Here is a 46,211-nt window from a genome sequence, read left to right on the forward strand (position 1 = left end):
AAGCCGGAATCGAAGACCGAGACCACCGCCTCCTTTCTCGGCGCCAGCGTGTCGTTGACCGCGATCAGGATATCCGCGTTGCGCGGATCATCCACATAGGCATGCACGCCGTAAGCCATTCCAGCACCACTACAAGTTCGATGCAGCACTGTCGGCGTTCGGCGGCCATTGGGCAAGACAGGCAGAAAAATTCTGAGCATCATGTCGATCGGCTGAACCGGGCGCCGACTAGATGCATCAGATGGAGGATTACCCCATGAAATATCTCTGCATCGTCTATGCCGGTACCGGTGGCGATACGCTGAGCGAGGCTGAAGGCACGGCGATCAAGGATGGGTGCATCGAAGGCGACAACGCCCTGTTTGCTGCCGGAAGGCTCTATATGGCCAGCCCGTTGCAGGGGCCGGAAGCCGGGGTGCACCTGCGCCATATCAACGGCCGTACAACCCGCATCGATGGCCCCTATGCCGAGACCAAGGAACTGGTGGCCGGCTTCATGGTCATCGAGGCGGCGGACATGGACGAAGCCATCGCCATCGCTGCTCCGGGTCCGCTGGACGGGTTGGTCAATCTCGAGATTCGGCCGCTGCTCGACGAGAAGCACAGCAAGACCGGGCAGGATCGCTCGGCCTTCTTCGTGCGGAGGTCGTGATGGTCGAACGCAAGCTCTACTACACGCACAATATCAATCCGCGCGTCGCCGTAGCCGTGGCCCGACATCTTGAGTCGCCGGTCGAGTTCATCCGCTATAGCCCCATGGGCGAGGACCGGGAGGCGTTCCTGCCGCTCAACCCCAATTCGCTGGCGCCGCTGCTGGTCGAGGATGACAGGCCCCTGTGGGAGGCCGATGCCATCGCGCTCCGGCTCTCCCAGATGGCGGGTGGCGACTTCTGGCCGGACGACCATGCTGTCGAGATGATGCAATGGGTGAGCTGGAGCGCCCACCACTTCACGGTGGCTGGTGCGGGCTTGGTTTGGCACAACCATACCGCGGTCTCCTGGATGGGTTCGCCAGACCCCGCAGTGGTCGCGGGGATTGCCGAGGACTTTCACCGCTTCGCCAGCATTCTCGACGCCACTCTGGCCGGACGCCAATGGCTGGTGGGCAACCGCCTGACCTATGCTGACTTCCGGGTCGCCTCGGCATTGCCCTATGCCGAGCGCGGGCAGATCCCGCTCGAGGGCTACTCGAACATCGTAGAATGGCATGACCGGCTCAACGCCATTGATGCCTGGCGGGAGCCGTTTGCAGGACTCGATTGACCGGCTTGGCGGGAAACATCTACCCGGTGTAGCGTTTTCCCGCCAGAGAGCTGGAGTGAGACCCATGTGCCGTAACATCAAGCCATTGTTCAATTTTGAACCTCCTGCGACCCGCAACGAGATGCACGACGCGGCGCTGCAGTTTGTGCGCAAGATTTCCGGCTACAGCGCGCCGTCCAAGGCCAATGAGGCCGCCTTCCACGAGGCGGTGGAGGACATCGAGAAGGTGGTGCGCAAGCTGCTGAAGTCGATGGAAACCAATGCACCGCCCAGGGATCGCGAGGTCGAGGCCGCCAAGGCCAGGGAGCGCAGCAAGCTGCGCTTCGGCACGGCTTGAGCTGCCTTCCCCGCTCCAAGTTTCATCGTCATTGCCCGGCTCGTCCGGGCAATCCATCTTTTTGCGGATGCCGGGGCCATGGATCACCCGGACAAGCCGGGTGATGACGGCAGAGCGGGCGCGGTGCTGTTCCCTAAGAAGGCTTGATCCCTATTCCTCCGGTTCCGTAGTGAACAGCAGCGGATAGCCGTGCTGCTGGGCGAAATCGGTGGCGCGGGTCGCCTTCTCTTCGGCGATTTCCCTGGTGAAGACGGCGACGACGCAGGCGCCCTTTGTATGGGCGGTCAGCATGATGATGCCGGCCTGCGCCTCGGGCACGCGGAACTCGGCCTTGAGCAGCCGCACCACGAATTCGCGCGGCGTGTAGTCATCGTTGAGCAGGATCACCTTGTGCAGCGGCGGCCTGGCCGGCTTCAGGACGGTATCGGTGCGACGCTTGGTATTGGTATCGGCCATTGCAGCCTCCGGGGGCGAATGGAGCGGCAACGCGGAACGGCCGCGACGCCCTGGCGTTAGGGAAGCAAAACCTACCACCAAGGGTCAAGTCATGCTGCAATTGTTGATCATTCTCGTGATCGTGGCCGTCGTCTCGGGCGCGCTGGGCTTCACTCGCCTGTCGGCTGGCGCAGCGACGCTCGCCAAGATCATTTTCGCCATCATGCTCATCGGCATTGTGCTGCTGCTGATCCTGGCCTTCATGGGCATAGCGATCCTGATCTAGCGCTACAGCATCAGCTTGAAGCCTTCGTGGCTCTTGCTGAAGCCGAGCTTCTCATAGAAGCGATGCGCGTCGAGGCGTAGCTTGTTGGAGGTGAGCTGGATCATCCCGCAGCCGGCCTCACGGCAGCGCTCGATGGCCCAGGTGACCATCTCCGTGCCCAGTCCTGAGCCGCGCTGGTCGGCGCGGATATGGACGTTTTCGAGCAGGCCGCGCTTCATGCCAAACCGGGGCATGCCGGGGATGATGCTGATCTGGATCGTGCCGACGACCTCGCCAGCTTTCTCGGCCACGATGAGGCGATGGTTGGGATCGGCGGAGATGTCGTCGAAGGCGGCGCGGTAGCGCGGGTCGCTCAGCGTGGCCGGATCAAGCGGCGGGGTATCCTTGCCGCGGGCGTCGCCCGCATGGCTGAGGCTGATGATGATGGCGATGTCGGCAGGGTCAGCGTCGCGAAAGGTCAGCTCGGCCATGGTGGTCTCGCGTGCGGATTGGGCGTGGGCAATTTCGTGCAATCGCCTGCCGGTGATGTCAACCGGCGGCTAGGCGCGCCGCGGGCTGAGCAGCCTGGCCACGACCAGCACCAGCAGCGCCACCATGGCCGGCGCGATTGCCAGCAATGCTCCACCGCCTGCCAGCAGCGCCCCGGTGGCGGCCCACATGATCGAGGCAAAGGCCTCGCTCAGCGTGGCGGCGCGGGAGGCGACCTGGCGGCGGCGGAACATCGAGCGCTTGGCGACGACGCGGAACCAGAGCTGGATTGCCGTCGCCGATCCGGCGGAAAGAATGGAGCAGATGGCCGTGATTAGCGCCATAACCGGGGACGAGAGCGCCATCAGCAGCAGGAGCGGCGTCAGCACGATGGCGATGACGGTCAGCACGGCTTCGATCTTGGCGACCAATATGGTGCGCGGTGACACCGGAGCCGTCACCACGAGGTCATGGGCGTCCTCGCCCGAAATGGCGAGCCAGGCCAGCCCGCCGGCCAGTTGGCCCGAGGCCATCACCAGTACGGGGACGACTACCACGAAGGCGCCGGCTTCATCGCCAAAATTCATCCACAGCAGCAAAGCGGGCGGCACCAGGTAGAGTATCTGCATCAGCGTCTGCGACAGCAGCCAGGGATCGCGCTGCAGCAGCCGCCACTCCTTGAGGCGCAGCACGTGTCGCTGCGAGGCCGACTGGAACGCGCGGGCCGATGGTCGCCGCTGGCTGGCGACATGGCTGAGGCCGGCGGCGGAAATGGCGAGGCGTCCATAGCTCGACGCCGAGGCGGCAATGGCAAGGACAAGCGCACCAAGCCCCAAGATGAGCATGGTCAGCAGGGCGCCGGCATCACCCGTGGCCGCCTTGGCTGGCAGCCATAGCGGGCTGTCGATGCCTGGTGCGGCATCAATGATCGCCTGCGACTGGAACAGGGCCAGGCGCGAGAAATCGCCGTAATAGAGGATCGCCGCTGCCTGGACGCCAATAACGAAGCCGGCGCCGATGATGGCGGCGACGATCTGCGAGATGAATCGCGTCTGCCGCGGCCCGACCAGCCTGAACAGCACCATGGTGATGCCGACCGAGAGCGCGGTCGAGATGGCGCCCATGGCGATCACCACGCCATAGGCGGCCAGCCAGCGCTGGCCGTCGAACAGCGCCAGCATGTTGATCAGCGGACTGGCCAGCAGCCCCGTCAGGGCGATACTGGTCAGCGCCACCGCACCGGTGCGGATGGCGAAGTGGCGGCGCGAGGAGGCCGGGGAGGACAGGATCAGGTCGAGATCGGAGCGGCCGTAATAGACCCGGGTCACCGCCTCGAGCGCCTGCGACAGCATCACGGTCCAGAACAGCATTCCCGTGCCGGTCAGCATGACGAGGCTTTGCGCGTCCGACGCGATGCCACCTCTGGCCCAGCGCGCCACCACGCCATAGGCCAGCAGGTGCAGCACGATGACGACGATGACGAGAAAGATGACCAGCCCGATGCTGCGCGTCCGGCTGCCGCCGGTCAGCATGGCAACCAGTTCGCGCCAGGCCAGGGTCAGTTCGTGGCGTGCGAACCAGGGCAGCGAGGCGGGGGCGAGGTTCATGCCGCTTCGGTGCCCTGCGCCACGAGATCGAGGAAGATGTCCTCAAGGCTCGATTCGCGGCCGATGCGGGTGCGCAACTCGGCCAGCGTACCCTCGGCGATCAGCCGGCCCTGGCTGATGACGCCGATGCGTTCGGCCATGCGCTCGGCGACTTCGAGGATATGGGTGGTCATGATGACGGTGACGCCCGATCGCACCTTGCCGAGTAGCACGTCCTTGACCTGGCGGGCGGAACCGGCGTCGAGACCGGTCAGCGGTTCGTCGAGGATGATCAGTTGCGGGTCGTGCACCAGCGCGCCGGCCAGCGCCACCTTCTGCAACATGCCCTTGGAAAAGCCGCCGCACAGCTCATTGGCATGCGGCCGCAGGCCCAGCCAGTCGACCAGGTCATTGGCCTTGGCCTGGGCAGGGCGCCCTTCGATCTGCCAGAGGCCGGCGACGAATTCGAGATATTCGAGCGGGGTCAGCCGGTCATAGACCATGGGCTCGTCCGACACCCAGGCGACGACGCGCTTGGCAGCAATCGGGTCGCGCCGGGCATCGATGCCGAAAATGGCGATGTCGCCCCGGTCGGGCTGCAGCAGGCCGGCGACCATGCGCAGGATGGTGGTCTTGCCGGCGCCATTGGGGCCCAGCAGGGCGTAAAACTCTCCGGCGCGAATGGTGAGGTCGAGATCGACGACCACGGGCCGGTCGAAGCTCTTGGTCAGGTGCGAAAGGGCGAGGGCAGGGACGGTCAAGGCGTCGCTCCGGCGGAATGGCGCGGCAAGCCTATGCCGCTGGCCTTTCCCGGCGATGAATCGGCAGCGTTAAGATTTGCGGTATTGTTCAGGCGGTGCGGTCGAGTAGGCGATGGGCGGGCGCCGTACCGGGCGCTGCGCCGGCGCGTTGCTGGCCGCTGAGGCTGCCGCCGAACGACACGGCGGCCTGTTCGACGCCGTTGGGTGCGGCTGGGTCGATATTGCGCTTCGCGTTGGCGACGTCGTCGCAGTTGCGGCAGACATAACCGTTGACGGTTATGGGGCGGGGATAGTCGGTACCGATGGCCATTGGCGATCCTTCGCTGGCTGTTGGCATCCTATTCGGCCAGTATCGCCACAAGGTTACGGCCACCCGGTGGAAGCGGGCGGCCGTTGCAGGTCGTGGTTAGCGAAGGGTTAAAGGACAGTCAGCGTCACATCGACATTGCCGCGGGTGGCGTTGGAATAGGGGCAGATCTGGTGGGCCTTGGCGACCAGGTCTTCCACCACGCTGCGCTCGAAGCCGGGCACGGCGATCTTGAGCTCGACTGCAATGGCAAAGCCAGCGCCCTTGGCGTTTTCGCCGAAGGACACATCGGCGTCGATGGTGGCTTCATCGGGGATCTTCACCTTCTCGCCGCGCGCGACGGCCTTCAGGGCGCCCAGGAAGCAGGCCGAATAGCCGACGGCGAAGAGCTGCTCCGGATTGGTGCCGGCGCCGCCATTGCCGCCCATTTCCTTGGGCGTGTCGAGCGTCACCGACAGGCGGCCATCATCGGTGGCGCTGGTGCCGGTGCGGCCGCCCGTGGTGTGGGCGTGGGCGGTATAGAGGGCGGATTTGATCGACATCGGATGCTCCTTGCAGTGCGGTTGAAACTCGCTTGATGAAAATTAGATAGTGCACAATTGAATTGTGTACAATGGATAAATGCATGCTAGTTTGTGGCAAGGACCGGAGGGTAGGCGCATGACCGAGCAGGCTGATCCGCTCAAACTGGACTCGATGCTATGCTTTGCCGTCTATGCGGCCGAGCATGCCTTTACCCGCTTCTACAAGCCCCGGCTCGACGCCCTTGGCCTGACCTATCCGCAGTATCTGGTCTTCCTGGTGCTGTGGGAAAAGGATGGCCTGACGGTCAAGGCGTTGGGCGAGAAGCTGTTTCTGGATTCCGGGACCATTACCCCCCTGATCAAGCGCCTTGAAGCGCGCGACCTGGTGCGCCGCCAGCGCGATGATGAGGATGAGCGGCAGGTGCGCATCTTCCTGACATCAGAGGGCAGGGCCCTGCGGGCCAGGGCGCTGGCGGTGCCGTTGGCGGTCAGGACGACGCTGGGGGACGAACCCGCCGCTGGCGATGCGCTGCGCGAAAGCCTGTATCTGCTGCGTGAGCGGCTGGATACCTCGCTGTAGCGCTACCTGATCCCCACCGGGTCGACCATGCCGGAATTGCAGCCGCCTTCGGTGGGGCTGGCCGCGGCAATCAAAGTTGCCAGATCGTCCGGACCGTGGATGGTGCCGGTGAGGCCGATGGTCAGTTCGGTGATGATGGTGCGGTTGCCATCGGCCTCGCAGGCCATGCGGACACGGTCTCCGGCGCCGAGGCCGAAGGCGATATCGAATGCCTGGCGCACCTGGCCCAGGGTGATCTTGCGGCCGATATTGGCGGCGAAGAGTTCGGCGACTTCGGAGACGTTGATGGCCAGCATCAGGTCGAGGGAATCGGCGAAATACTCGGTCTGCGAGGCGCCATAGCAGGTGCCGTGCTTGGTCCATTCATGTCGGTCGAGGCCCGAGCGCGAGCCGGGCATCACCTCGTCCAGTTCATCGCGCAGGGCGGCGTTGAGTGCGACCTCGGGCAGGTCGAACCAGCGGCCGTTCTCACTGGCCCAGGCGTGGTCGTCCGGCACACCGCAGAACACATTGCTGCGCGGCTGCGGCCAGAGGCCGTGCAGGGTGAAACTGGTTGCTTCGAAGCTGTCCAATGTCTGTGCCCGGCATTCCGGCTTGCTGGGGCTGGTCTCGCAAAAGGCCGGCTGCCAGCTGATGGCGAGGATATACTGAGTGCCGCGATAGGTCGGGGCCGGGGCGGGTGGCGGCGGTTCGGCTAGTTGCCCCTCGGCGTCGGTCGAGCGCTCTCCGCAATCGACCGCAACCCAGCGGCGTTCCGGCGAAGCGCCGGGGATGACGATCCAGAGATGCGTCGGACGCTCGGTATTGCCGGCGATCAGGTCATAGGCCGTTCCTGGACTCGTCATCACCTCGCCCGGATTGGTCTGGCGGTTGATCGACTGGTAGGCCGGGCAGGCGGCCGTTGCGGTGAAGTAACCGGATAGCGCCACCTCCGCGCGCGCCGGAACTGCGGCAAGCACGAGCAGCAGCAAAGCCAGAATTCGACGCATGCCCATTCCCCAAAAGCAATGAGGGAGCCATAGCGGCCCCCTCATCAAATGGCCAGACGCGGGCCTAAAGCGTGATGCGGTAGAGGCCGAAGCCGTCGGCATTGGTCTCGCCGGTCGCCTCGATCTTGACGGCCGTCACCTCGGCCAGGTGTTCGGCGGCCTTGGGCCCGGTGGCGAAGAGCACGGTGGTGTCGCCGATCGGGGCGAGCGACCAGTTGCTGTCGGCCTTGGGATTGATGGTGCCGTTCTCGACGATGAACCGCACGATCAGGTCGCGATTGGTGTCGGGACCCTTGAAGATGATGTGGTCGGCACCAGTGCCGGGGAATGAGCCGCCGCCGCCGGCGCGGTAGTTGTTGGAGGCGATGACGAATTTGGCCGCGGGATCGATGGGCGCGCCATCGAACTGCAGGTCAACGATGCGGTTGGCGTCGGGGTTGGTCACTTCCTTGCCGTCGCTCGAATATTTCGAGGGCTGGGTCAGGTCGATCTTGTAGGTGACGCCGTCGATGATGTCGAAATTGTAGGACGGGAAGTCGGGATTGATCAGGTCGGCATCCTTGGCGCCCTTCTCGACCTGGTTGAAGATGCCGGCCGAGCGCTCCAGCCAGTCCTTGACCTCGGCGCCGGTGACGACGAGTGCCTGGATGGTGTTGGGGTAGAGGTAGAGATCGGCGACATTCTTGATCGCCACCGGACCCACTGGCACGTCGGTATAGTATTCCGGGCCACCGCGGCCGCCGGCCTTGAACGGCGCCGCTGCTGACAGGATCGGCAGGCTTTCCCATTCGGTGCCCTTCATCATCTGCGTGACGTACCAGGTCTGGGCCTGGCTCACGATCTGCACCGACGGATCGTCGGCCACGAGCGCGAAATAGGAATGCAGCGGGGCCGAGGTCTCGCCGACGGCACGGCGCACATATTCCAACGTCTCGTCATGTTCCAGCTGGGCGGCCTCGGCCACCTCGGCTTCATTCTCGACCAGGGCATGCACCTTGCCATCGACGCGCTCGAAGATCGGGCGGGCTTCGGAGGTGTGGGACACAACGGTCCATTTGCCATCGGCATCCTGCTCGAGCAGCAGGTCGATCAGGCCCATATGGCTGCCCCAGAAGCCGGCCATCACGGCGGGCTTGCCGCTCAGCGTACCGGCGGCGACGTCGGCGCCTTCGACACCCTCATAGTCCGGGCCGGGGAACACCAGGTGCTGGTGGCCGGTGAGGACCACATCGATGCCCTCGACCGCGGCCAGCTGCAGCGAAGCGTTCTCGGCGCCGGTCCCCTGGTCGGCGGCAATGCCGGAATGGGAGAGCGCGACGATGATGTCGGCGCCTTCTTCCTTCATCCTGGGCACATAGGCGGTGGCCGTCTCGACAATGTCGCGGGTATTGACCTTGCCGGTCAGGTGGGTGGCGTCCCAGGTCATGATCTGCGGCGGCAGGAAGCCGATAAGGCCGATCCGAATCGTCTTGGTGGCGCCCGAGCCGTCGGTCAGTTCCTTCTCGACGATCAGATAGGGCTGGATATAGGTGTCGTCGCTGAGGGGATCGGCGGCCAGTTCGCCGCGCACCAGGTTGGCCGAGACGAAGGGGAAGCTGGCGCCCGACAGGGCCGTGTCGAGGTACTCGAGGCCGTAGTTGAACTCGTGATTGCCCAGCGTTGCGGCTTCGTAGCCCAGCGTATTCATGGCGGCGATGATGGGGTGGACGTTGTCTTCAAGGCCCTTCTCATAGGCGATATAGTCGCCCATCGGGTTGCCCTGGATGATGTCGCCATTGTCGACCAGCATGGAATTGCCGGCCTCGGCGCGAATGCTCTCGATGATCGAGGCGGTGCGGGCCAGGCCCATCGTCTCGTTGGGGGCATCGGCGTAGTAGTCATAGGGGAACACGGCGACGTGGAGGTCGGTGGTCTCCATAATGCGCAGATGCGCCTGGTTGGCCTGGGCCAGCACGGCAAAGGGGTGCATGGCGGCCATGGCCCCCACGCTCGCGGAACCCGCGAGGAAGGTCCGTCGAGAAATCTTGGGCAGGAAATTCATTCATTGTCTCCCTGAAGCGTTCAGTCGCTGAACAGTCCGGGGGCGCCGCGCTCCCGGAGGGTGGACTCATTGGTCCGGCGTGTCGCTCCCGTGGAGCGCGCATGCTCATGCCGTCTGCAGGTGACGCTGGGATGACGGCAGCGAAGCGAGGCTATGGAATTTTGACCGGGCGGTCAATTTATGACAGTGGGGCGCGCGCAAGTGCCGCCTGTGGTGCGGTTGTCGCTGTCTTAGTGCTCAACCCGGTGAGACGCCAAGGGGGCGCTCAGAGAGCTGTGGTGGCGAGCCGCTGGCCCCGGATAGAAGGTAAGGAAGTGAGGCCATTGCCTCGCCACCACGCCAGGATTTTCGCGGGTCCGGGCCAGGTACGCTGTGTCGCAAGCGCAGCTGCCGAGTTCCCCCCGCCCGATGGGAGCGACCTCCCATCCCCGACTGCCCTCACGGTCATTCACTCGTCATGACCGGCTCTGCCGTGAAGGTGCGGAGAGAATAGGCCAGGGTTTGGGGGGCGTGGATAAGTTCATGGAGCGCTGCCTGCAACAGGGCGGAGGCGAGGAACCGATTGCATCGATCCGGCTTGTTGCTACGCTGGGGACAATTCGGAGATCACACACCATGAAATGGCGCGGCAGGCAGCAGAGTTCGAACATCGAGGACCGGCGCGGCCAGGGCGGTGGACTGGGGGGATTGGGCGGCAGCCCGTTCGGACGCGGCGGCGGCGGCATTCGTATCCCGACCGGCGGCGGTTCACGCGGTGGCATTGGCAGCCTGATCGGTATTGTCGTGGTGCTGGGCATCATCTGGGTGGCCACCGGCACCAATCCGATCGACATCCTGACCGGTGGTTCGAGCGGCGGTGGATCGGCCGCCAGTTCATCGAGCCGCCCGCCGACAACGGGTGAGCAGGCCGAATTACGCGATTTCGTCGGCGTGGTGGTGAAGGAAACCGAGGATCTGTGGACCGAGGTGTTCCAGGCGTCCAACGAGGACTATCCGGAGCCGACCGTGGTGCTGTTCTCCAACCAGGTGAACACTGCCTGCGGCGCCGCCGATTCGAGCACCGGGCCGTTCTATTGCCCGGGCGATCAGAAGGTCTACATCGACCTCAGCTTCTACGACCAGTTGCGCGAGCAGTTCGGCGCGCCCGGCGACTTCGCCCAGGCCTATGTGCTGGCGCATGAAGTGGGGCACCATATCCAGAACATTACCGGCGTGCTGCCCGAGTTCAACCAGCGCCGCCAGTCGATGAGCCAGGAAGAGGCCAATGCCTACTCCGTTCGCGTCGAACTGCAGGCCGATTGCTATGCCGGCGTGTGGGCCAATTATGCCGGGCAGGAGGACCTGCTCGACAATGGTGATATCGAGGAAGCCGTCAACGCGGCCATCCAGATCGGCGATGATACGCTGCAGGAGCGCATGCAGGGCTTCGCCGTGCCCAAGACCTTCAACCACGGCACGTCGGCGCAGCGAAAAACCTGGTTCGAGCGTGGTTATACCTCTGGCAATCCGGGCGATTGTGATACGTTCTCGGGCAACGTGTAACGATACAATCGGCGGATTATAGAGTGTTGGGTATTCCCGAAAGCGTGATGCCGCATGTGCGGCGCTTCGGCTTTTCTGGCGCCATTGCGCTTGGCGTGGTGGTGGTGATGATCTTTGGCATCAATCCGGTGACGGTATTGACCGGGCAGGTGGCCCAGCCATTGCCGCATACGACGCTGACCGCGCTGGACGCCATAGCCAAGGGCGAAGGCACGCCCGAGGATCTGGTGGGCGCGGTGGAGCGCGAGGCCAATGGCTTCTGGGAACGCGCCTTCCGCAGTGCCGCCGTCTACTATCCGCCGGTCACGCTCAAAATGGTGCCATCAAGCAGCGAGCTGGGCTGCGGCATGGCGGGCTCGAAGCTCGGCGCCTTCTATTGCCCCGATGACAGCATCGTCTATGTCGACATGGACAGGTATCAGGACCTTGTCGCCGCCTTTCCCGAGCAGGGCCACAAGGCGCAGGGTTATCTGATCGGGCTGGCCTATGGCCACCATGTGCTAGAGGCGCTCGACCAGTTCGCCACGCTCGGCAGCCTTGATGATGCCGAGCGCGTCCTCCGCGAGCAGCAACTGGGCGCGCGGGCGGCCTGCTATGCCGGAGCATGGACCAAGTGGGCGGGACTTGAGGAGCTGCTGCACGATCCCCAGATGGTCAGAGCGATCGACTCGACCGATACGGGCGGCGATGTGGCGCAGATGCCGTCGCGCGCGCCTGTTCCGCGTGCCCTCACGCCACCCAGCCCGGCCTATCGCCAGCTCGGCTTCGATCTGGGCTACGCCATTCCTGCAGCGGGCAGCTGCCGTGACGAAAAGATAGGTCCACCGATCTGAACGCTACCGTTCCGCGCCGCGTTGTCCCCGTAGCTTCGGAGGATAGTATGATCGGCAATATGAGCGGCATCGGGCTTGAGTATTTTGCAGACGATGGGCGGTTTCCCAATTCCGTCCATCCCGTCATCGTCTACCGGCAGGCAATATCGTCCGCGGATGCGACGCCGGAGGCCATGGAGGCCCTGTTCGACGGCAATGGGTGGCCCAGCCAGTGGCGGGCCGGCGTTTATGACTATCATCACTATCATTCGACGGCCCATGAATGCCTGGGCATAGCCCGCGGCTCGGCGACCCTGCAGCTGGGCGGGCCTGCTGGTCGCAGCTTCAGGCTTGAGGCGGGCGACGTGGTCGTTCTCCCTGCCGGCACGGCGCATCGACGCGAAGACGCCGATGCCGATTTCCTGGTGGTTGGCGCCTATCCGTCCGGCCAGCGCTGGGACATCCTGCGCGGCGACCCCGCCGATCGGCCGGAGGCCGATCAGCGCATCGCCAGGCTGCCGCTGCCCGTCACCGATCCGGTCGGCGGGCAGGGCGGACCCGTGCTGGAAAAATGGGCCTAGGCAGCCGGCGCGGCGTATTCGGGGCGCTGTTCCATGCCCTTCTGGGCGCGCACATGGTTGAGGAAGCGCGTGAAGAGGTAATGGCTGTCGCGTGGGCCGGGGCTGGCTTCGGGGTGATACTGCACCGAGAAGATCGGCTTGCCATCGACGCTGAGGCCGGCATTGGACTGGTCGAACAGTGAGATATGGGTCTCGGTGACGCCTGATGGCAGGCTCGCCTTGTCCACGGCAAAGCCATGGTTCATCGAGGTGATCTCGACCTTGCCGGTCGTCAGGTCCTTGACCGGGTGGTTGGCGCCATGATGGCCCTGATGCATCTTGGACGTGGTGCCGCCCAGGGCGAGGCCGAGGAGCTGGTGGCCAAGGCAGATGCCGAAGACGGGCTTGCCCGTCTCCATCAGCTTCTGGATCGTCGGCACGGCATATTTGCCGGTCGCCGCTGGATCGCCCGGGCCGTTGGAGAGGAAAATGCCATCGGGATTGTGCGAGAGCACATCGGCGGCGGTCGCCGTTGCCGGCACCACGGTGACACGGGCGCCCTGGTCGGCCAGGCAGCGCAGGATGTTGCGCTTGGCGCCATAGTCGATGGCCACGATGTGGAAGTCGGGGTTCTCGAGCTTGCCATAGCCCTTGTCCCACTGCCAGCCGGTCTGGTCCCAATGATAGGTCTGCGCCGTGGTGACTTCCTTGGCGAGATCGAGGCCTTCGAGGCCGGGGAAGGCCTTGAGTTCAGCCATGATCGAGCCTTCGTCGAAGATGCCCGTTGGTTCATGGGCGATGACGCCATTGGGCATGCCATGTTCGCGGATCTGCGCCGTCAACGCGCGGGTGTCGATGCCGGTAATGCCGACGATGTTGCGCTTCTTGAGCCAGGCGTCGAGCTTTTCGGCGGCGCGATAGTTGGACGGATTGGTGATGTCGGCCTTGAGCACGACGCCGCGGACGCCCGAGAGCGCGGCCATGTTGACCGTCTCGATGTCCTCGTCATTGGTGCCGACATTGCCGATATGGGGGAAGGTGAAGGTGATGATCTGGCCGGCATAGGAGGGATCGGTCAGCACTTCCTGGTAGCCGGTCATGGCGGTGTTGAAGCACACTTCGCCGGCCGCGTGGCCGACCGCACCGATGCCGCGGCCTTCCAGGCGCGTACCGTCTGCAAGGATCAGAAGGGCGGTCGCGGGGGATTGCTGCCAGCCGGTCACGGTGGGCCTCCAAGGTTCGTTTCAGGTGGTCGCGCGGCCGAACCGGAAAGTCTCGCAACTTTCCTGACCACGCTCACGACGATGTCGATTGAGGCCTCCTCATAGAAGGCTGGGCCGGGTAGCGCAAGTGGCGCGGGCGGTTGTTTGTGCCTATATGGGGCCAACAATATGCATAGCAAGAGGATCAAAACCCATGCGCGAGCAGTTCAGCGAAGGCCTCAAGACCGCCCTCAAGGCCCGTGACCAGCGCCGCACCGCGACGCTCCGGGCCATCACCGCCGCCATCAAGGACAAGGATATTGCCATCCGCCAGGAGAATCGCGGACCGGCGACCAATGAGGAAATCCTCGCCATCGTGCAGAAGATGGTCAAGCAGCGCGAGGAGAGCTTCGCCATCTACGCCCAGGCCGGGCGCGCGGACCTTGCCACGATCGAAAAGGAAGAGATCGATATCCTCAACGAGTTCCTGCCCAAGGGCTTGTCCGAGGAGGAAATCGACGCGGCCATCCGTGCGGCTATCGTGGCCACCGGCGCCGAAGGCGCCAAGGACATGGGCAAGGTCATCGCCCAGCTCAAGGCCGACTATCCGGGGCGGATCGATTTCGGCAAGGCGAGCGGCAAGGTGCGGGCGGCGCTCAGCGCCTAGTTTCAGGCAACAAGACGCGGGGCGGGGGCGTGCACACGGTTGCGGCCGGCACTCTTGGCGGCATAGAGCGCGTCGTCGGCGCGCTTCAGCACCACCTCGAACGGCTCACCATCGACGCCGCTGATGGCGACGCCGGCGCTGAGCGTGGTTTCGGCGATACCCCGGTCGGTGGGAAAGCGGGTAGCCTCGAAGCTGGCGCGAATCCGCTCGGCGACACCGGCGGCCGAGCGTTTGGTGAGGTCGCGCAGGACGACGCAGAATTCCTCGCCGCCCAGCCTGGCGGCGACGTCGTCGCGGCGCAGTTCGGATCGCACCAGGGCGGCAAACCCCGCGAGCACGGCGTCGCCCGCGGCGTGGCCCAGATGGTCGTTGATCGACTTGAAGTGATCGAGATCGAACATGATGACGGCCGCGCCCGGTGCCAGGGACACGTCCATGGCGCCGAACAGCGCCCGTCGGTTGAGGAGGCCGGTGAGTGCATCGGTCATGGCCTCGCGGCGGTGATGGCGGGCCCAACGCGACTGGTTGAGGGTCAGCGAGACGGCGCCGATGCCGGTTATGCCGACGATGAGCACGATAGAATTGATGTCCTCGGCCCAGTTCCTCGGCTGCGCCGTCAATGTCCAGCGCTGCTCGAAGACCAGGACGGCGGCACAGAGCACGAAAGACACGGCCGAGATGGCGTAGAGTGCGGCATTGGAGACCATGGGCACGCGCGACTCGCTGCGGCCCGACCAATACTCATAGGCGGATAATGCCATCAGCAGGGCCATGCTGAGATTGGCGAAGATGGTGCCGAGCCCGGAAAGGCCGGCAAGAAAGGCGACGCCGGTCAGGCCGATCAGGCCGAGACCCATGATGGCGATCGCGGCCATTGGCAGCGGCCTCGCGCGGAACTGGATGGCTCCGGCATAGATGCAGGCAAAGCCGGCTAGCATCAGGGCGAAGGAAGCGAAATTCTGGGTCGCATTGTAGCCCTCGGCAAGCATGCCGTAGAGCACCACACCCCCAACCACCAGCAAGAGGCCGCTAGACCAGCTGAGCAGATAGGTATCGTGGCGCGCACCGAGCCAACCCACGAACAGGGTTATGGTGAGTGCCGCCGATGATAAGGCGATGGCGGTGAGCAGCGATAGTTGATCGAGAGGCATGGCAGATCCGGACGAGCCGCGCGCGGCTCCGCAAGGCGTCATTCTACCCCCTTGCCGGATACGGGCCGATCACATGTCGGAGCTTGGTATGCAAACCGTTATGGCCGCCATGTCGCCCACCCGACGGAAGCGGTTTCAGGCCAGGGCCAGGCACTTGGCTGCAATCCGCAAGATACTGTCACCGCTACGGAATAGCTGCGGCATTCAGCCGTTTGGCGCGGCCACGGACTGCGCTACACTGCTGCGGGCGGCGAGTCCGCATGGAGGGTGACGATGACGGTTTCGGTTGAGACGAAGAGGCGGTTTGCGCTGGCGACGGCGTTGCGGGGCGCGCTGATGCTGTTGGCAGGGCTCTACGCGATTATCTGGCCATCCGAAGCACTGACCGTGCTGGTGCTGGCGGGCGGGATCCTGCTGGTCATCGACGGGGCGCTGGGGCTGTGGAGCCTGACCTTTGGCGGCGGCAAGAGCGGCAACTACTGGTTCGACGTAGCTGCCAACGCCCTGTCGCTGATCCTTGGCATCCTGATCCTGATCAGCCCGCTGCTGGCCACCATCCTCACGGTGACGTTCCTCGGGTCGCTGGTGGGCATCGTGGCGCTGGTCGTCGGTGTCATGCAGATTTTTGTCATCACCCGCGAGCGCGAGCATTATGCCCGCATCTGGCCGGTGGTGCTGTCGGGCGTGTCCTATATCCTGCTTGGGCTGGTGTTCCTGTTCTTCCCGCTGATTGCCAGTGCTACGGCAGTTATATTCGGTGGGGTGCTGCTGGTGATCTTCGCCTTTGGCCTGTTCGGCTGGGCGTGGCGACTGTACCAGCGCAGCAAGGCTTAGGCGGGCGGCGCGGATCAATTGAGCACTATCGAGTCGCCGACGCGGGGACGCTCATACATGGTGTCCTGCATCACGTAGCCGCTGCGGCCCAGAATGCCTTCGAGCAGGCTGGAGGACAGGGTTTCAAATGTGTAGTCCACCCTGACTGCCACGACCTGAACGCCGTTCTCTGCCAGGTCAGCGGGAACCGGGAAGCGCGGCTCCGATCCCGCAGTTTCGGCAGTCGCCTGGTAGGAACGGGACCAGGCGACTGTCTGGCCCTGCTCCGTGACATTGACCACGGACAGGACAATATCGAGGTCGGTCGTGTCGTAGGGGGCGAGCAGCGATGCGCTACCCTGAAGCGTCATGGTTATCTCGGCGGACGTTATTTGGCTGCGCTGCGCGACAAGGTCGGTAACGGTCGAAGAAATCTGGCGCATCTTGCGATAGACCGTGAGCCCCTCGTTGATATCGACCATGCCTATCAACAGTATCAGGATGACTGGAACGATCAGCGCGAACTCTACCGCCGAGACCCCGTGATCATCGCGGACGAAACAGGTTGAGCGGATTGGCATCGGGCTAGAACGGTTCATTGCGGAACAATGCACTGGCCACGAGGAGCCGCTTGCCATTGCTCAACCCCGGCGAGAGCGCGCCAAAGACATTGAACAGGGGCGCAAACTGAAAGTAACCGCGCACCATCACATAGGAATGGCCATTGCCCAGTTCGAAGGTCGCCGTGGAGATGAAATCTCCGTTCGCCTCGACGGGCAGCGCGTATGTCGGAGCGACGAGGTTATCCAGGGTGTCGACCAGAATGTAGCTGTTGGACGAGCAGTCAAACAGGTTCAGGATATCGGAACACATCGCACTCCTGATATCGCTGATCGTCATGTTCTGGCTGTGAGCCTGCCCGGTGCGGATCAGGCGCGCGGTGCGCTGCACTGCGGCATCCAGGGCGCCCGAGACGAAATACTGCATACTGACCTCCATGATCCCCATCAGAAGGAAAAGGAGCGGAATGATCAGAAGGGCGAATTCCACGGCCGTGGCGCCGCGCTGGTCGCGGCATATTCGGCGGGACAGTCTGCGCAGTCCGCGCCTCATCGGGTCAGGCGCACTGTGGACAGGTATCGGGAAAACAGGGTGTTGAGGCTTTCGGTGATCTCGCTGGCATCGGTTGCCTGCATGAAATACTCGGACGAGGTCGCGCAGTCTGACAGGGCAATGGGCAGATAGTCATGCCGGGTGATGTTGGCTGGCGCCGAAGGATTGAGTGTGCCGCCCCAGGTCGTCGTCCATCTGCTGCTGGCCATGGTGGCGCCGACCGTGGTGTTATAGCCCCAGTCATAGGTGACGGGCAGATAGGTGGTGTAGACCGTGGCGAAGGTGGCCCCATTGGTCTTGATGGGCTTGCACCAGTCAGGATTGAGCGGCCCGATCTTTCGGCTGTCGGCGGACGGTGGACAGGTGGGGGTGCTCGACCAGATGCAGCCACCCCAATTGGACGTGGTCACCCAGGAACGGCGCGACTGAACCCCGTCCGTAATCATCATTACAAGCTTCAGTGGGCTTGAAGCTGTGGTGCCGTCGCCATTGCTGCCGACCAGCGGCGTCAGGGCATTGAGCGCCACATCAAAGAATGTGCCGTCGGTGGACGAGGCACTGGTCAGATTCTTAGAGGAATTGTTGAGGGTGCTTCTCACGGTCGACATGGAAAAGGTAGGGGCCAATGTCTGTTTCGTGGTGGCCGCAAGCCGGTAGAGACCCACACGGATGCGCGTCCCGGACGGGTCGAGGTCTTCGATGGTGGACAGCACTCCCTCGACGGCATCGAGCAGCACGTCGGACCGCAGGTCCACATTCTTGGGCGTGCTATAGGCGTAGTTCGTCGCGTAATATTTTCCGTTGACCCAGTGTTCGTCGCCGTCGTGGCAGGCGAAGGCGCAGCCGAGGGCGGAGGTCAGCAATGACTGACCACTATTGGTTGCGGCCAGCATCATTGATGCTGATTTGTCGAGCACCAGATAAACATTGAGGTACGAGGTTGCGGGGCCTGCGACCTCGCTCACCACGCCGATCGGCACCGTGTTGATGCCGGCGATCTGCATCAGCGTGGTGTCGACATGGGCGCGCACGGTAGCCCGAATTATCGACCCGACGGTATCGACAGTCACGTCTTCCAGCGAAAACCCTTCAATTCGGGTCTGCGTGCTGAACCACTCGCCGATCACGGTCTCGAGTTCGTCGGGGGAGAGATTATCGATCTTCTTGATGGCTGCGATGAGGGCAATGTCGAGTTCGGTCTGCATCTCCGAATAGGCGCCATAGGCCCGCAGGTAGTCCACGCTGACGCCGGCCCCGACAAGCAACATCGGCAACAGCAAGCCGAATGTCAGTGCGACATTGGCCTCAACATCTCGCAGAAAGGTGTTCAGCCACCTGGGCATAGGTCAGCCGCCTCAGAATCATTGCCCGTTCGTAAACGTTTTCGATCCTCAAGCTAGTGATACATTCCTAAGTGGAAGTTAATTCGTATTTCGCACAAACCCGGCAATGGCGCACTGTGCGCCTGCAGCTAGCTGGGCGGTGCGCCTACTTGTAGATAATGGCGACGCCGGCCGCCTCATCCTGCTGCTGTACCACGACGGCACCCGGAGGGATGGTGACTTCAAGGTTGCCGTAGGCATCCCAGCGGGCGTCGGGGGCATGCGGGCCCTCAAGGGCCAGAAAGCCGGTTGCGTCCCCTTCGAGCGTGCCCCCGGCGGGGATGATCACGGCCTGGGTGTTGAGACCGTCGGCGCCGCAATCGCGGGTGAAGACCACCATCGTCCGGCTGCCATTGGGCGAATCCAGCTGGCTCACCTGTATATTGGCGCATTCCGGCACGAGGCCCGTGAGCCACCAGAGCACGCCGCCAACCAGGGCGACTGGAATGACCGTGAGGGCGACCAGGCTGCGGGTGCGAGCGTTCAAGATCGTGATCCTGGCCTGCTGTGGAAAAGTTCGCGGGCCGTGACTCGCAGCCCTTGAATGCTTACTTAACACCCCATGCGCTTTTCCGATCAATTCCTCGACGAAATCCGCCAGCGCCTGCCGATCACGCAGGTGGTGGGCGAGCACGTCATATGGGATAAGCGCAAGAGCCAGCCCGGCAAGGGCGATATGTGGGCCTGCTGTCCGTTCCACGGCGAAAAAAGCCCGAGCTTTCACGCCGATGACCGGCGCGGCATCTATCATTGCTTCGGCTGCGGCGTATCGGGCGATCACTTCCGCTTCCTGACCGAGAAGGCAGGGATGAGCTTCCCCGAGGCGGTGGAAAAGCTCGCCGGCATGGCCGGGGTGCCGATGCCGGCGCGAGACGAACGGGCCGAGAAGCGCGAAGCCGAGCGCAAGAGCCTAATCGACGTCATGGAACTGGCCACCAAGTATTTCGAGGCGGCGCTGAGCCATAATATCGGCGCGCGGGCGCGGGGCTACCTGCTGGAGCGGGGCGTTTCGGCGCAGAGCCAGACGCGGTTCCGCATCGGCTTCGCCCCGGACAGCCGCAACGGGCTCAAGGAGCATTTGGCAGCCAATGGCGTCTCGGCACAGGACATGATCGATACGGGGCTGGTGGCCAGCCGCGAGGACGATCCCCTGACCTATGACCGCTTCCGCAACCGCGTGATGTTCCCGATCATGGATTTTCGCGGTCGCGTCATTGCCTTTGGCGGGCGGGCCATGTCGGCGGACGTGCCGGCGAAATACCTCAATTCGCCCGAGACCGAGCTCTTCAGCAAGCGGCGGACGCTCTACAATGGCCAGACGGCCCGGCAGGCGGCGCGTGATGGCGGTACGGTCGTGGTGGTTGAGGGTTATCTCGACGTGATAGCGGCCGTGGCCGCTGGATTTGAGGGCACCGTGGCGCCGCTGGGCACGGCGCTGACCGAGGAACACCTGCAACTGCTCTGGCAGATGAGTCCTGATCCGGTGCTGTGCTTTGATGGCGACAAGGCCGGTCTCAAGGCTGCCGAGCGCGCGGCCGACCTCGTCATGCCGCATCTCAAGCCCGGCTTTACGGTGCGCATTGCCACTCTGCCGGAGGGGCAGGACCCCGATGACCTGATCAAGGCGCAGGGCAGGGGTGCGTTTGCCGACGTGATTGAGCGGGCGCGAAGCCTATCGGACGTGATCTGGAGCATGGAAACCGGCGGGCTGGTGCCAGAGACGCCGGAGGCGCGCGCGGCGCTGCAGGCGCGGCTGCGGGAGCGTGCAAACAGCATCCAGGACAGCTCGGTGCGCTTCCACTACGCCCAGGCCTTCGACGAGAAACTGCGGGCCTTTCTTGCGCCAGTGCGGCAGAACCGGTTCGAGCCGCGTGGCGGGCAGCAGCGCTATGGACAGAGCGGCGCCTATGGCTATCCGGGGCGGGGCACGCCGAGGCTCGTGGTCAGCGATACCCTGCGCAATTCCCGGCTGCTCAAGCCCGGATCGATGGCCGAGGCAACGCCACGCGAAGCGGCGATCATCCTCAGCCTGGTCAACCACCCGGCACTGGTGGAGGACAAGTTCGAGACGCTTGCGGCGCTGGATTTCGATACGCCCAGTGCACAAAAAGTGATGAGCGAAATCCTCAGCCTCGTCGTGCGCCACCATGACATCTCCGCCGACGATCTCAAGGCGGCCCTCGGCGTGCGCGGACATGGTCCGGCGCTCGACAAAATGAGCGACGTCCTCAGCCGGCAGGGTGTGTGGCAGATCGCCTCGGAAATCGCTTTGGTCGATGCCGAGACCGGATTAAGTCACGCCTTGGCCTTGCATAACAAGAAAGTTCAGCTAAATAGGGAACTCAAGGCAGCCGAAGCGGCGCTGGGCGAAGACCCAAGCGAAGAAACCTTTGAAAGGCTGCGGGACATCAAGAACCAGATTACCACTGTCGATGGCACCGAGGCATTGATCGAAGGATTTGGTTCGCTATCGGGACGCGCGACACGCAGCTTCTAGAGGGACTCTGGAAGTCGGCGGGTACGCGCGATTTTGCATATGGCGATATGTGAATTCAGCCGAGGCGAACCATGGCCGCATCCAGGCGTTAACGCCTGAGTGACCAAACCTTTACCTTGCCTTGAGGTGTCACCACTTAAGCCTTACCCGGACCCGGGCGCTCACGGGTCCGACGGAGTACCACATGGCCACCAAGGCAGCACCAAAGACCACCAAGGAAACCGAGAAGCCGGAAGCCGGCGCCCCCGAGGCGACGAATGACTCCCCGCTGCTCGACCTTTCCGACGCCGCCGTAAAGAAGCTCATCAAGGTCGCCAAGAAGCGCGGCTACGTGACCTATGAAGAGCTGAACGCGGTCATGCCGTCGGATGAAGTGTCGTCCGAACAGATCGAAGATTTCATGTCCATGTTCTCCGACATGGGCATCAACGTCGTTGACGAAGACGAGGTCGAAGAGACCGAAGTCGAGAAGGACGAGGAAGACCAGGGCCAGGAGGTTTCTACCTCCAGCAGCAGCACGGCTGTCTCCACCACGTCGAACACCAAGGCCGGCGCGGACCGCACGGACGACCCGGTGCGGATGTATCTGCGCGAGATGGGCTCGGTCGAACTGCTGAGTCGCGAGGGCGAAATCGCCATCGCCAAGCGCATCGAGGCCGGTCGCGAGACGATGATCGAGGGTCTCTGCGAGAGCCCGCTGACTTTCCAGGCGATCATCATCTGGCGCGAGCAGCTCGCCCAGGGCGAAATCCTGCTGCGCGACATCATCGATCTCGAGGCCACCTATGCGGGCCCTGACGCCAAGCAGGCGGCGCCGTCGCCTGATATGGTCAACCTCAACGCCGCCCCCAAGATGGAAACCGTCGTCGAGAAGCCCAAGGCAGCTCCGGCGCCCAAGCGCGCTTCGTCGGGCGAGGATGACGATTATGTTCCCGAGGAGCCGCAGGCGCCCCAGGACCCGGTCGAGGACGACGACGACGAATTCGAGAACGCGCTGTCGCTGTCGGCGATGGAAGCCGAACTCAAGCCACAGGTGGTCGAGACCTTCGATCGCATCGCCAATGCCTATGGGCAGATGCGCGAAATGCAGGACAAGCATGCCGAGGACCGAACGGCCTCGGTGTCCGATGCGGAGGCCAAGAGGCTCGATGTGCTGCGCGGCGAGGTGATCGCCGACGTCAAGTCGCTGTCGCTCAATGCCAGCCGTATCGAGAGCCTGGTCGAGCAGCTCTATGACATCAACAAGCGCCTCGTGAAGCTGGAAGGGCGCCTGCTGCGCCTGGCCGAGAGCTATGGCGTCAAGCGCGAGAAGTTCCTCGAAAGCTACTACGGGCAGGAAGTGAATCCGGCCTGGGAAGAGGGCCTTGCCTCGTTCGAGGGCAAGGGCTGGGGCGAATTCGCCAAGCGCGAAGCCGATACGATCCGCGAAATCCGCAGCGACGTGGCGACGCTGGCGACGGAAACCGGTCTCAACATCGCTGAATACCGCCGCATTGTGCACAAGGTGCAGAAGGGCGAGCGCGAAGCTGCGATCGCCAAGAAGGAAATGGTCGAGGCCAACCTGCGCCTCGTGATCTCCATCGCCAAGAAATACACCAATCGCGGCCTGCAATTCCTGGACCTGATCCAGGAAGGCAATATCGGCCTGATGAAGGCGGTCGATAAGTTCGAATATCGCCGCGGCTACAAGTTCTCGACTTACGCGACCTGGTGGATCCGCCAGGCGATCACCCGCTCGATCGCTGATCAGGCCCGCACCATCCGTATTCCGGTGCACATGATCGAGACGATCAACAAGATCGTCCGGACCAGCCGCCAGATGCTGCACGAAATCGGGCGCGAGCCGACCCCCGAGGAACTCAGCGAAAAGCTGCAGATGCCCTTGGACAAGGTCCGCAAGGTGCTCAAGATCGCCAAGGAACCGATCTCGCTCGAAACCCCGATTGGCGACGAGGAAGATTCGAACCTGGGCGATTTCATCCAGGATGTGAACGCGATCCAGCCGATCGACGCCGCGATCCAGAGCAACCTGCGTGAGACCACGACCCGCGTACTGGCGTCCCTGACCCCGCGCGAGGAGCGTGTGCTGCGCATGCGTTTCGGCATCGGCATGAACACCGATCATACGCTCGAAGAAGTCGGCCAGCAGTTCTCGGTGACCCGCGAACGCATCCGGCAGATCGAAGCCAAGGCCCTGCGCAAGCTCAAGCACCCCAGCAGGAGCCGCAAGCTGCGGAGCTTCCTGGACAACTAGGAGCGGCTGGTCATGGCCGCTCCGCGCCTCAAGGTAACGACCATCCGCGCCATCGTGCCGTTCAAGTTGGTGGTGACGTTTTCCGATCAGTCCTTTGGCACGTTCGATGCCGCTGGCATGATCGGGGAGCGCGGCGAGGGGACGGAGCCGTTGCGGGACCGGCGGTTCTTTGGCACGGTCGAGCTGAAGAATGGTGTGCCGACCTGGCCGAACCATTTTGATATCTCGCCGGGCTGGCTGCGCGAGGAAATGGAGAAACGCGGCGAACTGCAATTGCCGCTGCCGGTCCGCCGCAGGCGCTGACCGGACGACAAGAAAGAGGAGACGACCATGTCGTTCTGGAAGAATTTGTTCGGTGGCGGTTCCTCGAGCGCCGAGCCTGCGGGCGACAAGGTGCTGGGCGAGGAAAGCTACAAGGGCTTCCTCATCAAGGCGATCGAGATGAAGGCCGGTAGCGAGCTACAGCTGGCCGGCACGATCGAGAAGGATATTGGCGGCGAGCTCAGGACCTACCGGTTCGTGCGCGCCGACCGCATGAGTTCACGCGACGACCTGATCGCCCTGGCACTGTCCAAGGGGCGGCAGATCATCGACGAGCAGGGCGAAGGCATCTTCCGCTAAGCCCCGACTAACCCGATTTCTGGCAGGCGCCTGATCTCGCGGACCGAAAGGGTCCGGCGGGACGGGCCTGTCGCACAGGAGAACAGACATGGCCAAGAAACCCACAGCACGCAGCGAATATGTGATGTTCGACGTGATCTACGAAGACGGCAGCCAGCGCTCCAACCGCAAGGTGGATGCAGGCCTGCTGGGCGGGCTCGACGGCGACGAGCCGGCCCGCGAAGCGATCATGGACCAGGATCGCGCCATTGCCGAAAAATCCGGCCTCCCGCCCCTGGCGATCAAGACGATCAGGCGCTCGGGCAAGTAGCACCATGAGCGACGACCTGCAGCTTGGCCGGGATGTGCGGGCGCCGGACCGCCCGGAGGATGCCGTGCTCGACCCGGTGCCCAATCCGCATCCGGACGTGAATTACGTTGCCCGCTATGTGGCGCCCGAATTCACTTCGTTGTGCCCCGTTACCGGCCAGCCCGATTTTGCCCACTTGGTCATCGACTACGTGCCTGACCAGTGGCTGGTGGAGTCGAAGTCGCTGAAGCTCTACCTCACCTCGTTCCGCAATCATGGGGCCTTCCACGAAGGCTGCACGATCGATATCGCCAAGAAGATCATTGCAACGATCGCGCCGCGCTGGCTGCGTATCGGCGGCTATTGGTATCCGCGCGGCGGCATTCCCATCGACGTGTTCTGGCAGACGGGCGCGCCGCCGGACGGGGTTTGGCTACCGGACCAGGGCGTTGCGCCCTATCGGGGTCGTGGCTAGGCCAGTGCCTTGTCCACGGCGGGCTTCACCACGGTTCCATAAAGCTCGATAGCCTTCATGACCTTGTCGTGCGGCAGGGTGCCGACGCTCAGCTGCAGACCAAAGCGGTCGTGCTTGAACCACTCATGCTGCATCAGGATCTTGTCGATGATCTCCTGCGGCGACCCCATGAAATAGGCGCCCTGCGGGGTTGCACCGGCGTCGAACTGGGCGCGCGTGGTTGGCGGCCAGCCGCGCTCCTGGCCGATGCGGCTCATGGCTGCGCTATGGGCCGGAAAGGCGATGTCGCGGGCGTCCTGACTGTCGGCAGCGATGAAGCCATGTGAACTGATGCCGACGGGCAGCGATTTGGGGTCGCGACCGACCTTTTCGGCCGTTTCGCGATAGAACTGCACCAGTGGCGCGAACTGCCTGGGCTGGCCGCCGATGATGGCGATCATCAGGGGCAGGCCATAATAGGCGGCGCGGGCAACCGAATTAGGCGTGCCGCCCACGGCGATCCAGATCGGCAGCGGGTCCTGCACCGGCTTGGGATAGATTTCGAGACCGGGAATGGGCCTGGTATGGGCGCTGCCGGGCCAGGCGACCTTACCGCCCTCCCTGATCTTGAGCAGCATTTCGAGCTTCTCCTCGAACAGGCTGTCATAATCATCGAGGTCGTAGCCGAAGAGCGGGAAGCTCTCGATGAACGAGCCCCGACCAGCCATGATCTCGGCACGGCCATTGCTCAGCAGATCCAGCGTCGAAAACTGCTGCCAGACGCGGATCGGATCGTCCGAGCTCAGCACGGTCACTGCGGTCGAGAGCCGGATGGTCCTGGTCCGGGCGGCAGCGGTGGCCAGAATGGTCACCGGGGCGGAGGCGACGAAATCGGGCCGGTGGTGCTCGCCCAGGCCATAGAAGGCGAGCCCGAGCTGATCGGCCAGTTCGACCTCCTCCAGCAGATCGCGGAGCCGTTCGGACGGACTTTGCAGCGTGCCGCCATTGAGCGGGTCGGGCGTGTTTTCGGCGAAGGAATAGAGTCCGAGTTCCATCTGGATAGCTCCTGTTGGATCACAGATGGCTTGCCGGACGGATGCGATCAAGAACGCACATGGGTGTAACCGCGCGCCGTCAGCGCGCGGTTCGTGCAACGGTCAGACGTTGCTGCCAGATGGCGTGTAGGCGAAGGGCGGGACTGGGGCAGCGGTCGGCGCAGGAGCATGCTCACCCGCGGCCTTGTGGATTTCGACAACCAGTGCCGGGGCGAGGTTGAGCTTGCTGGCCAGCGCATCGAGGTAGGCGCGCTCCGAGGCGGTATCGGCGGTGATGGCGACCAGCGAGGCGGCGTAGATTTCGGTGGCGTGCTCGGGGGTGTCGGCGCGGGCCACGACGGCGTTGATGTCGAGCGGGGTCGAGAGTTCGTCGAACACCCAGGCTTTCTCCTCGGCGGAGAGGTTCATCGTCTCCAGCTTGCCGAAGATGGCTTCCTTCTCGTCCGCATCGATGCGTCCGTCGGCCTTGGCGGCAGCGATCATGGCGCGGACCAGCGATTTTCCGAGTTCCTCCTGGCCGCGGGTGTCGCTGGCTGCGGGGATGAAGGCGTCATGGCCGGGCATCGACGCGGCGCCCTGCTGGTTCCGCTGGTAGTTCTGCCAGGCATTGTAGGCGAGGCCACCCACGGCAGCGACGGCGCCGATCTTGACCGCGTTGCCGGCCAGCTTGCCCAAGCCACCGCCGCTGAGCAGCATGCCTGCGGCCAGACCTGCTGCGCCCGTCATGGCGGTGCGCCGGGTGTTGGGATCCGTCTGGAGGGCTTTGACGATCTGGTCGATGTTGAACATGGGTTCTCCCTTCAATATGTCGACTTGGCAGATGGGAACGCACGACGGATGGCGCAAGGGAACCTAGCCAAGACGTAATGTCGCGTCACAAAAAGCAAGACCCCGGCGGGGCGGCCGGGGTCTCCTTCGGTGTCATCAGAGGGAGGGCTGATGACATTGGGAAGTCAGACTACGCGTCGCTTAAGTGGCGGGCGTCGTAGCTGGTTCCGTGGCCGGGGCCGGCTCGGCAGCAGGAGCCGCCTCAGTCGCCGGAGCCTCGACGGCCGGGGCTTCCGTAGCCGGAGCCGCGTCAGTAGCCGGGGCCTCGGTCATCGGGGCAGCGTCAGCCGGAGCCGCAGGGGCTTCAGTCATCGGGGCCGGAGCCATGGCTGGATCGGCCGGAGCCTCGGTCGTTGCCGGGACGCCATTGACGTCAACCGTGGTCGACGGGCCAGAATTGGCCGAGAAGACAAGGTAGCCGATGGCCAGCAGGGCCAAGGCGACGATGATGCCGACAAACCAGCCGGTGCCGCTGCTTTCGCGGGTGTAGACAGTGCGGTTGGTGTCGTTGTTGTAAACGGTATCGCGTTCAGGGATAGCCATGATGTCGCTCCTTTGTTTCACCGTATGGCAAAGAAACGCGGGCTTTTTGTTTTCGTTCCCGAATGCGTGATCACTCTATGTGCGCATTATGCGGCGAATAATTATGCTTTTGATTCAAGAGATTGCCGACGAGTGGCGGTCGTAAAAAGTCGGCTCGGCCAGCCTTGCCGACAAGAAAACTTCACAAATCGGGCTCTTTGCCCTTGCCCGGCTTCCTGGAAATGCGGTCGATCAGCGCCAGGAACAGCGCCGAGACGATGAAGGTCAGGTGGAGCAGGGTGTACCACATGATCTGGTTGTCGGTGTATTGCGGCACGTTGAGGAAGATCTGCAGCAGGTGAATCGAGGAGATCGCGACGATGGTCGAGGCCACCTTGATCTTGAGCGAGCCGGCATCGATCTGCCCGAGCCAGTGTACGTCATCCTCATTGTCGAAGCGCGACACGAAATTCTCGTAACCCGAGATGATGACCATGACGACCAGGCTGGCAATGAGCGCGGCGTCGATCAGCCCCAGCACCTTGAGAATGGTCTCGGTCTCACCCATGCCGATCATGTGGGTGGCGAAATCCCAGAGCTTGAAACCGAAAGTGATGGCATAGAGCGCCAGCGCAAGGCCAAGGCCGATATAGAAGGCCACCAGCAGCCAGCGGGACGCCAGGATGACGCTCTCGACGAAGATTTCCAGCCGCTTCATGGGACGCTCCAGCCTTTGGTGCTGCTCAGATAGCAAGTTCTAGGCGTCTGGCAAGGAGGCGCCGACGCATCCGGACAGCAAAAGGCCGGGCGCATGGCCCGGCCTCCTGTTTGATCCTGCCGTTGGTGTTAGTTGCCGGCGACGGTGATCAGCGGCGTGATGCGGCGGATGGTTACGCGACGGTTCTCACGTTCCGCGGCTTCGGTGCGGATCTTGAGGTAGCGCTCGCCATAACCCTGGGTAGCCAGGTTTTCCGGCGGGACACCGTAGAAGTCGGTCAGGATGCGGGCCACGGTGGCAGCGCGCAGGTCCGACAGACCCAGGTTGGAGATTTCCGAGCCGACGGCGTCGGTATGGCCCTCGATCAGGAAGGTCTCGCCCGGATTGCGCTCCAGCAGGGCCAGCATGGCGTTTGCCGTAGCAGACAAGGCTCCCACCTGGTCCCGGCCGATAGTGGCGGCGCCCGTGTCGAAGGTCAGACCACCAACTTCAAGGCGACGCACGCTGTCACGAATACGGGCAGAGCGCTTGACCTCATCGATGGAATAGATGCGGGCAACCTGCTCGACCGGCGGCTGGGCGAAGAAGTCCTCAACCTCGTTCTCGTCGGCATAGCGGGCGTCAAGGATGTAGTCCTCGACGGGGATATCGAGACGCAGCGGCGGCAGATCCTGGCCCGGGTCGCGCCAGATGATCAGATCATCGTTATAGCGGTCATCGAAATAGGCGAGGACATATTCGCGACCATCAGGCGTGATGCGCGAGCGACGCAGCACGTCGCCATTGCTATTGCGCACCGTTATGATCTGAGAGCCGTCCGGGCGCGTGATGACTTCACGGACGCGGCCGTTGCTCAGGTTCTCGTAGTAGATCTCGTCCTGCTCAGGATTGTAGAAGCGATCCGTATCCTGGCCGACCGAGTTGACGATCAACTGGGTCCCAACCTGCAGGATGACCTGGGTGATCAGGTCGCCGGCATTTACGGAGGCCACGGGTGCCTGTTCGACAATCGTGACGTTGTTCTGCTGGCCGATATTGGTCTGGGTGTTGTTGGTGACGTCACCATTGACCGTGTTGTTCGTCACGTTGTTGGTGATGTTGTTGATGTAGTTGTTGATTACCGTCTGGTTGACGGTGGTGTTGTCGGTCGCGGTGACCTCGGTGCCCTGTTCGGCGGCAACGGCTTCCATCGGCTCAGCAGCAAAGGCCCTCAGGTCTTCGGACTGGGCGTCGACATCGCTCTCGGGGAGTGTTTCGAGGGTGACGACCGTAGCTTCCTGCGCCGGCGCGGCGGGAGCGGCATCGGCCGGTGCCGTCGCGTCAGCCGGGGCGGCTGCGGCAGGGTCCACGACCAGCGTGTCTTCCTTGCCCGAGTCGGTCAGCGGGGCGGCCTCGCCGGTCGTGCCTTCAGGCACGGGCTCAGTCGGCATTTCTGTCGCATCGGCCGGCTGATCGGAAGCACGCGGATCGGTCGTCGGCTCGGCAGCCGCCGGCAGGCCGGGGACTGCGGGCAGGGACAGGCCATACTGCGCCAGGCAGGCATCGACGTCGGCAAAGCCCGCCTCAGCGCAAAGCGCGGCGATCTGGGCCTGGGCGTCGGCAATCTGGGCCTGTGCCGCGGTGGCATCACCACCCGCCATCAGGTCGGCAACGGCGGCATTGTAGAGGTCAACCTGCACCTGCAGGTCGGCCGAGATGTCAACTGTAGCGGCAGCGTCGGCTGGCGGAGCGTCAACTGCCGGAGCAGGCTCTTCCGCAGTGACAGCAGGCTGTTCGGCAGGTGCGGGCTCGGCTGGGGCCTGGGCCGCTGCAGCAGCTGCTGCTGCGGCCTCTGCCTCGGCGGCTGCCTGGGCATCCGCAGCAGCCTGGGCTTCGGCGGCCGCCTGTGCGTCAGCGGCGGCCTGAGCTTCGGCAGCAGCCTGGGCATCAGCCGCAGACGCGGAAGCCCAGGCTGCGGCTGCCTGGGCGTCTGCCGCAGCTTGAGCTTCGGCAGCGGCCTGAGCGTCAGCCGCGGCCTGGGCCTCGGCGGCTGCCTGTGCATCTGCTGCTGCTTGAGCCTCAGCGGCGGCCTGAGCTTCGGCTGCGGCTGCTGCTTCCGCTGCGGCTGCGGCGTCGGCATCTGCCTGCGGGTCTGCGGCAGGCGGGGGGGCTGCTTCGCCGGGCGCCGGCGCCGCCGAGACGGCGGCGATGCATTCCTCGAAGGTGGCATAGCCAGCGACGATGCAGAGCTCGGTCAGGCTGGCCTGCGCGGCCTCCAGAGCGGCCGTGTCACCGGATGCCTGGGCGGCTACATAGGCCTGGTAGGCGGCGACGAGGTCGCCGTCCTGGGCACGAACGCTCAGCGGCAACAGGGTCATCAGACCGATGCTGGTGCCGGTCAGGAGCCAATTTCTAAGGCGCATTGTTCTTTTTCCTTATGTCGATAGACATTCGTGCCAAGCATCGCGAGACCAGTCTGAATGGAAACTGAATGGAACTGGTGGCTCGATGTAGCGATGCTAATTCCCCGTAAGCCCAGCAACGCCCGGCCCCAGCGATGGTTCCTGCGATGCGGGCAGATCGAGCGTGGCGGCTCGATCATGGCGCAAGTGCGGCACAATGGTCGGATCCGTCGGCGATGCGCTTGGCCCGCGAGGCGCGAACATGATAGGTCGGGACCATGCAGCAAGCCACCGAGATACTCACCATTCCGACCCAGGGGCAGGGGCTCTATGAATTTACCCCCGCTTTGCGCCAGTTCGTGACCAATGCGGACGTGGCGACCGGGCTATTGACGGTCTTTGTGCGCCACACGTCGTGCTCGCTGCTGATCCAGGAAAATGCCGATGCCGATGTGAAGACCGACCTCGACGGCTTCTTTCGGCGCCTGGTCCCCGAGGGCATGGAGTGGCTGGTCCATACGACTGAGGGACCCGACGACATGCCGGCCCATATCAGGGCGGCGCTGACGCAGACGTCGATCGGCATTCCGATCATCGACGGTCAGCCGGTCTTCGGCACCTGGCAGGGTATCTATGTCTTCGAGCACCGGCGCCGGCCGCATCGCCGCGACGTGGTGCTCCACCTTATCGGAGACCGTTGAATGGACTGGGCGACGCTGGTCGGCTATTGGCCGTTTGTATTTGGGCTGATGGCGACCGGCGTGGTCTCGGGGATCGCTGCGGGGCTGCTGGGCATCGGCGGCGGCGCGATCATCGTGCCGGCGCTGAGCAACGCGCTGTTGCTACTGGGCTATGATGCGGATGTCGTCCAGCATGTGGCCGTGGGCACCTCGCTCGCCATCATCATCCCGACCGGCATCATGAGCGCACGTTCGCATTACAAGCGCGGTGCGCTGGACCTCAAGGTGCTGCGGCTGTGGGCGCCGTTCATCGTCGCCGGCACGTTTATCGGTGGGCTGATGGCGGGGCTGTTTTCCGGCGACGTCTTGCGCATTGTGTTTGCGGTGATGGCTTTCGTGATCGCCGCCAACATCATCTTCGCCTTCCAGACCAGGCTGATGGGTCATCTCAAAGGTTCGGCCGCCACGCATCGCGCTTCGGGGTTCGTCGTCGGCTATATCTCGGCTCTGATGGGGATTGGCGGGGGCTCGCTGACCGTGCCGACGCTGGTGGCGTTTGGCGCCACGATGCACGCGGCCGTAGGCACCTCGGCCGGCATCGGCGTGGCCATCGCGGTCGCGGGGACAGCAGGCTTCCTCATTTCGGGCTGGGGTGCGACGGGCCTGCCGCCGCTGAGCCTGGGCTATATCAACCTGGTGGCTCTGGTGCTGATCGCCGTGCTGGCCGCCGCCTTTGCGCCGCTGGGCGCCGCGGTGGCCCACCGGCTGGACCAGAAGACGCTCAAATATGTCTTCGCGGTATTCCTCGTGCTGGTCGGGTTCAACATGCTGTGGAAGGTGCTGGCCGGCTGAAGGCAAGAAAAGCAAAGGCCCCCGCTTGCGCGAGGGCCTTGCCGCATCAGGTTGGTGGGGACGGGTGACTACGGTATATCCGATCGTCCCCACCGCCCAAGCCCCCTCGAGAGGGGTATGGGAATTGATTACTCGGCGCCGGTGCCCAGTTCCCACTGGACGTTGACGTTGATAGCAAAGGCCAATTCGCCCGCCTGCACGGGGACCGGTGCACTGGCCGCCATGTCCGCCCGTGCGTACATGGGGTAGGGCTGCGGATCATTGAAGGTCTGGCCTTCAGAAATCGACAAAATGTCTTCGAGCGTGCTGCCGGCCGCGGTGGCATAGAGCTCAGCCTTCGCGCGCGCATCGGCGAAGGCGGCCTTGCGGGCCTCGTCATAGAGCTCGGACGGATCGGCCACCGAGAAGCTCACGCCGTTGATGGTATTGGCGCCGACCGTGACCGACTTGTCGAGGATGCTGCCCAGGGTATCGAGCTTGCGCACTGTGACGGTCACGGTGTTGCTGACCTGGTAACCGTTGATCTTGGGCGGCAGGGAATAGCCGTTTGCGTCGCGCTCGTCGGTATAGACGTAGTTCGGATTGACCGAGAAGCCGGAGGTCTGGATGTCGCGTGGCTCGATCCCGGCTGCCTTGAGCTCAGCAATTAGATCGGCCATGGCCGCGGTATTGGCGTCGAGTGCCTCGCGTGCCGTGGCGCCCTGGGTGGTTACGCCCGAATTGATCTGCGCCATATCCGGAGTCGCCATGACTTCGCCGCGACCTTCGATGGTGATGGTGCCGGCATAGGCCGGGAGCGACAGGCTGGCGAGCAGGACGAAAGGCACAAAGGCAGCAAAGCGACGCATGGGACACTCCAATAGGTATCGGGGGGACTACTCCCCATCCATTGCGTCAGTATTGCGGCACAGATGAACCGGAGTTGAACGGGCTGTGGAGATCGGTCATCACCAAAAGTATGACTTTTGAGGCTTGCACTTGAGGGGGACGGTGGGGTAGTCACTGCACTGACATTTCAGGGGGCGGACCATGGGCGACAGGCACTATCCCGACGGCATCCTGCTGGGCCGCGCCCGCGTTCCGGGCCATGAGCACCCGCGTATCGTGACGGTTCGCGATGGCGAGCTGATCGACATTACGGCCAAAGGTTTGGCCACGGTGCGGGACGTTGCCGAGAGCGGGAATGCCGCCCAGCATGTGCGCAATGCCGCCGGCACGAGCCTGGGCAGCGCCGACGCCGCGCTGGCCAATTCGGTGGCTGCGAGCTCGGATAGGTCCAAGCCCAGCCTGCTGTCGCCTATCGACCTGCAGGCCATTAAGGCCTCGGGCGTGACCTTCGTCGTATCGCTGTTGGAGCGGGTCATCGAAGAGCAGGCGCGCGGGGACAAGGCGCGGGCCGATGCCCTGCGCGGCGATATTCTGGGGCTTATCGGTACCGACCTGAGCGAGCTGGTGCCTGGCTCCGACACGGCCATGAAGGTCAAGGCGGCGCTGATCGAGCGGGGCGTGTGGAGCCAGTATCTGGAAGTCGGCATCGGTCCGGATGCGGAAATTTTCACCAAGGGCCAGCCGATGAGCTCGGTGGGTTATGGCGCCGAAGTTGGACTGCACCCGGTGTCGAGCTGGAACAATCCCGAGCCGGAAGTGGCGCTGCTGGTGACCAGCAAGGGCGAGATCATCGGCGCGACGCTGGGCAACGACGTCAACCTGCGTGACGTGGAGGGCCGCTCGGCGCTGCTGCTGGGCAAGGCCAAGGACAACAATGCCTCGGCCTCGCTGGGTCCGTTCATCCGGCTGTTCGATGGCGATTTCACGCTCGAAACGGTCAAGCAATCCGAGATTGCGCTGCGGGTCGAGGGCGACGACGGCTTCGTGCTCGAGGGGCATTCCTCGATGAACCAGATTTCGCGCACGCCGGAATCGCTGGTTGCCGCGACCATCGGCGGCCACCACCAGTATCCCGATGGCCTCGTGCTTTATCTCGGCACCATGTTCGCCCCGGTGAAGGATCGCGACGGCGCCGGCAAGGGTTTTACCCACAAGCTGGGCGACGTGGTCACGATATCGACTTCTGAACTGGGCACCCTATCTAACAGGGTGAACCTCTCCACCAAATGTCCGCCCTGGACCTATGGCGCCAGCCATCTGCTGCGTGACCTAGCCAAGGCCGACCTCCTCTAAGCTCCCTCCCGAAAGGCAATCCAAAATGGCTGAACTGCACAAGAACCTCATCAACGGGGAATGGGTGGGCTCGGATGGGGTCGAGAACATCAACCCGTCCAATATCGCTGAAGTTGTCGGCGTCTATGCGCGGGCGACGGCGGAAGAGACCAAGCAGGCTATCGCCGCCGCCAAGGCGGCATTCCCCGCCTGGTCGCGTTCGGGCATCCTTGAGCGCCACGCCATCTTGAGCAAGACCAGCCAGGAAATCCTGGCGCGCAAGGTCGAGCTGGGCGAGCTGCTGAGCCGCGAAGAGGGCAAGACGCTGCCCGAGGGCATTGGCGAAGTGACGCGCGCGGCGCAGATTTTCGACTTCTTTGCCGGAGAAGTCTTGCGGCTTTCTGGTGAAGTTCTTCCTTCTGTCCGGCCCGGTGTCGGTGTGGAGATCACCCGCGAGCCGATCGGGGTGATCGGCATCATCACGCCGTGGAATTTCCCGATCGCCATCCCGACCTGGAAGATGGCGCCTGCTTTGGCCTATGGCAACACGGTCGTCATCAAGCCGGCAGACCTGGTGCCGGGCTCGACCTGGGCGATCGTGGATATCCTGGTCCGCAACGGCCTGCCCAAGGGCGTGGTCAATCTGGTCATGGGCAAGGGCTCGGTGGTCGGACAGACCATGCTCGACAGCAAGGACGTCACCGCCATCAGCTTCACCGGCTCGGTGGGCACGGGCAAGCGCGTTGCCGCGGCCTCGATCGAGGTCGGCCGCAAGTTCCAGCTCGAAATGGGCGGCAAGAACCCGACCGTTGTCCTGGACGATGCCGATCTCAAGGTGGCGGTGGAAACGGTGGCGCAGTCGGCCTTTTTCTCGACCGGCCAGCGCTGCACGGCGTCGTCGCGGGTGATCGTCACCGAGGGCATCCACGACGCCTTTGTCGACGCTCTGTGCGAGCGGACCAAGAACCTGCGCGTGGGCGATGCCCTGGCCAAGGACACCGAGATCGGGCCGGTGGTCGATCCCAGCCAGCTCAAGCAGGATATGGACTATATCGGCATCGGTCAGGATGAGGGTGCCGAGCTGCGTGCGGGCGGGCAGCGGGTCAATGCGCCCACCGAGGGGTATTTCCTGCAGCCGGCGCTGTTTACCGGCGTCACCAACCAGATGCGTATCGCGCGCGAGGAAATCTTCGGACCGGTTGCGGCCGTCATCAAGGTGAAGGACTACGAGGAAGCCCTGGCCACGGCCAATGACACCGAATTCGGCCTCAGCGCCGGCATCGTCACCACCTCGCTGAAATATGCGACGCATTTCAAGCGCAACGCCGAGGCCGGCATGGTGATGGTCAACGTGCCGACAGCCGGCGTCGATTTCCACGTGCCGTTCGGCGGGCGTAAGGGGTCCAGCTATGGTCCACGCGAGCAGGGCAAGTACGCGGCCGAGTTCTTCACGGTGGTGAAGACGGCTTATACCGCAGCGGGTTGAGGGGGCCGAGGCTTACCCGCAGACGCGATCGTCACCCTCGGGTTTGACCCGAGGGGGCTGCACTTTGCCAATCGCTCGGCTAGCATAGAGCCCTCAGGTCAAGCCCGAGGGTGACGTGCGGCGGTGCGTAGGATCACCTCAGCTCACATTCACTGCCTTTGCCATCGCCTGCTGGCCGATCAGGCTGCAGAGCTTGAAGATGCCCACCTCGATCTGGGCTTCGTCGCTGAGGGAGAAGCTCAGACGCATCGTGTTGCGGCCCGAGCCATCGGCGTGGAAGGCGGCGCCTGGGACGAAGGCGATGTCCTGCCGCAGGGCCTGCTGCAGCAGGGCATCGGCGTCGAGATGCTCGGGCAGCTCCAGCCAGATGAACATGCCTCCATCGGGCTTCTTCCAGCGCAGGCCGGACGGGGCGTGGCGCTCCAGCGCGCTCAGCATGGCATCGCGGCGGGCGCGATAGACCGACCGGGCTCGGGCAACCTGGGCCTCATAGCCCTCTGACGCGACGCGGTGGATGACCATCTGGTTGGTCGTGGCGGTGTGCAGGTCCGCGCCCTGCTTGAGCAGCGTCAGCTTGCGGATCAGCGTGGTGGGTCCACAGACCCAGCCAACGCGAAGTCCGGGCGACAGGGTCTTGGAGAACGAGCCGCAATAGAGCGTGCGAGATGCCTCGATGCCCGCGACCGCTGCGTCCAGGGCGGCGATGGGCGGGAGGTCTTCGCCATCGTAGCGCAGGGCAGAATAGGCCCCGTCCTCGACAATGACCGCGTCGAGCGCACGCGCCCGGTCGAGCGCATTGTGCCGGGCAGCGCGACTCAGCGTGGCGCCATCGGGATTGGCGAAGTCCGGCACAAGGTAGACCAAGCGCGGCGCGTCGGGCCCTGTGGGCTGGGGCGCGTCGAGGCCGACGAACTTTGGCTGATAGGCGGAAAACGACTGCAGCGCTCCCAGGTAGGTGGGGCGGGCAAGGGCGACGCCACTGCCCGGATCGAGCAGCAGCTTGCCGATCAGATCGAGTGCCTGCTGCGAGCCAGACGTGACGAGGACATTGTCCGGTCCGGCGGGCACGCCGCGGCCCGCCATGTGGTCGGCGATCCATTGACGCAGGGGCAGGTAGCCCTCGGTGGTGGAATATTGCAGGGCCTCGCGGGCGATCGAGGGCCCGGCAAAGACCTGCCGCCACGCCTCCTGAAACAGGCCCACATTGAACAAGGCCGGGTCGGGAATGCCGCCTGCAAACGAGATCATCGTGGGCTTGCCGACCAGCTTCAGCAGCTCGCGGATTTCGGAGGCCTTGATGGCCTGCGCACGGGACGAGAGGCGAAATTCCTGTGGCGTCATTTGTATCACCATGTAATGATACGAGAGATACAAGCACCCCCATATTGTTATGTCAATAGAGCTGACCTTATTGTACAGGTGGGGTATGGACACCGCCCTGAATGCCGTCCAAAATCTAGTCCAATCAACCGCTATCGACGCGGTGGAACGCTCATTCGTATCGCTCAGTCTGCGGATATGACGATTGGCCGCGTGGACAATCTGGTCCTCGGGCGGATAATATCAACCGATGAATGATACAAACACCAATACAATCAGCCTGCCGGATAGCGGCCATCCGCTGCATGAGCGATTGGCCAGGGCGGTAGAGACGGCGATTGCCGCGGGACGGTTTCGCCCCGGCGAGCAGCTGCCGACCCATCGGCAGCTGGCGCAGCAGTTTTCGGTTTCCATCGGCAGCGTGACGCGGGCCATCGACACGCTGAGCGCGCGTGGCGTGGTGCGGGGGGAGATCGGACGCGGGACGTTCGTGCTCGACCAGGCGGGAGCAAGGCCGGATGCTGGCGGCATTATCGACCTGACCATCAACGCGCCGCCGCCGATCATCTCGGCGCAGCGGATGGCTGCGGCGACGGACCTGGCCAACCGCCATGCACTGGCGCTGTCTCATGGCGGCTATGGCGATCCGAGTGGGACCCCGCGGCAACGCGGAACGGTGGCGCGCTGGCTGAGCGCGGAGCGTACGGCGCTCGACGCCGACGAGATCCTGCTGTGCAACGGTGCGCAGCAGGGGCTGCACCTCGCCTTCGCGACTTTGCGCGAGACATCCAGTTTCATCCTGACCGAGAGCGCGACTTTTCCCGGTGCGCTGGCAGCGGCGGCGAGCCTGGGCATGACCATGGTGCCAGTGGTCCATGACAGCGAGGGCATGCTGCCCGAGGCGCTCGACGTGGCGCTGGCGGCTTCGGGGGCGCGGATCATCTACACGACGCCGGTGTGCCAGAACCCTCTGGGTTTCGAGACGGGGCCAGACCGGCGGCGGGCGATTGCCGAGGTCGTGCGGCGGCATGGCGCGATGATTGTCGAGGACGACATCTATGGAATCTACGCGGCCAAGGGCAAGCTGACCTACCGGGAGCTGATGCCCGACCAGGTCATCTATGTCACGAGCCTCTCCAAGAGCCTGACGCCGCTGATGCGACTTGGCGTTGTCGCGCCGCCGGCGACGCTGCTGGCGGCGATGCGCAAGCGGATGCGGGCGGAAAGCTGGGGTCTGCCGCCCTATGTTGCGGAGCTGGGCACGGCCATGCTCGAAATTGGCATGGGCGAGGAGGCAGCCGCCATCCTGCGAAGCGAGGGTTTGGCGCGGCTGGAATTGACCCGGGCCAAGCTGGGTATCGGCGCCGTACCCATGCCAGGTGGCGCACCGCATCTGTGGCTGCCGATGACCCCGCTCAAGGCGGAGCAGTTTGTCCGACGGGCCAGCGAGGCCGGGGTGCGGATCACGCCACCGTCGGCAACGCAGGTCGGCGATTCCCCGGTGGCCGGCGTGCGGCTCTGCATCATGGCGCCATCATCGCGTGCGGTACTGGAGCGTGCCCTGGTGGCGCTGGCCGGAATTCTGGGCAGCGACGAGGACGTGGTGGTCTAGACCGGACACCTGGTGCCGGAGATGGACGGCGCGGATGGTCGTGCGCGGGTGTGCGCAGCTCCGTTCCGCGGCCTAGCGTGGTTGCAAGGCGACTGATGGAGCCCTAGACAGACAGATAGCGAAAGGAAGCTAGATGGCTGATCGTCCATCCGTATTGGCGCCGTTCCGGAACGAGACGTTCCGACTCTTGTGGCTGGCGACGCTGGTGTCGAACCTGGGCGGGCTGGTGCAATCGGTGGGCGCGGGGTGGATGATGACCACGCTAACCTCTTCGCACAACATGATCGCCCTGGTGCAGGCCTCAACCACTCTTCCCATCATGGTGTTCTCGATCGCTGCGGGAGCGCTGGCCGACAATTTTGACCGGCGCACGGTGATGCTCGTCGCGCAGGGCGGCATGATGGTGGTGTCGTTGGCGCTTGCGGCGCTGGCCTTTTTCGGCCTGCTCAACCCGTGGCTGCTGCTGGCCTTCACCTTCCTGATCGGTTGCGGCACGGCGCTGTTCAACCCGTCCTGGCAGGCCTCGATGGGCGATATCGTGCCGCGCAGCGACCTGCCGGGTGCGGTGACGCTCAATGCCATGGGCTTTAACATGATGCGCAGCGTCGGCCCGGCCGTGGGTGGGCTGATCGTGGCGCTGGCGGGGGCGGCCGCGGCATTCGCGGTCAATGCGTTCTCCTACATACCGCTGATCGCGGCGCTCTGGCGCTGGCAGCCGGAGCGGGCGCCCAACCGGCTGCCGCGCGAGAGTTTCGGCAGCGCCATGTGGGCGGGCATCCGCTATGTGTCGCTGTCGCCAAACCTGATGACGGTGCTGTTTCGCGGCTTCCTGTTCGGCTTTGCGGCGACCGCAATCCTGGCGCTGCTGCCATCGGTGGCGGCGGAATATGTGGGCGGCGGAGCGCTGATCTATGGCACGCTGCTGGGCTGCTTTGGCCTGGGTGCCATTGGCGGGGCGTTCCTCAATGGCCGCATCCGCGAGCGCTACAGCAATGAGGTGATCGTGCGGCTTGCCTGCATCGGCTTCGCTGCCAGCAGCGTGGCGCTGGGCTATAGCCGCGATCCGTGGCTGAGCCACCTCGCGCTATTGCCCGCGGGCGCCTGCTGGGTGCTGGCATTGTCGCTGTTCAATGTCTCGATCCAGCTGTCCTCGCCGCGCTGGGTGGTGGGGCGGGCGCTGTCGCTCTACCAGACGGCCACGTTCGGCGGCATGGCAGGGGGCTCCTGGGTCTGGGGCCTGAGTGCAGACGCGCTCGGCCCGGATGCGGCGCTGGTATTGGCAGGGTCGACAATGCTGCTCTGCGCGCTGGTTGGGTTCCGGCTGCCACTGCCGCAGTTCAACGCCCGCGACCTCAATCCGCTCAACACGTTCAACGAGCCGATCCTGGGGCTCGACCTCCGCCCGCGCAGCGGACCCATCATGGTGATGATCGACTACATCATCGCCCAGGAGGATATTCCGCGCTTCCTGGCGCTGATGGCAGACAGGCGGCATATCCGCATCCGCGATGGCGCCCGGCAATGGGCGCTGCTGCGCGACCTCGAGCATCCCGAGACATGGACCGAGTCCTACCACGTGCCGACCTGGATCGACTATCTGCGGCACAACCTGAGGCGCACCAAGGCCGACGCGGAGAATGTCGAACTGATCCGCGCGCTGCACCGGGGTGAGAACCCGCCGGTGGTGCGGCGGATGATCGAGCGACAGACGGTGCCGCTGCGCGACGACACGCCCCTGCGCGAAACGCCGGAAGTCTAGCGCAGCGCTCCAGAGGAGGGCACTCTAGGCAGTGAACCGGGAAGCCGGCTGCAGGTTCGCCGTGGGCGGCGAGGCGGCATTGCTGGCCAGTGTCTCGGTCAGGGCATCGGCGGATACCGGCTTGGACAAAAGATAACCCTGAAGCTGATCGCAGCCCATGGATGCCAGGATGCGCTGCTGCTCGGTGGTTTCGACGCCTTCGGCGGTGACCAGCATATGCATGGCTCGGCCCAGTTCGATGATGGACCGGACAATGCCCTGGATTTCCTGGTCCTTGCCGATTGCTGATGTAAAGGACTGGTCGATCTTGAGCTTGTCCACGCCATAGGTGCGCAGGTAGCTGATCGAGGAATAGCCCGTGCCGAAATCGTCGAGCGCAACCCGGATGCCGCGCGCTCGCAGGCGGTTCAGGGTGGATTGAACCAGCGGGGAGTTCTGCAATAACAGCCCCTCGGTAATTTCCAGTTCGAGGCGGCGGGCCGGCAGGCCGGTTTGCTCCAGCACCTCGAACACCCGATCGGCATAGTGTTCGTCCCGGAACTGCAGCGGCGAGACGTTGACCGCCACCCAGGGGAGACTGGTGCCGGCCGCGAAGCTGCAAGCGGTGGTCAACACCCACGTTCCCAGCTGATCGATCAGCCCGCGGTCTTCCGCGAGGCGGATGAAGGTGGCCGGGGAAAGTCGGCCGCGCGTGGGATGATCCCACCGGACCAGCGCCTCCGCGCCTACGATGGTGCTGGAAAGGGTGTTATAAATGGGCTGATAGACGAGACCGAGACCTTCCTCGTTTGCGAGGGCGGATCGGAGGTCCATTTCCAGCCCGCGCTGGTCGCGGACGTTTTCGTCCATCTGATCGACAAACAAGTGGTACCGTCCCCGGCCGTCACCCTTGGCGCTATAGAGCGCGATATCGGCCTGACGCATCAGCTCCTCGCCGGTGGAAGCTGCGTCAGACGTGGCGACCACGCCGACGCTGGCGCCGACACGAATCTCGTGACCGGACAGCTCGAATGGCGCGCCGATCACCTCGACGACCGTTTGTGCCAGGGACAATGCGAGGGAGGTATCGGCGAGGCCAACCTGGATGATGGCAAACTCGTCGCCCCCGATCCTGGCGACGGTGTCCACGTCGCTGACGCAGGCCGACAGGCGCTGCGCCACCGCCTTGATGAGTTCATCGCCTACCGGATGCCCCAGCGTATCGTTGACATGCTTGAAGCGATCCAGATCGAGGTAGTGCAGCGCCACCATGGCGCCCGAACGCCGCATATGCGCCAGCGCCTGCTCCAGCCGATCCTCGAACAGGGCACGGTTTGGCACGCCCGTCAGCGCGTCGTGAAATGCAAGATAGGAGGCCTCTGCGCGACTGTGCTCCAGCATGGCGCTTGTGCGCCTGAGGCGCCCGAGCAGCAGGGCAGCGGCCAGCGCGGAAAAGGCCAGGGCCACGGCCAGGGCCGGCGCCGTTTCCCGTATCAGGGCATATGCCGGCTCGTCCGGCACCCAGGTGAAGAAGCCGATGATCCGGCCGTTATTGTTGAGAATGGGCGATGCGACCTTGTCGCCATCGGCGGCGTCAAATTGCGAATAACCGATACCATCTATGGCGTACTTCTTCGAGATCTCCTCGGCGACCTTGTCATTGATCTCGCGGATCGAGACATGGACGAATTCGGACCCCGGCGATTGCTGGACAGCGTCGCTGCTCGGCACGATCGGGCGCAAACTGATGATTGCCGGCTCGCCGCCCGGGAGGGCCACGATGTCTTCCACACCAAGGCCCGTCACCGAAGCGGTGGAGTCGCTCTCATCGGCCGATGCCACAGCCATTGCGTCGCGCAAAGTCGTCACCAGTGGCGTAATGACGTCGCGGACGGTCTCATAGGCTGCCGGGTCGGAGGCGGCGCCATCGTGTGCCGCATGGGTCACCTCATTGGCGCTGTCGAGAATGTAAACCTCATCGTGCCCGAAGTAGTCGCTCATCCAGACGGTGAGGTTTTCCTCGATCCATGGCGCGTTGCCGGATCGGAGGTTCAGGACGGCGTCATCCCAGATGGCGGAACTGTTCTGCTCGACCGGTATGCGCGCGGCAATGTCGGCCAGCCCGGTTTGGACGGCGCGGGCTTGTCGGGCTATCGAGCGATCATCGATCCGCGAGGCGGCCCACCACCCAAGGAACCCGACAGCGGCGATCAGCGCCAGGGCGAATACGATCGACAGGTTGGTAATCTGGCGGGAAAGGGGGGACTGTCGTGTGTTCAATTCGGGCCTCGGCACCCAAAGGTACCGCCTCAAACCCTAACGACAGATCAAAAGCGCAATTACATTGCAATTTGTGATCGCATTGTAGCCATACGGCTCATGTCAGGTTTGGCGGCTCGCTGGACGGGGTATCCGTTCCGCGGCAAAGCCGGGCCAGGTGCGGCTGCGGGAGTTGATAAGCATGTCGACCGAATAGCTCTTTTCTGGATATTCCAGCGCGATTTGAGCCAGCAGGTCCTGACCCTGCTCCAGCTCGCGATAGAGCGCATCACTGTCCTCGCGCGTGAAACCACCCACGGCCATAGTCCACGCCTTGAGCAAAGAGCGGTACTTGCTGATAAAGGCGGCGGCTTCCTGGTTGGTCATGGAATGGTCCCGATCACGAACGACGTTAGCCTCACCAAGGATGCCGCAACTCTCCGATGCGGATATCCGGCCAGGGTTGGGCGCCGCATTGAATCTGGGCGCCAACAGGGCAAGCGTATGGCATTGCCGCTGTTGGAACGATGACGCGTCTCGTCAGGGTTTTGTCAGCCACACAGGAGTAAGGGTAGGGCACCATGAAACGCTTATCGTTCGCAATCGTGCTTGTGGTCCTGGCGATCCTGTCGCAGCCCGTGTCGGCACAAGGACAGGGACAAGGGCAGGGGAACGGCCAGAGCTCCGGTGAAAATGGAGGTGGCCAGGGCGGCGGCAACGGACAGGGACAGGACGGGAATGCCGGTGGCGGAGGCAATGGCCAGAACGGCAATGCCTTTGGCAATGACAGCGGGGAGGGGAAAGCAAACGGCCCCCCCTCAGGCGCAACAGAACTGTCGGAAGACGATGCGCTCACGGCCGTTGAGTCGGGCAGAGCGGTCGAACTGGCGACCATCCTTCCCGATGTCAGGGCCAGGACCGGCGGCGAAGTGATCAATGCGCAATTGCAGCAGGTGGGGGCATTCCTCATCTATGCAGTGACGGTACTGACCCCTTCCGGACAGGTCCTCACCGAGCACTATTATGCCAGTTCCGGCGCGCATGTGGAGCGATGAAGCTGTACCTTGCGACAGGCTGACACGCCTATTATCGAAATTTCATGTTTAAAATCAATAATTTAGTGGAACCTATGATGTTTCACTTTGTTGTCCTGCGGGGGGCGCCAAAGGAGAAATTACATGCATAAGCTCACGTCCCTGGCACTTGCTGGTGCCATCATGTTCGCCCCTGCCGCGTTCGCGCAGGAGGGCACCGTAACCGTTGACATTGCCGGTGTCACAGCTGACCTCGCCGCCAGCCTCGGGATCGATGTCGATGACCTACCCTCGAGCGTGCAGCTCTCCGCAGAAGCTGCCGCAGAAGCCTGCGGGGTCGATGTGAGTGCACTGGGCGACACCTGCGTGGCCGTCACCGCGACAGACGCGCTGGGCGCCGCCATCGAGGACCAGGACGACGACGGTCCAAACGAAAACAGTGCACGCGAATTTGCGCCGGGGCAGCAGGACGGACCGGCGCGTGATTCCGCGCCCGGCCATCAGGACGGCGACGCCAAGGATTCGGCGCCCGGCCAGATGAAGAAGAACGACTAAAGCAACAGGGGCCCGGCTTCGGCCGGGTCCGCTACCTGCCGGCGGTTCGCGGCAGAAGCCCGATGGTGGCGAAGGTGACGATCGACACGACGCCAAGCCCGACGATTGTCCAGATTGCTCCGGCAACCCCTGATGCCCCGATGAGAAGCGCCAGGCAAAACGGCGCAACGGCCGAGGCGATCTGGCGGGCGGAAGACAGCCAACCCAGTCTGGCGCCATAGTTCTCCCGGCCCATCAGTTGCAGGGGAAGCGAGCCCGACACGATGCTGATCAGGCCCGAGCCGAAGCCGAACAGCACGGCAAACAGGATTGCGCCCGGCAGCGAGGGCGCCGTCAGAACCAGCGCCAGCGCGCCGAGCGGCAACAGCATGGCAGCGATGATGGCCACCCTGGTCGGCAGGAAGCTTCTGCCCAGGAAGAGCAGCCGGCTGAGCACCTGTGCGGGGCCGAACAGGCTGGTGACCAGCAAGCTCCCGGCGCCCAGCCCAAGACCCTGCAGCAGTGGAATGATCTGCATCAGCACCGCTGAGAGTATGAAGCCCTCGATGGCAAAGCCCAGTAGCATCAGGCCGAAGCCGGTCGAGCGGTTTGGCCCCTGCAATGCACCAGCGGGGGCAGGTGGTGTGGCGCTTTCCTGCGGAGCGGGCGTCACGTCGGGCCTGGGGAGACGGGAGAGCCAGTAGTGGAGCGGCGCACAGACTACAAGGTTGAGCCCGGCAAACACCAGATAGGCGCCGCGCCAGTCTATCAAGGTCAGCAGGACGCCGGTCATTGGCCAGAACAGCGTCGAGGCGAAGCCAGCGATGAGCGTCAGATGGGTAATGCGCTTCTGGGCGTCCCGCCCGCCGGCCTGGACGATGGCGGCAAAGGCAGTTGCATAGAGCACGGCGCTGGACGCCACCTCCATGGCGACCAGAGCGATGGCATAGGCCGGGCCACTGGGGGAAAGTGCCGCAGCCACTAGGGCAATGGCAGCCGCGACCGAGCCGATCGCCATCGTTCGGGCTGCGCCGAACCTGTCGGCGAGGTGTCCGGCAACCGGGGCTAGCAGCCCGCCGGCGAGCAGGGCCACCGTCAGCGCGCCATAGACCCATTGGGGTGACCAGCCGAACGCGAGCCCGATTTCGGGGGCGAGCACGCCGAAGGAATAGTACAGGGTGCCATAGCCGATGATCTGCGTGATACCCAGCGCCCAGATGGCACGGGCAGGCAGGTGGTCCTGCATGGCGGTCTCCGGGTCGGCGGTGCGGCGGGTCCTCCGCTCCGGCAGGACCTATCTGGCCGCCGCGGCGACGGGCTGGTTGGCGGCGAAGCGCTCATCGAAAGCATAGCCGGCGCCGCGTACCGTGCGGATGGGATCGGATTCGCGACCGCGATTGATGGCACGGCGGAGACGGCCGATATGGACGTCGACGGTCCGCTCATCCACATAGACATCGTTGCCCCAGACGCCATCGAGCAGCTGCTCGCGCGAATAGACGCGGCCGGGATGGCGCATCAGATATTCCAGCAGGCGATATTCGGTCGGGCCCAGATGCACGTCTCTGTTGGCGCGGCGGACGCGATGGGTGGTGCGATCGAGTTCGAGATCGCCGACCTTGAGCGCGGCCGTGACGAGGTTGGGATTGGCGCGGCGCAGCAGGGCATGGATGCGGGCAGCCAGTTCGGGCACCGAGAAGGGCTTGACCACATAGTCGTCGGCACCGGTGGCGAGGCCCCTGACCCGCTCTTCTTCCTCGCCGCGGGCGGTGAGCATGATGATGGGGATACGGGAGGTTTCTTCCCGGGCGCGCCAGCGACGGCATAGCTCGATCCCGGAGACTTCCGGCAGCATCCAGTCGAGCAGGATCAGATCGGGCAGTTTCTCCTGCAGGGCGCGCTGCGCCTCCTCGCCGGTCTCGGCGGTGACGACGCGGAAGCCCTCGGCTTCGAGATTGTAGCGCAGGAGGATAGCGATATCGCCTTCGTCTTCGACAACGAGGATGGTGGCGGGCATAGGAACGTGCTCCGTCATTCGGGCCAAAGCCCGATGCTTCAAAATGGGCCTCCCTCCCCCTTGAAGGGGAGGGGCGGGGAG

Annotated in this window: 50 protein-coding genes (1 of these 50 only partly in view); 24 read left to right on the top strand and 26 right to left on the bottom strand. The window is 64.0% G+C overall.

Going from position 1 to position 46,211, the window contains the following annotated elements; genetic code table 11:
- On the bottom strand, window positions 1–119 hold the 5' portion of the coding sequence (locus IH615_RS06195) for an aminotransferase class IV (protein WP_291360700.1). The gene continues 811 nt to the left of window position 1, outside the view; 119 of the gene's 930 nt are visible here — the first part of the coding sequence; its start codon is at window positions 117–119; the stop codon falls past the left edge of the window.
- A 137-nt stretch (window positions 120–256) separates the two neighbouring features.
- Here IH615_RS06195 and IH615_RS06200 point away from each other — a divergent pair, with 137 nt between their 5' ends.
- From IH615_RS06200 to IH615_RS06210, 3 genes are all read left to right on the top strand, one after another.
- Window positions 257–652: a YciI family protein gene (locus tag IH615_RS06200; protein ID WP_291360701.1), complete on the top strand. Its 396-nt coding sequence runs from the start codon at window positions 257–259 to the stop codon at window positions 650–652.
- Window positions 652–1,263: a glutathione S-transferase family protein gene (locus IH615_RS06205; protein WP_291360703.1), complete on the top strand. Its 612-nt coding sequence runs from the start codon at window positions 652–654 to the stop codon at window positions 1,261–1,263. The genes IH615_RS06200 and IH615_RS06205 overlap by 1 nt, the downstream gene beginning before the upstream one ends.
- 64 nt (window positions 1,264–1,327) lie before the next feature.
- Window positions 1,328–1,600, top strand: a complete 273-nt coding sequence (locus tag IH615_RS06210; protein WP_291360704.1) for a DUF2277 domain-containing protein — start codon at window positions 1,328–1,330, stop codon at window positions 1,598–1,600.
- A 150-nt stretch (window positions 1,601–1,750) separates the two neighbouring features.
- On the opposite strand, the gene clpS is transcribed toward IH615_RS06210, so the two are convergent.
- Window positions 1,751–2,056, bottom strand: a complete 306-nt coding sequence (gene clpS, locus IH615_RS06215; RefSeq protein ID WP_291360705.1) for an ATP-dependent Clp protease adapter ClpS — start codon at window positions 2,054–2,056, stop codon at window positions 1,751–1,753.
- A gap of 91 nt (window positions 2,057–2,147) precedes the next feature.
- Between clpS and IH615_RS06220 the strand changes: the two genes are divergently transcribed.
- Complete coding sequence (locus IH615_RS06220; RefSeq protein WP_291360707.1) at window positions 2,148–2,321, top strand: DUF1328 family protein; 174 nt, start codon at window positions 2,148–2,150, stop codon at window positions 2,319–2,321.
- Window positions 2,322–2,323: 2 nt separating this feature from the next.
- Here IH615_RS06220 and IH615_RS06225 read toward each other — a convergent pair whose 3' ends face one another.
- From IH615_RS06225 to IH615_RS06245, 5 genes are all read right to left on the bottom strand, one after another.
- Window positions 2,324–2,791, bottom strand: a complete 468-nt coding sequence (locus IH615_RS06225) for a GNAT family N-acetyltransferase (RefSeq protein ID WP_291360709.1) — start codon at window positions 2,789–2,791, stop codon at window positions 2,324–2,326.
- 69 nt (window positions 2,792–2,860) lie between these two features.
- Window positions 2,861–4,396 carry a permease gene (locus IH615_RS06230; protein ID WP_291360710.1) on the bottom strand — a complete coding sequence of 512 codons (1,536 nt, stop codon included), beginning with the start codon at window positions 4,394–4,396 and terminating at the stop codon, window positions 2,861–2,863.
- Complete coding sequence (locus IH615_RS06235) at window positions 4,393–5,136, bottom strand: ABC transporter ATP-binding protein (protein WP_291360711.1); 744 nt, start codon at window positions 5,134–5,136, stop codon at window positions 4,393–4,395. The genes IH615_RS06230 and IH615_RS06235 overlap by 4 nt, the downstream gene beginning before the upstream one ends.
- Window positions 5,137–5,224: 88 nt before the next feature.
- Complete coding sequence (locus tag IH615_RS06240; protein ID WP_291360712.1) at window positions 5,225–5,446, bottom strand: hypothetical protein; 222 nt, start codon at window positions 5,444–5,446, stop codon at window positions 5,225–5,227.
- Window positions 5,447–5,553: 107 nt separating this feature from the next.
- Window positions 5,554–5,985 (bottom strand): organic hydroperoxide resistance protein, encoded by a 432-nt coding sequence (locus tag IH615_RS06245; RefSeq protein ID WP_291360713.1) that lies wholly within the window; start codon window positions 5,983–5,985, stop codon window positions 5,554–5,556.
- Window positions 5,986–6,103: 118 nt separating this feature from the next.
- Between IH615_RS06245 and IH615_RS06250 the strand changes: the two genes are divergently transcribed.
- Window positions 6,104–6,547 (top strand): MarR family transcriptional regulator, encoded by a 444-nt coding sequence (locus IH615_RS06250; RefSeq protein WP_291360715.1) that lies wholly within the window; start codon window positions 6,104–6,106, stop codon window positions 6,545–6,547.
- 2 nt (window positions 6,548–6,549) lie between these two features.
- Here the strand turns inward: IH615_RS06250 and IH615_RS06255 are convergent, their stop codons facing one another.
- Window positions 6,550–7,536 (bottom strand): ribonuclease, encoded by a 987-nt coding sequence (locus IH615_RS06255; protein ID WP_366484837.1) that lies wholly within the window; start codon window positions 7,534–7,536, stop codon window positions 6,550–6,552.
- Window positions 7,537–7,600: 64 nt separating this feature from the next.
- Entirely contained in the window at window positions 7,601–9,577 is a 1,977-nt protein-coding gene (locus IH615_RS06260) for a bifunctional 2',3'-cyclic-nucleotide 2'-phosphodiesterase/3'-nucleotidase (RefSeq protein ID WP_291360717.1), read from the bottom strand.
- 615 nt (window positions 9,578–10,192) lie between these two features.
- On the opposite strand from IH615_RS06260, the gene IH615_RS06265 reads away from it, so the two are divergent.
- The 3 genes from IH615_RS06265 to IH615_RS06275 are packed head-to-tail and all read left to right on the top strand — an operon-like array spanning window position 10,193 to window position 12,512.
- Window positions 10,193–11,119, top strand: coding sequence for a neutral zinc metallopeptidase (locus IH615_RS06265; protein WP_291360719.1), 927 nt, complete (start codon window positions 10,193–10,195; stop codon window positions 11,117–11,119).
- Between the two features lie 23 nt (window positions 11,120–11,142).
- Window positions 11,143–11,952 (top strand): neutral zinc metallopeptidase, encoded by an 810-nt coding sequence (locus IH615_RS06270; RefSeq protein WP_291360721.1) that lies wholly within the window; start codon window positions 11,143–11,145, stop codon window positions 11,950–11,952.
- A 47-nt stretch (window positions 11,953–11,999) separates the two neighbouring features.
- Window positions 12,000–12,512: a cupin domain-containing protein gene (locus tag IH615_RS06275; protein WP_291360723.1), complete on the top strand. Its 513-nt coding sequence runs from the start codon at window positions 12,000–12,002 to the stop codon at window positions 12,510–12,512.
- On the opposite strand, the gene carA is transcribed toward IH615_RS06275, so the two are convergent.
- Window positions 12,509–13,714: a glutamine-hydrolyzing carbamoyl-phosphate synthase small subunit gene (gene carA, locus IH615_RS06280; RefSeq protein ID WP_291360725.1), complete on the bottom strand. Its 1,206-nt coding sequence runs from the start codon at window positions 13,712–13,714 to the stop codon at window positions 12,509–12,511. The genes IH615_RS06275 and carA overlap by 4 nt on opposite strands.
- A 193-nt stretch (window positions 13,715–13,907) precedes the next feature.
- Here carA and IH615_RS06285 point away from each other — a divergent pair, with 193 nt between their 5' ends.
- On the top strand, window positions 13,908–14,360 hold the full coding sequence (locus IH615_RS06285) for a GatB/YqeY domain-containing protein (RefSeq protein ID WP_291360727.1): 453 nt from the start codon (window positions 13,908–13,910) through the stop codon (window positions 14,358–14,360).
- Between the two features lie 2 nt (window positions 14,361–14,362).
- Here the strand turns inward: IH615_RS06285 and IH615_RS06290 are convergent, their stop codons facing one another.
- On the bottom strand, window positions 14,363–15,511 hold the full coding sequence (locus tag IH615_RS06290; protein ID WP_291360729.1) for a GGDEF domain-containing protein: 1,149 nt from the start codon (window positions 15,509–15,511) through the stop codon (window positions 14,363–14,365).
- Window positions 15,512–15,784: 273 nt separating this feature from the next.
- Here IH615_RS06290 and IH615_RS06295 point away from each other — a divergent pair, with 273 nt between their 5' ends.
- A complete protein-coding gene (locus IH615_RS06295; RefSeq protein WP_291360730.1) occupies window positions 15,785–16,345 on the top strand; it encodes a DUF308 domain-containing protein in 561 nt (186 codons plus the stop codon).
- A gap of 14 nt (window positions 16,346–16,359) precedes the next feature.
- Here the strand turns inward: IH615_RS06295 and IH615_RS06300 are convergent, their stop codons facing one another.
- From IH615_RS06300 to IH615_RS06315, 4 genes are all read right to left on the bottom strand, one after another.
- Window positions 16,360–16,905, bottom strand: coding sequence for a TadE/TadG family type IV pilus assembly protein (locus IH615_RS06300; protein ID WP_291360732.1), 546 nt, complete (start codon window positions 16,903–16,905; stop codon window positions 16,360–16,362).
- A 4-nt stretch (window positions 16,906–16,909) separates the two neighbouring features.
- Window positions 16,910–17,374: a TadE/TadG family type IV pilus assembly protein gene (locus IH615_RS06305; RefSeq protein WP_291360734.1), complete on the bottom strand. Its 465-nt coding sequence runs from the start codon at window positions 17,372–17,374 to the stop codon at window positions 16,910–16,912.
- 59 nt (window positions 17,375–17,433) lie between these two features.
- Window positions 17,434–18,780, bottom strand: a complete 1,347-nt coding sequence (locus IH615_RS06310) for a hypothetical protein (RefSeq protein ID WP_291360736.1) — start codon at window positions 18,778–18,780, stop codon at window positions 17,434–17,436.
- Window positions 18,781–18,925: 145 nt separating this feature from the next.
- Window positions 18,926–19,306 (bottom strand): hypothetical protein, encoded by a 381-nt coding sequence (locus IH615_RS06315; RefSeq protein ID WP_291360738.1) that lies wholly within the window; start codon window positions 19,304–19,306, stop codon window positions 18,926–18,928.
- Window positions 19,307–19,381: 75 nt separating this feature from the next.
- Between IH615_RS06315 and dnaG the strand changes: the two genes are divergently transcribed.
- The 6 genes from dnaG to queF all read left to right on the top strand — a co-directional run bounded on the left by dnaG (window position 19,382) and on the right by queF (window position 24,955).
- Window positions 19,382–21,316: a DNA primase gene (gene dnaG, locus IH615_RS06320; protein WP_291360739.1), complete on the top strand. Its 1,935-nt coding sequence runs from the start codon at window positions 19,382–19,384 to the stop codon at window positions 21,314–21,316.
- Between the two features lie 184 nt (window positions 21,317–21,500).
- Window positions 21,501–23,570, top strand: coding sequence for an RNA polymerase sigma factor RpoD (rpoD, locus tag IH615_RS06325; protein ID WP_291360741.1), 2,070 nt, complete (start codon window positions 21,501–21,503; stop codon window positions 23,568–23,570).
- A 12-nt stretch (window positions 23,571–23,582) separates the two neighbouring features.
- Complete coding sequence (locus IH615_RS06330) at window positions 23,583–23,873, top strand: DUF2442 domain-containing protein (protein WP_291360743.1); 291 nt, start codon at window positions 23,583–23,585, stop codon at window positions 23,871–23,873.
- A 27-nt stretch (window positions 23,874–23,900) separates the two neighbouring features.
- Complete coding sequence (locus IH615_RS06335; RefSeq protein ID WP_291360744.1) at window positions 23,901–24,191, top strand: HlyU family transcriptional regulator; 291 nt, start codon at window positions 23,901–23,903, stop codon at window positions 24,189–24,191.
- Window positions 24,192–24,279: 88 nt separating this feature from the next.
- The gene (locus tag IH615_RS06340; RefSeq protein ID WP_291360746.1) at window positions 24,280–24,501 is read left to right on the top strand and encodes a hypothetical protein; all 222 of its coding nucleotides are present in this window, start codon (window positions 24,280–24,282) and stop codon (window positions 24,499–24,501) included.
- A 4-nt stretch (window positions 24,502–24,505) separates the two neighbouring features.
- Entirely contained in the window at window positions 24,506–24,955 is a 450-nt protein-coding gene (queF, locus tag IH615_RS06345) for a preQ(1) synthase (RefSeq protein ID WP_291360748.1), read from the top strand.
- Here the strand turns inward: queF and IH615_RS06350 are convergent.
- From IH615_RS06350 to IH615_RS06370, 5 genes are all read right to left on the bottom strand, one after another.
- On the bottom strand, window positions 24,952–25,989 hold the full coding sequence (locus IH615_RS06350) for an LLM class flavin-dependent oxidoreductase (protein WP_291360749.1): 1,038 nt from the start codon (window positions 25,987–25,989) through the stop codon (window positions 24,952–24,954). The genes queF and IH615_RS06350 overlap by 4 nt on opposite strands.
- Before the next feature lie 102 nt (window positions 25,990–26,091).
- The gene (locus tag IH615_RS06355; protein ID WP_291360751.1) at window positions 26,092–26,778 is read right to left on the bottom strand and encodes a tellurite resistance TerB family protein; all 687 of its coding nucleotides are present in this window, start codon (window positions 26,776–26,778) and stop codon (window positions 26,092–26,094) included.
- Window positions 26,779–26,958: 180 nt separating this feature from the next.
- A complete protein-coding gene (locus tag IH615_RS06360; protein WP_291360753.1) occupies window positions 26,959–27,360 on the bottom strand; it encodes a hypothetical protein in 402 nt (133 codons plus the stop codon).
- A gap of 181 nt (window positions 27,361–27,541) precedes the next feature.
- Window positions 27,542–28,057, bottom strand: a complete 516-nt coding sequence (locus IH615_RS06365; RefSeq protein WP_291360754.1) for a TIGR00645 family protein — start codon at window positions 28,055–28,057, stop codon at window positions 27,542–27,544.
- A gap of 128 nt (window positions 28,058–28,185) precedes the next feature.
- Window positions 28,186–30,459 carry an OmpA family protein gene (locus IH615_RS06370; RefSeq protein ID WP_291360755.1) on the bottom strand — a complete coding sequence of 758 codons (2,274 nt, stop codon included), beginning with the start codon at window positions 30,457–30,459 and terminating at the stop codon, window positions 28,186–28,188.
- A 257-nt stretch (window positions 30,460–30,716) separates the two neighbouring features.
- Between IH615_RS06370 and IH615_RS06375 the strand changes: the two genes are divergently transcribed.
- Together IH615_RS06375 and IH615_RS06380 are read left to right on the top strand one after the other, a co-directional pair.
- Complete coding sequence (locus IH615_RS06375) at window positions 30,717–31,139, top strand: secondary thiamine-phosphate synthase enzyme YjbQ (protein WP_291360757.1); 423 nt, start codon at window positions 30,717–30,719, stop codon at window positions 31,137–31,139.
- Complete coding sequence (locus IH615_RS06380; protein ID WP_291360758.1) at window positions 31,140–31,970, top strand: sulfite exporter TauE/SafE family protein; 831 nt, start codon at window positions 31,140–31,142, stop codon at window positions 31,968–31,970.
- Window positions 31,971–32,098: 128 nt separating this feature from the next.
- On the opposite strand, the gene IH615_RS06385 is transcribed toward IH615_RS06380, so the two are convergent.
- The gene (locus tag IH615_RS06385) at window positions 32,099–32,818 is read right to left on the bottom strand and encodes an SIMPL domain-containing protein (protein ID WP_291360760.1); all 720 of its coding nucleotides are present in this window, start codon (window positions 32,816–32,818) and stop codon (window positions 32,099–32,101) included.
- A 181-nt stretch (window positions 32,819–32,999) separates the two neighbouring features.
- Here IH615_RS06385 and IH615_RS06390 point away from each other — a divergent pair, with 181 nt between their 5' ends.
- On the top strand, window positions 33,000–34,151 hold the full coding sequence (locus IH615_RS06390; protein ID WP_291360761.1) for a fumarylacetoacetate hydrolase family protein: 1,152 nt from the start codon (window positions 33,000–33,002) through the stop codon (window positions 34,149–34,151).
- Between the two features lie 25 nt (window positions 34,152–34,176).
- A complete protein-coding gene (locus tag IH615_RS06395; RefSeq protein ID WP_291360763.1) occupies window positions 34,177–35,616 on the top strand; it encodes an aldehyde dehydrogenase family protein in 1,440 nt (479 codons plus the stop codon).
- Between the two features lie 138 nt (window positions 35,617–35,754).
- On the opposite strand, the gene IH615_RS06400 is transcribed toward IH615_RS06395, so the two are convergent.
- Window positions 35,755–36,957: a PLP-dependent aminotransferase family protein gene (locus tag IH615_RS06400; protein ID WP_291360765.1), complete on the bottom strand. Its 1,203-nt coding sequence runs from the start codon at window positions 36,955–36,957 to the stop codon at window positions 35,755–35,757.
- Between the two features lie 229 nt (window positions 36,958–37,186).
- On the opposite strand from IH615_RS06400, the gene IH615_RS06405 reads away from it, so the two are divergent.
- Window positions 37,187–38,548 (top strand): PLP-dependent aminotransferase family protein, encoded by a 1,362-nt coding sequence (locus tag IH615_RS06405; protein WP_291360767.1) that lies wholly within the window; start codon window positions 37,187–37,189, stop codon window positions 38,546–38,548.
- A 133-nt stretch (window positions 38,549–38,681) separates the two neighbouring features.
- Window positions 38,682–40,307 (top strand): MFS transporter, encoded by a 1,626-nt coding sequence (locus tag IH615_RS06410; RefSeq protein ID WP_291360769.1) that lies wholly within the window; start codon window positions 38,682–38,684, stop codon window positions 40,305–40,307.
- Between the two features lie 24 nt (window positions 40,308–40,331).
- On the opposite strand, the gene IH615_RS06415 is transcribed toward IH615_RS06410, so the two are convergent.
- Together IH615_RS06415 and IH615_RS06420 are read right to left on the bottom strand one after the other, a co-directional pair.
- The gene (locus IH615_RS06415; protein ID WP_291360770.1) at window positions 40,332–42,566 is read right to left on the bottom strand and encodes a bifunctional diguanylate cyclase/phosphodiesterase; all 2,235 of its coding nucleotides are present in this window, start codon (window positions 42,564–42,566) and stop codon (window positions 40,332–40,334) included.
- A gap of 102 nt (window positions 42,567–42,668) precedes the next feature.
- The gene (locus tag IH615_RS06420; protein ID WP_291360771.1) at window positions 42,669–42,932 is read right to left on the bottom strand and encodes a hypothetical protein; all 264 of its coding nucleotides are present in this window, start codon (window positions 42,930–42,932) and stop codon (window positions 42,669–42,671) included.
- Window positions 42,933–43,126: 194 nt separating this feature from the next.
- On the opposite strand from IH615_RS06420, the gene IH615_RS06425 reads away from it, so the two are divergent.
- Entirely contained in the window at window positions 43,127–43,600 is a 474-nt protein-coding gene (locus IH615_RS06425) for a hypothetical protein (protein WP_291360773.1), read from the top strand.
- 123 nt (window positions 43,601–43,723) lie between these two features.
- Window positions 43,724–44,134 carry a hypothetical protein gene (locus IH615_RS06430; protein WP_291360775.1) on the top strand — a complete coding sequence of 137 codons (411 nt, stop codon included), beginning with the start codon at window positions 43,724–43,726 and terminating at the stop codon, window positions 44,132–44,134.
- A 31-nt stretch (window positions 44,135–44,165) separates the two neighbouring features.
- Here IH615_RS06430 and arsK read toward each other — a convergent pair whose 3' ends face one another.
- Together arsK and phoB are read right to left on the bottom strand one after the other, a co-directional pair.
- Window positions 44,166–45,359, bottom strand: a complete 1,194-nt coding sequence (gene arsK, locus IH615_RS06435) for an arsenite efflux MFS transporter ArsK (protein WP_291360777.1) — start codon at window positions 45,357–45,359, stop codon at window positions 44,166–44,168.
- 48 nt (window positions 45,360–45,407) lie between these two features.
- Window positions 45,408–46,130 carry a phosphate regulon transcriptional regulator PhoB gene (gene phoB, locus IH615_RS06440; protein ID WP_291360779.1) on the bottom strand — a complete coding sequence of 241 codons (723 nt, stop codon included), beginning with the start codon at window positions 46,128–46,130 and terminating at the stop codon, window positions 45,408–45,410.
- Between the last annotated feature and the right edge of the window lie 81 nt (window positions 46,131–46,211).

Source organism: Devosia sp. (assembly GCF_014860165.1).
In the GTDB taxonomy this organism is placed as follows: Bacteria; Pseudomonadota; Alphaproteobacteria; order Rhizobiales; family Devosiaceae; genus Devosia.

Excerpts from the sequence above, each read along its gene's own strand:
- IH615_RS06200 (WP_291360701.1), top strand. The coding sequence starts at position 257 with ATGAAATATCTCTGCATCGTCTATGCCGGTACCGGTGGCGATACGCTG.
- IH615_RS06205 (WP_291360703.1), top strand. The coding sequence starts at position 652 with ATGGTCGAACGCAAGCTCTACTACACGCACAATATCAATCCGCGCGTC.
- IH615_RS06210 (WP_291360704.1), top strand. The coding sequence starts at position 1,328 with ATGTGCCGTAACATCAAGCCATTGTTCAATTTTGAACCTCCTGCGACC.
- clpS (WP_291360705.1), bottom strand. The coding sequence starts at position 2,056 with ATGGCCGATACCAATACCAAGCGTCGCACCGATACCGTCCTGAAGCCG.
- IH615_RS06220 (WP_291360707.1), top strand. The coding sequence starts at position 2,148 with ATGCTGCAATTGTTGATCATTCTCGTGATCGTGGCCGTCGTCTCGGGC.
- IH615_RS06225 (WP_291360709.1), bottom strand. The coding sequence starts at position 2,791 with ATGGCCGAGCTGACCTTTCGCGACGCTGACCCTGCCGACATCGCCATC.
- IH615_RS06230 (WP_291360710.1), bottom strand. The coding sequence starts at position 4,396 with ATGAACCTCGCCCCCGCCTCGCTGCCCTGGTTCGCACGCCACGAACTG.
- IH615_RS06240 (WP_291360712.1), bottom strand. The coding sequence starts at position 5,446 with ATGGCCATCGGTACCGACTATCCCCGCCCCATAACCGTCAACGGTTAT.
- IH615_RS06245 (WP_291360713.1), bottom strand. The coding sequence starts at position 5,985 with ATGTCGATCAAATCCGCCCTCTATACCGCCCACGCCCACACCACGGGC.
- IH615_RS06250 (WP_291360715.1), top strand. The coding sequence starts at position 6,104 with ATGACCGAGCAGGCTGATCCGCTCAAACTGGACTCGATGCTATGCTTT.
- IH615_RS06255 (WP_366484837.1), bottom strand. The coding sequence starts at position 7,536 with ATGCGTCGAATTCTGGCTTTGCTGCTGCTCGTGCTTGCCGCAGTTCCG.
- IH615_RS06260 (WP_291360717.1), bottom strand. The coding sequence starts at position 9,577 with ATGAATTTCCTGCCCAAGATTTCTCGACGGACCTTCCTCGCGGGTTCC.
- IH615_RS06265 (WP_291360719.1), top strand. The coding sequence starts at position 10,193 with ATGAAATGGCGCGGCAGGCAGCAGAGTTCGAACATCGAGGACCGGCGC.
- IH615_RS06275 (WP_291360723.1), top strand. The coding sequence starts at position 12,000 with ATGATCGGCAATATGAGCGGCATCGGGCTTGAGTATTTTGCAGACGAT.
- IH615_RS06285 (WP_291360727.1), top strand. The coding sequence starts at position 13,908 with ATGCGCGAGCAGTTCAGCGAAGGCCTCAAGACCGCCCTCAAGGCCCGT.
- IH615_RS06290 (WP_291360729.1), bottom strand. The coding sequence starts at position 15,511 with ATGCCTCTCGATCAACTATCGCTGCTCACCGCCATCGCCTTATCATCG.
- IH615_RS06295 (WP_291360730.1), top strand. The coding sequence starts at position 15,785 with ATGACGGTTTCGGTTGAGACGAAGAGGCGGTTTGCGCTGGCGACGGCG.
- IH615_RS06300 (WP_291360732.1), bottom strand. The coding sequence starts at position 16,905 with ATGCCAATCCGCTCAACCTGTTTCGTCCGCGATGATCACGGGGTCTCG.
- IH615_RS06310 (WP_291360736.1), bottom strand. The coding sequence starts at position 18,780 with ATGCCCAGGTGGCTGAACACCTTTCTGCGAGATGTTGAGGCCAATGTC.
- dnaG (WP_291360739.1), top strand. The coding sequence starts at position 19,382 with ATGCGCTTTTCCGATCAATTCCTCGACGAAATCCGCCAGCGCCTGCCG.
- rpoD (WP_291360741.1), top strand. The coding sequence starts at position 21,501 with ATGGCCACCAAGGCAGCACCAAAGACCACCAAGGAAACCGAGAAGCCG.
- IH615_RS06330 (WP_291360743.1), top strand. The coding sequence starts at position 23,583 with ATGGCCGCTCCGCGCCTCAAGGTAACGACCATCCGCGCCATCGTGCCG.
- IH615_RS06335 (WP_291360744.1), top strand. The coding sequence starts at position 23,901 with ATGTCGTTCTGGAAGAATTTGTTCGGTGGCGGTTCCTCGAGCGCCGAG.
- IH615_RS06340 (WP_291360746.1), top strand. The coding sequence starts at position 24,280 with ATGGCCAAGAAACCCACAGCACGCAGCGAATATGTGATGTTCGACGTG.
- queF (WP_291360748.1), top strand. The coding sequence starts at position 24,506 with ATGAGCGACGACCTGCAGCTTGGCCGGGATGTGCGGGCGCCGGACCGC.
- IH615_RS06350 (WP_291360749.1), bottom strand. The coding sequence starts at position 25,989 with ATGGAACTCGGACTCTATTCCTTCGCCGAAAACACGCCCGACCCGCTC.
- IH615_RS06355 (WP_291360751.1), bottom strand. The coding sequence starts at position 26,778 with ATGTTCAACATCGACCAGATCGTCAAAGCCCTCCAGACGGATCCCAAC.
- IH615_RS06360 (WP_291360753.1), bottom strand. The coding sequence starts at position 27,360 with ATGGCTATCCCTGAACGCGATACCGTTTACAACAACGACACCAACCGC.
- IH615_RS06365 (WP_291360754.1), bottom strand. The coding sequence starts at position 28,057 with ATGAAGCGGCTGGAAATCTTCGTCGAGAGCGTCATCCTGGCGTCCCGC.
- IH615_RS06370 (WP_291360755.1), bottom strand. The coding sequence starts at position 30,459 with ATGCGCCTTAGAAATTGGCTCCTGACCGGCACCAGCATCGGTCTGATG.
- IH615_RS06375 (WP_291360757.1), top strand. The coding sequence starts at position 30,717 with ATGCAGCAAGCCACCGAGATACTCACCATTCCGACCCAGGGGCAGGGG.
- IH615_RS06380 (WP_291360758.1), top strand. The coding sequence starts at position 31,140 with ATGGACTGGGCGACGCTGGTCGGCTATTGGCCGTTTGTATTTGGGCTG.
- IH615_RS06385 (WP_291360760.1), bottom strand. The coding sequence starts at position 32,818 with ATGCGTCGCTTTGCTGCCTTTGTGCCTTTCGTCCTGCTCGCCAGCCTG.
- IH615_RS06390 (WP_291360761.1), top strand. The coding sequence starts at position 33,000 with ATGGGCGACAGGCACTATCCCGACGGCATCCTGCTGGGCCGCGCCCGC.
- IH615_RS06395 (WP_291360763.1), top strand. The coding sequence starts at position 34,177 with ATGGCTGAACTGCACAAGAACCTCATCAACGGGGAATGGGTGGGCTCG.
- IH615_RS06400 (WP_291360765.1), bottom strand. The coding sequence starts at position 36,957 with ATGACGCCACAGGAATTTCGCCTCTCGTCCCGTGCGCAGGCCATCAAG.
- IH615_RS06405 (WP_291360767.1), top strand. The coding sequence starts at position 37,187 with ATGAATGATACAAACACCAATACAATCAGCCTGCCGGATAGCGGCCAT.
- IH615_RS06410 (WP_291360769.1), top strand. The coding sequence starts at position 38,682 with ATGGCTGATCGTCCATCCGTATTGGCGCCGTTCCGGAACGAGACGTTC.
- IH615_RS06420 (WP_291360771.1), bottom strand. The coding sequence starts at position 42,932 with ATGACCAACCAGGAAGCCGCCGCCTTTATCAGCAAGTACCGCTCTTTG.
- IH615_RS06425 (WP_291360773.1), top strand. The coding sequence starts at position 43,127 with ATGAAACGCTTATCGTTCGCAATCGTGCTTGTGGTCCTGGCGATCCTG.
- IH615_RS06430 (WP_291360775.1), top strand. The coding sequence starts at position 43,724 with ATGCATAAGCTCACGTCCCTGGCACTTGCTGGTGCCATCATGTTCGCC.
- arsK (WP_291360777.1), bottom strand. The coding sequence starts at position 45,359 with ATGCAGGACCACCTGCCTGCCCGTGCCATCTGGGCGCTGGGTATCACG.
- phoB (WP_291360779.1), bottom strand. The coding sequence starts at position 46,130 with ATGCCCGCCACCATCCTCGTTGTCGAAGACGAAGGCGATATCGCTATC.